At 60.8% G+C, this 56,121-nt stretch carries 57 protein-coding genes, 2 tRNA genes and 1 riboswitch (1 of these 60 only partly in view); of the genes, 42 read left to right on the forward strand and 17 right to left on the reverse strand.

Annotation, left to right across the window (positions count from 1 at the left end):
- Window positions 1–275 precede the first annotated feature (275 nt).
- On the reverse strand, window positions 276–908 hold the full coding sequence (locus A5483_RS10075) for a SanA/YdcF family protein (RefSeq protein WP_042842798.1): 633 nt from the start codon (window positions 906–908) through the stop codon (window positions 276–278).
- A 249-nt stretch (window positions 909–1,157) separates the two neighbouring features.
- Window positions 1,158–2,840, reverse strand: a complete 1,683-nt coding sequence (pgi, locus tag A5483_RS10080; RefSeq protein WP_002549060.1) for a glucose-6-phosphate isomerase — start codon at window positions 2,838–2,840, stop codon at window positions 1,158–1,160.
- 247 nt (window positions 2,841–3,087) lie between these two features.
- Between pgi and A5483_RS10085 the strand changes: the two genes are divergently transcribed.
- A complete protein-coding gene (locus tag A5483_RS10085) occupies window positions 3,088–4,026 on the forward strand; it encodes a hypothetical protein (RefSeq protein WP_042842799.1) in 939 nt (312 codons plus the stop codon).
- Window positions 4,027–4,077: 51 nt separating this feature from the next.
- Here the strand turns inward: A5483_RS10085 and A5483_RS10090 are convergent, their stop codons facing one another.
- On the reverse strand, window positions 4,078–4,743 hold the full coding sequence (locus A5483_RS10090) for a bifunctional 4-hydroxy-2-oxoglutarate aldolase/2-dehydro-3-deoxy-phosphogluconate aldolase (RefSeq protein ID WP_002549197.1): 666 nt from the start codon (window positions 4,741–4,743) through the stop codon (window positions 4,078–4,080).
- 167 nt (window positions 4,744–4,910) lie between these two features.
- On the opposite strand from A5483_RS10090, the gene A5483_RS10095 reads away from it, so the two are divergent.
- Complete coding sequence (locus A5483_RS10095; protein WP_002549143.1) at window positions 4,911–5,441, forward strand: Dps family protein; 531 nt, start codon at window positions 4,911–4,913, stop codon at window positions 5,439–5,441.
- Window positions 5,442–5,593: 152 nt separating this feature from the next.
- Window positions 5,594–8,185: a DEAD/DEAH box helicase gene (locus A5483_RS10100; protein ID WP_002549064.1), complete on the forward strand. Its 2,592-nt coding sequence runs from the start codon at window positions 5,594–5,596 to the stop codon at window positions 8,183–8,185.
- Between the two features lie 10 nt (window positions 8,186–8,195).
- On the opposite strand, the gene A5483_RS10105 is transcribed toward A5483_RS10100, so the two are convergent.
- Together A5483_RS10105 and A5483_RS10110 are read right to left on the reverse strand one after the other, a co-directional pair.
- Window positions 8,196–8,711 carry a 4Fe-4S single cluster domain-containing protein gene (locus tag A5483_RS10105; RefSeq protein ID WP_063811756.1) on the reverse strand — a complete coding sequence of 172 codons (516 nt, stop codon included), beginning with the start codon at window positions 8,709–8,711 and terminating at the stop codon, window positions 8,196–8,198.
- Entirely contained in the window at window positions 8,708–11,050 is a 2,343-nt protein-coding gene (locus A5483_RS10110) for an anaerobic ribonucleoside triphosphate reductase (RefSeq protein ID WP_063811757.1), read from the reverse strand. The genes A5483_RS10105 and A5483_RS10110 overlap by 4 nt, the downstream gene beginning before the upstream one ends.
- A 77-nt stretch (window positions 11,051–11,127) precedes the next feature.
- Window positions 11,128–11,340, reverse strand: a riboswitch (cobalamin riboswitch).
- Window positions 11,341–11,503: 163 nt separating this feature from the next.
- On the opposite strand from A5483_RS10110, the gene A5483_RS10115 reads away from it, so the two are divergent.
- On the forward strand, window positions 11,504–11,965 hold the full coding sequence (locus tag A5483_RS10115) for a YbhB/YbcL family Raf kinase inhibitor-like protein (RefSeq protein ID WP_002549201.1): 462 nt from the start codon (window positions 11,504–11,506) through the stop codon (window positions 11,963–11,965).
- 231 nt (window positions 11,966–12,196) lie between these two features.
- On the forward strand, window positions 12,197–13,255 hold the full coding sequence (locus A5483_RS10120; RefSeq protein WP_042842800.1) for a cutinase family protein: 1,059 nt from the start codon (window positions 12,197–12,199) through the stop codon (window positions 13,253–13,255).
- 4 nt (window positions 13,256–13,259) lie between these two features.
- On the opposite strand, the gene A5483_RS10125 is transcribed toward A5483_RS10120, so the two are convergent.
- Complete coding sequence (locus A5483_RS10125; protein WP_002549048.1) at window positions 13,260–13,958, reverse strand: hypothetical protein; 699 nt, start codon at window positions 13,956–13,958, stop codon at window positions 13,260–13,262.
- A gap of 139 nt (window positions 13,959–14,097) precedes the next feature.
- On the opposite strand from A5483_RS10125, the gene A5483_RS10130 reads away from it, so the two are divergent.
- From A5483_RS10130 to A5483_RS10155, 6 genes are all read left to right on the forward strand, one after another.
- Window positions 14,098–14,180 (forward strand) — tRNA-Leu (locus tag A5483_RS10130).
- 304 nt (window positions 14,181–14,484) lie between these two features.
- Window positions 14,485–15,072 carry a hypothetical protein gene (locus A5483_RS10135; protein ID WP_002549104.1) on the forward strand — a complete coding sequence of 196 codons (588 nt, stop codon included), beginning with the start codon at window positions 14,485–14,487 and terminating at the stop codon, window positions 15,070–15,072.
- Between the two features lie 275 nt (window positions 15,073–15,347).
- The gene (locus tag A5483_RS10140; RefSeq protein ID WP_002549135.1) at window positions 15,348–16,469 is read left to right on the forward strand and encodes an alpha/beta hydrolase; all 1,122 of its coding nucleotides are present in this window, start codon (window positions 15,348–15,350) and stop codon (window positions 16,467–16,469) included.
- 189 nt (window positions 16,470–16,658) lie between these two features.
- On the forward strand, window positions 16,659–18,152 hold the full coding sequence (locus A5483_RS10145; protein WP_063811758.1) for a polysaccharide deacetylase family protein: 1,494 nt from the start codon (window positions 16,659–16,661) through the stop codon (window positions 18,150–18,152).
- Window positions 18,149–19,009 (forward strand): TIGR03943 family putative permease subunit, encoded by an 861-nt coding sequence (locus tag A5483_RS10150; protein WP_063811759.1) that lies wholly within the window; start codon window positions 18,149–18,151, stop codon window positions 19,007–19,009. The genes A5483_RS10145 and A5483_RS10150 overlap by 4 nt, the downstream gene beginning before the upstream one ends.
- On the forward strand, window positions 19,006–19,929 hold the full coding sequence (locus tag A5483_RS10155; protein ID WP_063811760.1) for a permease: 924 nt from the start codon (window positions 19,006–19,008) through the stop codon (window positions 19,927–19,929). Before A5483_RS10150 ends, A5483_RS10155 begins: the two co-directional genes overlap by 4 nt.
- A 233-nt stretch (window positions 19,930–20,162) precedes the next feature.
- On the opposite strand, the gene A5483_RS10160 is transcribed toward A5483_RS10155, so the two are convergent.
- Window positions 20,163–20,342: a hypothetical protein gene (locus tag A5483_RS10160; protein WP_063811761.1), complete on the reverse strand. Its 180-nt coding sequence runs from the start codon at window positions 20,340–20,342 to the stop codon at window positions 20,163–20,165.
- On the opposite strand from A5483_RS10160, the gene A5483_RS10165 reads away from it, so the two are divergent.
- Window positions 20,257–21,642: a polysaccharide deacetylase family protein gene (locus A5483_RS10165; protein WP_338152046.1), complete on the forward strand. Its 1,386-nt coding sequence runs from the start codon at window positions 20,257–20,259 to the stop codon at window positions 21,640–21,642. The genes A5483_RS10160 and A5483_RS10165 overlap by 86 nt on opposite strands.
- Window positions 21,643–21,692: 50 nt before the next feature.
- Here A5483_RS10165 and murJ read toward each other — a convergent pair whose 3' ends face one another.
- Both murJ and A5483_RS10175 read right to left on the reverse strand, forming a co-directional pair.
- A complete protein-coding gene (murJ, locus tag A5483_RS10170; protein ID WP_063811762.1) occupies window positions 21,693–23,573 on the reverse strand; it encodes a murein biosynthesis integral membrane protein MurJ in 1,881 nt (626 codons plus the stop codon).
- A complete protein-coding gene (locus A5483_RS10175) occupies window positions 23,530–24,804 on the reverse strand; it encodes an aspartate kinase (RefSeq protein WP_002549166.1) in 1,275 nt (424 codons plus the stop codon). The genes murJ and A5483_RS10175 overlap by 44 nt, the downstream gene beginning before the upstream one ends.
- Before the next feature lie 195 nt (window positions 24,805–24,999).
- Between A5483_RS10175 and A5483_RS10180 the strand changes: the two genes are divergently transcribed.
- The 9 genes from A5483_RS10180 (at window position 25,000) to A5483_RS10220 (ending at window position 35,455) form a co-directional block, all read left to right on the forward strand.
- Window positions 25,000–27,516 (forward strand): transglycosylase domain-containing protein, encoded by a 2,517-nt coding sequence (locus tag A5483_RS10180; protein ID WP_063811763.1) that lies wholly within the window; start codon window positions 25,000–25,002, stop codon window positions 27,514–27,516.
- 1 nt (window position 27,517) lies between these two features.
- Entirely contained in the window at window positions 27,518–28,432 is a 915-nt protein-coding gene (locus A5483_RS10185) for a metallophosphoesterase (protein ID WP_002549115.1), read from the forward strand.
- Window positions 28,433–28,511: 79 nt separating this feature from the next.
- A tRNA-Pro gene (locus tag A5483_RS10190) sits at window positions 28,512–28,588 on the forward strand.
- Window positions 28,589–28,883: 295 nt separating this feature from the next.
- Window positions 28,884–29,423: a type 1 glutamine amidotransferase domain-containing protein gene (locus A5483_RS10195; protein WP_002549051.1), complete on the forward strand. Its 540-nt coding sequence runs from the start codon at window positions 28,884–28,886 to the stop codon at window positions 29,421–29,423.
- A gap of 309 nt (window positions 29,424–29,732) precedes the next feature.
- Window positions 29,733–31,400 (forward strand): peptide ABC transporter substrate-binding protein, encoded by a 1,668-nt coding sequence (locus A5483_RS10200; protein ID WP_063811764.1) that lies wholly within the window; start codon window positions 29,733–29,735, stop codon window positions 31,398–31,400.
- A gap of 72 nt (window positions 31,401–31,472) precedes the next feature.
- Window positions 31,473–32,396 carry an ABC transporter permease gene (locus A5483_RS10205; RefSeq protein WP_063811765.1) on the forward strand — a complete coding sequence of 308 codons (924 nt, stop codon included), beginning with the start codon at window positions 31,473–31,475 and terminating at the stop codon, window positions 32,394–32,396.
- A gap of 46 nt (window positions 32,397–32,442) precedes the next feature.
- Window positions 32,443–33,360, forward strand: a complete 918-nt coding sequence (locus A5483_RS10210) for an ABC transporter permease (protein ID WP_176607869.1) — start codon at window positions 32,443–32,445, stop codon at window positions 33,358–33,360.
- Between the two features lie 45 nt (window positions 33,361–33,405).
- Window positions 33,406–34,407 carry an ABC transporter ATP-binding protein gene (locus tag A5483_RS10215; protein WP_042842805.1) on the forward strand — a complete coding sequence of 334 codons (1,002 nt, stop codon included), beginning with the start codon at window positions 33,406–33,408 and terminating at the stop codon, window positions 34,405–34,407.
- Window positions 34,397–35,455, forward strand: a complete 1,059-nt coding sequence (locus tag A5483_RS10220) for an ABC transporter ATP-binding protein (protein WP_002549114.1) — start codon at window positions 34,397–34,399, stop codon at window positions 35,453–35,455. The genes A5483_RS10215 and A5483_RS10220 overlap by 11 nt, the downstream gene beginning before the upstream one ends.
- A gap of 24 nt (window positions 35,456–35,479) precedes the next feature.
- On the opposite strand, the gene A5483_RS12735 is transcribed toward A5483_RS10220, so the two are convergent.
- Window positions 35,480–35,800 carry an RNHCP domain-containing protein gene (locus tag A5483_RS12735; protein WP_082864049.1) on the reverse strand — a complete coding sequence of 107 codons (321 nt, stop codon included), beginning with the start codon at window positions 35,798–35,800 and terminating at the stop codon, window positions 35,480–35,482.
- 149 nt (window positions 35,801–35,949) lie between these two features.
- Here A5483_RS12735 and A5483_RS10225 point away from each other — a divergent pair, with 149 nt between their 5' ends.
- Entirely contained in the window at window positions 35,950–36,714 is a 765-nt protein-coding gene (locus A5483_RS10225; RefSeq protein ID WP_002549140.1) for a YaaA family protein, read from the forward strand.
- A gap of 245 nt (window positions 36,715–36,959) precedes the next feature.
- Here the strand turns inward: A5483_RS10225 and A5483_RS10230 are convergent, their stop codons facing one another.
- Complete coding sequence (locus tag A5483_RS10230) at window positions 36,960–37,205, reverse strand: type B 50S ribosomal protein L31 (RefSeq protein WP_063811767.1); 246 nt, start codon at window positions 37,203–37,205, stop codon at window positions 36,960–36,962.
- Window positions 37,206–37,302: 97 nt separating this feature from the next.
- On the opposite strand from A5483_RS10230, the gene rpmB reads away from it, so the two are divergent.
- From rpmB to A5483_RS10325, 18 genes are all read left to right on the forward strand, one after another.
- Window positions 37,303–37,539, forward strand: a complete 237-nt coding sequence (gene rpmB / locus A5483_RS10235) for a 50S ribosomal protein L28 (RefSeq protein ID WP_002549159.1) — start codon at window positions 37,303–37,305, stop codon at window positions 37,537–37,539.
- Window positions 37,539–37,709: a 50S ribosomal protein L33 gene (gene rpmG / locus A5483_RS10240; protein ID WP_002549045.1), complete on the forward strand. Its 171-nt coding sequence runs from the start codon at window positions 37,539–37,541 to the stop codon at window positions 37,707–37,709. The genes rpmB and rpmG overlap by 1 nt, the downstream gene beginning before the upstream one ends.
- A complete protein-coding gene (gene rpsN, locus A5483_RS10245; protein WP_002549079.1) occupies window positions 37,709–38,014 on the forward strand; it encodes a 30S ribosomal protein S14 in 306 nt (101 codons plus the stop codon). The genes rpmG and rpsN overlap by 1 nt, the downstream gene beginning before the upstream one ends.
- Before the next feature lie 4 nt (window positions 38,015–38,018).
- A complete protein-coding gene (rpmF, locus tag A5483_RS10250; RefSeq protein ID WP_042842774.1) occupies window positions 38,019–38,189 on the forward strand; it encodes a 50S ribosomal protein L32 in 171 nt (56 codons plus the stop codon).
- 78 nt (window positions 38,190–38,267) lie between these two features.
- Window positions 38,268–38,633 (forward strand): FKBP-type peptidyl-prolyl cis-trans isomerase, encoded by a 366-nt coding sequence (locus tag A5483_RS10255; protein ID WP_002549184.1) that lies wholly within the window; start codon window positions 38,268–38,270, stop codon window positions 38,631–38,633.
- 327 nt (window positions 38,634–38,960) lie between these two features.
- Window positions 38,961–40,967, forward strand: a complete 2,007-nt coding sequence (locus A5483_RS10260; RefSeq protein WP_063811768.1) for a urocanate hydratase — start codon at window positions 38,961–38,963, stop codon at window positions 40,965–40,967.
- A complete protein-coding gene (locus A5483_RS10265) occupies window positions 40,967–42,163 on the forward strand; it encodes an allantoate amidohydrolase (RefSeq protein ID WP_042842775.1) in 1,197 nt (398 codons plus the stop codon). The genes A5483_RS10260 and A5483_RS10265 overlap by 1 nt, the downstream gene beginning before the upstream one ends.
- Complete coding sequence (locus A5483_RS10270; RefSeq protein ID WP_063811769.1) at window positions 42,160–43,500, forward strand: formimidoylglutamate deiminase; 1,341 nt, start codon at window positions 42,160–42,162, stop codon at window positions 43,498–43,500. The genes A5483_RS10265 and A5483_RS10270 overlap by 4 nt, the downstream gene beginning before the upstream one ends.
- Window positions 43,497–44,687, forward strand: coding sequence for an imidazolonepropionase (hutI, locus tag A5483_RS10275; protein ID WP_063811770.1), 1,191 nt, complete (start codon window positions 43,497–43,499; stop codon window positions 44,685–44,687). The genes A5483_RS10270 and hutI overlap by 4 nt, the downstream gene beginning before the upstream one ends.
- 142 nt (window positions 44,688–44,829) lie before the next feature.
- A complete protein-coding gene (gene hutH, locus A5483_RS10280; protein WP_063811771.1) occupies window positions 44,830–46,365 on the forward strand; it encodes a histidine ammonia-lyase in 1,536 nt (511 codons plus the stop codon).
- 40 nt (window positions 46,366–46,405) lie between these two features.
- Entirely contained in the window at window positions 46,406–48,100 is a 1,695-nt protein-coding gene (locus tag A5483_RS10285) for a CRISPR-associated endonuclease Cas3'' (RefSeq protein WP_241497709.1), read from the forward strand.
- Between the two features lie 409 nt (window positions 48,101–48,509).
- Window positions 48,510–48,698, forward strand: a complete 189-nt coding sequence (locus A5483_RS10295; RefSeq protein ID WP_002549203.1) for a hypothetical protein — start codon at window positions 48,510–48,512, stop codon at window positions 48,696–48,698.
- A gap of 117 nt (window positions 48,699–48,815) precedes the next feature.
- The gene (locus A5483_RS10300; RefSeq protein WP_042842777.1) at window positions 48,816–49,070 is read left to right on the forward strand and encodes a type II toxin-antitoxin system RelB/DinJ family antitoxin; all 255 of its coding nucleotides are present in this window, start codon (window positions 48,816–48,818) and stop codon (window positions 49,068–49,070) included.
- Window positions 49,063–49,341, forward strand: a complete 279-nt coding sequence (locus A5483_RS10305; RefSeq protein WP_002549144.1) for a type II toxin-antitoxin system RelE/ParE family toxin — start codon at window positions 49,063–49,065, stop codon at window positions 49,339–49,341. The genes A5483_RS10300 and A5483_RS10305 overlap by 8 nt, the downstream gene beginning before the upstream one ends.
- A 651-nt stretch (window positions 49,342–49,992) precedes the next feature.
- Window positions 49,993–50,214, forward strand: coding sequence for a type II toxin-antitoxin system RelB family antitoxin (gene relB / locus A5483_RS10310; RefSeq protein WP_002549137.1), 222 nt, complete (start codon window positions 49,993–49,995; stop codon window positions 50,212–50,214).
- Window positions 50,211–50,477 (forward strand): type II toxin-antitoxin system RelE family toxin, encoded by a 267-nt coding sequence (locus A5483_RS10315; protein WP_002549047.1) that lies wholly within the window; start codon window positions 50,211–50,213, stop codon window positions 50,475–50,477. The genes relB and A5483_RS10315 overlap by 4 nt, the downstream gene beginning before the upstream one ends.
- Before the next feature lie 654 nt (window positions 50,478–51,131).
- Complete coding sequence (locus A5483_RS10320; protein WP_161485345.1) at window positions 51,132–51,758, forward strand: hypothetical protein; 627 nt, start codon at window positions 51,132–51,134, stop codon at window positions 51,756–51,758.
- A complete protein-coding gene (locus tag A5483_RS10325; RefSeq protein WP_241497711.1) occupies window positions 51,755–51,988 on the forward strand; it encodes a hypothetical protein in 234 nt (77 codons plus the stop codon). The genes A5483_RS10320 and A5483_RS10325 overlap by 4 nt, the downstream gene beginning before the upstream one ends.
- A gap of 91 nt (window positions 51,989–52,079) precedes the next feature.
- Here the strand turns inward: A5483_RS10325 and A5483_RS10330 are convergent, their stop codons facing one another.
- The 4 genes from A5483_RS10330 to A5483_RS11680 form a co-directional block, all read right to left on the reverse strand.
- Window positions 52,080–52,337: a hypothetical protein gene (locus tag A5483_RS10330; RefSeq protein WP_063811773.1), complete on the reverse strand. Its 258-nt coding sequence runs from the start codon at window positions 52,335–52,337 to the stop codon at window positions 52,080–52,082.
- Window positions 52,334–52,939, reverse strand: coding sequence for a ParA family protein (locus tag A5483_RS10335; RefSeq protein WP_063811774.1), 606 nt, complete (start codon window positions 52,937–52,939; stop codon window positions 52,334–52,336). The genes A5483_RS10330 and A5483_RS10335 overlap by 4 nt, the downstream gene beginning before the upstream one ends.
- Window positions 52,940–53,287: 348 nt before the next feature.
- Entirely contained in the window at window positions 53,288–54,109 is an 822-nt protein-coding gene (locus A5483_RS10340; protein WP_063811775.1) for a DUF929 family protein, read from the reverse strand.
- A 160-nt stretch (window positions 54,110–54,269) separates the two neighbouring features.
- Window positions 54,270–54,482 carry a hypothetical protein gene (locus A5483_RS11680; protein WP_002516836.1) on the reverse strand — a complete coding sequence of 71 codons (213 nt, stop codon included), beginning with the start codon at window positions 54,480–54,482 and terminating at the stop codon, window positions 54,270–54,272.
- A gap of 184 nt (window positions 54,483–54,666) precedes the next feature.
- On the opposite strand from A5483_RS11680, the gene A5483_RS12050 reads away from it, so the two are divergent.
- Both A5483_RS12050 and A5483_RS10350 read left to right on the forward strand, forming a co-directional pair.
- A complete protein-coding gene (locus A5483_RS12050; RefSeq protein ID WP_002520285.1) occupies window positions 54,667–54,897 on the forward strand; it encodes a hypothetical protein in 231 nt (76 codons plus the stop codon).
- Window positions 54,884–55,153 (forward strand): hypothetical protein, encoded by a 270-nt coding sequence (locus tag A5483_RS10350; protein WP_241497712.1) that lies wholly within the window; start codon window positions 54,884–54,886, stop codon window positions 55,151–55,153. The genes A5483_RS12050 and A5483_RS10350 overlap by 14 nt, the downstream gene beginning before the upstream one ends.
- Before the next feature lie 187 nt (window positions 55,154–55,340).
- Here A5483_RS10350 and A5483_RS12565 read toward each other — a convergent pair whose 3' ends face one another.
- Together A5483_RS12565 and A5483_RS12055 are read right to left on the reverse strand one after the other, a co-directional pair.
- Entirely contained in the window at window positions 55,341–55,841 is a 501-nt protein-coding gene (locus A5483_RS12565; RefSeq protein WP_108773301.1) for a recombinase family protein, read from the reverse strand.
- A gap of 7 nt (window positions 55,842–55,848) precedes the next feature.
- On the reverse strand, window positions 55,849–56,121 hold the 3' portion of the coding sequence (locus A5483_RS12055; RefSeq protein WP_063811777.1) for a hypothetical protein. 141 nt of this gene lie beyond the right edge of the window; 273 of the gene's 414 nt are visible here — the last part of the coding sequence; its start codon lies beyond the right edge, outside the window; its stop codon occupies window positions 55,849–55,851.

The following is a 56,121-nucleotide window of genomic DNA, read 5'->3' on the forward strand; positions in this document are numbered from 1 at the left end:
CCTACTACACACTAGGGCCACGTTGACACTTCACACCAGATACAGACCAGCACCAACGCTCCTGCGCGAACCATCAACCACACTGTCAACACCACCACAGTACCCCACTACCCCACCACCACGACACCCCCCAATCAGGGTGCCATCCGACGTCGCCTCAGTGCCTCGCCGTAGCCGAAGAGCTATCGGGAACGGGCCTGACCGCGATGGCAGTTTCCCTCCACCTCGGTCCAGCACATTTTTCTTGTCGCAACGGCCGACAAACTATCCCTGACTCATCGTGAGTTGAGGGCTTCGCGGACCCCGTCGTCGGTTCCTCCCAGAGTCGGTTCGCGGCGACTGACGACATCCCAGATCATTTTGAGCCGAGACCCGAATTCTCTCCCCAAGCCATACCACCACACGTCGTCGCGAGGTTGCCCGCGATCGGGGACGCCGACAGCGTCAAGCCCGGTCATCCGGCACGTTGCCAGCGCCCGCAGCTCGTGATACTCCTGCGTGACGAGGATGGCCGAGTGAACGCCAAAAATACGACGGGCCCGCACACACGTGTCGTAGGTGTCAAATCCGGCTCGATCTGGCACGATCTTAGATGCCGGAATACCTTTAACACGTACCAGGTATTTCTTCATAGCCCCGGGCTCGTCATAGTAGCGTGTCCGGTTATCTCCTGAGACAAGGATGACTTTAGTCCGGCCAGAAGAATACAGCGCGGCCGCAACGTCAAGGCGCGCCCTCAAATACGCCGACGGTTGACCCGACGGCAGTACCTGCGCCCCGAAGACGATGGTGACATCGTGAGGGGGGACGGAATCAACGTCGTAGACCCGGCCATGGGACAACACTCCAGTCAGCGCCCACGGCCCCAGCAGCGCGACGAGAGCGACAAAGCACGACGATGCAATCACGGCACGAGCTGGGTGTCGAATCTTCACACTCAACACCTTATATTCCCCGACCTAAGCATGACGATCAATATCGAGATAATCCATGACTTACTAGATACCAATCGTTACTTCTTCATTGCAGGGAGATAGAACATTGCATCATGACCATAGCCCGGAAGAAATCTTCACGACCTATGAAAGTACAGTTTTTCAATCCCTGGGCGTGGTGCTTGCCGGCATCGCTGCCGTCAAACACCACCCCAACTACGATCACCGACGATGCTCGCGATACCACGTCACCAGGGACGCCGTTGACGAATCCTGAGATTCCAGGGCCTTGTCGTCTCCACTCACCGCGGGAGCGATCTGTAGCGCGAGCTTTTTACCCAACTCGACACCCCACTGGTCGAAGGAGTCGATACCCCAGACGGCACCCTGCACAAAAGTGATGTGCTCATAGAGGGCAATAAGCTCACCAAGCACCTTCGGGGATAGCTCGGGAGCCATGATCGACGTCGTCGGGCGGTCGCCGGCAAAGACCCGAGCCGGCACAATGGCCTCGTCCGTGCCCTCGGCGCGCACCTCGTCGGCGGTCTTACCGAAAGCCAGGGCGGCCGTCTGGGCGAAAAAGTTACTCAGGAACAACTCGTGGACGTCAGTCTCGCCATCCTTGGTCGGATGGGCCGGGTTGGCCACCGCGATGAAATCTGCCGGAATGACGCGAGTCCCCTGGTGGATGAGCTGATAGAATGCGTGCTGACCGTTAGTGCCCGGCTCACCCCAGAAAATCTCACCGGTGCCGGTGGTCACTGCCGAGCCGTCCCAGCGCACCGACTTACCATTCGACTCCATAGTCAGCTGCTGCAAATAAGCCGGGAATCGGTGCAAGTACTGTGAATACGGAAGCACCGCATGGGAATGGGCATCCCAGAAATTGGTGTACCAGACGTTGAGCAGGCCCATAAGCAACGGCACATTGCGCTCTGGCTCGACGGTGGCGAAGTGCTCGTCGACGGCGTGAAATCCGGCCAGGAAGTCCTCGAAACCCTTCGGCCCGATCGCGACGGCAAGCGAAGTACCGACGGCGGAATCTACCGAGTACCGTCCGCCCACCCAGCTCCAGAACCCGAAAGCGTTCACTGGGTCGATGCCGAACTCCTCAACCTTGTCCAGGGCCGTCGAGACGGCGACGAAGTGCTTGGCGACGGCGTCACGTCGAGCCTGCTCGGTGTCGGCAATCGCACCGGCGCCGACCAGACCGTCAAGCAGCCACGCACGCACGCACCGGGCGTTCGTCAGGGTCTCCAGAGTGGTGAAGGTCTTGGAAGCAATAATGACCAGGGTCGTCTCGGGATCAAGATCAGCAGTCTTGACGGCGGCGTCGGTCGGGTCAATGTTGGAGATGAAGCGGCACTCCAGACCGTCCTGGACGTAAGGCTTGAGGGCCTCGTAGGCCATCACGGGGCCCAGATCGGAGCCACCAATACCCACATTGACGACAGTGCGAATCGGCTTGCCGGTGGCTCCCTTCCACTCACCCGAACGCACCTTGTCTGCAAAGGCGTAAATCTTGTCGAGCACCTCGTGAACCTCAGCAACGGCGTCCTGCCCGTCAACATGCAGCTCGTCAGTGCGGGGGCGACGCAGCGCGGTATGGAGGACGGCGCGGTCCTCGGTGACGTTGATGTGCTCACCGGCGTACATCGCGTCACGGCGCTCGGTGACGCGAGTTTGCGCAGCCAGTTCGAGTAGAGCGTCACGAATCTCGTCGGTAAGGAGGTTCTTCGACAAATCGACGTGCAAGTCCGCGACGTCAAGGGTGTAGCGCTCAGCGCGGTGAGGGTCGGCGTCGAACAAACGGCGCAGCTTATGCGGCCCGTCAACGAAGCGGGACTTCAGGCCGGAGAGTGTGCCCCATGCGGGGGTGGACGTAGCGTCGATGGGAGTCTGCATGACCCCAAGCCTAGGAGATAGGGCGACACTCGTGTCGTCAGCCATCGAGCCGCTTCGCCTATCATGTTCGCGATCGACCAAAGGAGGACGCGTGAGCGTGAAGTATCGCCGGGCTCTGGCCCTGACGTCGGTTCTCGTCATCTCGACGTCGATCCTGACCCCGCCGGTGTGCCCTACGCCCACGCCTCGGTCGGTTTCGGTGGCCCATGCTGCGCCCCCAGGAGCCCCGCCTCCTGGCGACCTGACGATGAGCGCGTCCCTCAGCCCGTCGGGCACCGTGCAGGTCAAAGGGGCATTGCGAACCCAAACCAAGCAACCGGTTTCAAGGGCCCTCATCAACCTGACGGTAGACGGAAAGCCCCTTGCCGTCGGCGTGACACACGACAACGGGGCGTGGTCTGGCACTTTCCGGTTATTTCCCGCTATGCACGCTGGTGCCCACGAGTTGTCCGCCACCTTCGACGGCGCCGAGGGGGTCGGGGCAGCCTCAACAAACGGCACCTTCTCAATCGCCGCCCAGCCGACTGTCCTCACCGCAGCCGTGAACCCGACGACCGCCACCCCGGGAGCATTACTCAACGTCAGCGGAACAGTAACCCTTCCCATTCACCGGCGGGTCGCCGACAGGCAAGTGGCGATTCTGCTCGGCACGGACGGCCAGGCGGCACTAACAACCCCCACCGACTCCCAGGGCAATTATCAAGCCGCGTTCCAGGTGCCGCTGGACGCCCCAAACGGCCCCCTCACGGTAACGGTCAAGCTGGTCGATTCTCGGTATGGAGTCTCGCAACGGACGGTAACGGTGCAGGTAAAACCGGCCAGCCCAAGTCCCAGCCCGGCTCCTACTCCAACACCTACCCCCTCCCCGACACCAACCAGCGTGACTCCCACCCCGACTCCGTCACCCAGCACCAACACCCCGGCCGCCACTAATGCCAGTGGGGAATCCCCAGACGGCCGGATCCCTCAGACATCGTCCAGTCCCGTTCCAATAGCGCAGCGCAGCGTCCTGGAAGCCTTCGGCGGGCGCAAGCCGGTTCTCACCCTCGCGGGAGTCATTGGGGTTCTGCTACTTGGTGCCCTCCTCGGCTCTTTGACCCGTCGGCGCGGCGGCAGCGACCGCTCCGGTAACGAGGGGGACGGCAACTCCCTCTTCGACGACTGGGATAGCCCGAACCGGCGCTAAAGATGCCAACGGGCGACGCACAATCCTAGAAACGATCAAATTCAGGCGCGATCAGGCGTCTGCATCGGCAACAACCTGCAAAACCGAACGGCAACGCTCACGCAGGGCTGAGACGATACCGTCGTCACAAGCATCCCCGACGAGGACGTCGTCAAGACAGACGGCAAGGGCACCTGCGGCCAGCCAGCGTCGCAGCGCATAGGAGCCGACGCCACCGCGCGGAATGAGGGCAGCCCCGGGAGCCATCCGGGTGAGAATATCGCCGTAGCTAGCCGAACCCATGTCGGCCGGGGCAACTTGGACGGCGTCAGCACCAGCACCCCAGGCAGCCCGTACCTCACTAGGGGTCAACGCATCGGGGGCGGCGGGGATACCAGCCTGACGCAGCGCATCGAGAACCTCACGGCTTGCGGCCACCGGGAGGGCGAAAGCGATCTTGTCGTCAGCGAGCCCCTGGACGTCTTCGACAGTCATCACGCCGTGGACACCAATGACGGCGCGACGGCGGTAAATCTTGAGCACGGCACGACGACGCTCAGCATCGGCAACTGGGAGGGTGAAAACGCGCACCTTCTCCTGAATCATCGCCTCAACAGGGGCCATGAGATTAGCGGCGGGAACGTCAGGAAGTACCGCGATAATCTTCGACGCCACCACTTCGTCGGGGAAAGACAGTCGATCGTCAATGCGGCCAGAATCGTCAACCTCTGCGCTCATAGGTCACATCATGCCCGATGCGGGCACCTAGCCGACACAAAGAGCGCCCAACACTCGACCACCCACATTTTTCGTACCTGGGATGGAATAACACAAGCCCGGCCCGTGTTGCCCTGTATGTACGCCGGTGGCCGGCGCTTGGCCACCACGAACGAAGGAGATGTCCCATGGCTAACACCGTGAATGTTCCGAATCCTGCTGGACAGACCACTACCAAGCTTGAGAATGCCGAGTCCGGTTTCAAAGCCTCCGAAACCCTCGCCGCGAACCTTCAAAAGGTTCTCGTTGACTTCATCGCGTTGGAGCTAGTCGGCAAGCATGCCCACTGGAATATCGTCGGCCCCAACTTCCGTGACCTCCACCTCAACCTCGACGAGGTCGTCGGGATTGCCCGTGAGGGTGCCGATGAGGTCGCTGAGCGTATGCGCGCCCTACACGCCTCCCCGGACGGTCGCCCCGCAGTGGTGGCCGCCAACAACACTCTGCCCGAATCCCCACACGGTGAAGTGCTGACCCACGACGCCATCAAGGTCATCACTGCCTCGATCGAGGCTGTGACCGGCACTATGCGTGAGGTCCATGATCAGATTGACGATGAGGACCCCACCTCCGCTGACATCCTGCACGGGTTCATCCAGCAGCTGGAGCAGCAGGCGTGGTTCATCAGCGCTGAAACTCGTACCCCCACTGCTCGCTGATTCAGCGGCCTAGACGCAATCCATCGTTCAACGCACTGCGGGTCCCGATCGCCTTGGGGCCCGCAGTGCGCATTTGCACCGCCAAACTCGTCGGAGGTCCCCACTACATTAGGCGCAGTCCCTCTTGAACCGTCCAACCCCAAGGAGACACCGTGCGACTGGCTGAGGCCCTTGACGACATAGTCGACGGTCGCGCCCCCGTCACCACCGACCGTGGGGAGCGTCAACCGGGCTGGGACTCCCCCGGGGCTCGTCCCCTCGACGCCGACATGGCACTAGACCACATCGAACGCGCCGTCGCCGCCGACTCCATCTCGATGTATGAACACCAGGAAGAGGCGATACTGGAAATCCTGTCGGGAAACCACGTCATCGTCACTACCCCGACCGGATCTGGGAAGTCCCTCATCGCCACCGCCGCCCACTTCGCGTGCGTTGCAGCCGGCGGACGCTCCTACTACACCGCGCCTATCAAAGCGCTCGTCAGCGAGAAGTTCTTTAGCTTGTGCGAGGTCTTCGGAGCCGCCAACGTCGGTATGGTCACCGGGGATGCCTCGGTCAACGCCGACGCCCCCATCATCTGCTGCACCGCCGAAATCCTCGCCAACATCGCTCTGCGCGAGGGCCATCACGCCATGGTCGACCAGATCGTCATGGATGAGTTCCATTTCATCGGCGACCCCGACCGCGGCTGGGCCTGGCAAGTGCCACTGTCTGAGCTTCCTCAGGCTCAACAAATCATTATGAGTGCCACCCTCGGTGACGTCTCCGACCTCTCCGCCAGCCTGACGACCGCCACCGGGCGCCCCACCAGCGTCATTACCGGGGTGGTCCGGCCCGTTCCGCTGGAATACTCGTGGTCCATGAAGCCCGACCACGAGGCCATCGAGGAACTCGTAGCCGAGCAGAAGGCGCCGGTTTACATCGTCCACCCTTCCCAAAAGCAGGCCGTGGAACGCGCCCAGTCCATGACGTCGATGAAACTGGTAAGCACCGAGGAACGTCACGCCATCGCCGCCGAAATCGCCGATTTCCATTTCGCCAAAGGGTTCGGATCGACGGTGCGCAAGTTCATCACCGCCGGGATCGGCGTCCACCATGCTGGGATGCTGCCAAAATACCGCCGCCTCGTCGAGACTCTCGCCCAGCAGGGCAAACTCAAAGTCATCTGCGGCACCGACACCCTCGGCGTCGGGATCAATGTGCCGATCCGAACCGTCATGTTCACATCCCTGACAAAGTTTGACGGCCGACGCACCCGCGTCCTCAAGTCCCGCGAGTTCCACCAAATCGCTGGGCGAGCTGGACGCGCCGGATTCGACACCGTCGGCTACGTCGTCGCGCAGGCACCCGAGCACGTCATCGCCAATCAGAAGGCCCTTGCCAAAGCCGGTGACGACCCCAAGAAGCGCCGCAAGGTACAGCGCCACAAGCCACCAGAGGGATTCGTCAACTACTCCGAGGAAACCTTCACTAAGCTCATCGAATCAACCCCGGAGACCCTCCATGCCCGCATGAAAATCACCGAGGCGATGCTGCTCAACCTGCTGCAACGTGACGAAGACACCGCGCGGGCCGTCCAGCACCTCATCGATGCTTGCACCCCGGTCGTCGCCGAGCGGCGCCGTCTCTACCGCCGAGCCGTGCAGATCGGGCTGTCCCTGCTGCGCTCCGAGGTCGTCCATCGCCTCGACGAACCCACCCCCGGGGGACGCCGATTTGCCATGAACGAGGCGCTGCAGGACGACTTCGCCCTCAACCAGCCGCTTTCGGCCTTCGCCAGCGAAGCCGTCGCGACCCTCGACCCGGATTCCCCTAGCCACGCTCTTGATGTCGTCAGTGTCATCGAAGCTACCCTCGACAACCCGATGACCGTCCTCATCGCTCAACAGCACGCCGCTCGCGGCGAGGCCATCGCGCGGATGAAGGAAGACGGCTACGACTACGAAGATCGCATGGCCGCCGTCGAGGAGATTGAGTGGCCCCGCCCCCTCGAGGACACCCTGAACGCCCTGTTCGACATCTTCGCCCCGAGCCACCCATGGGTCTGCGCCGACGCTCTGCAACCCAAGTCCGTGGTGCGTGACATGTACGAACGCGCCATGACTTTTGGCGAGTTCTGCGCACACTACAAGGTGCAACGCAGCGAGGGGCTCGTGCTGCGCTATCTCACTGACGCCTACCGGGCGCTGCGCCAGACAGTGCCCGAATCCGAGCGCACCGACGAACTCAGTGACGTCATCTCGTGGCTCGGCGAGGTTGTCCGCTCCACCGATTCCTCCCTCATTGACGAGTGGGAGGAACTTACCCATCCCCTCGACGAGGAAGCCGAGGAGGTCCGCCCGGTGCGCACCTTCACCTCCAATCAGCGAGCCTTCACCGTCATGGTGCGCAATGCGATGTTCCGCAAGGTCATCCTGGCTGCCGACGACGACTTCGAAGCCTTGGGAGCTCTCGAGCCCGAGGGCTCAGCCATGACGACCACCGCTTGGGAGGACACTCTCGGCGACTACTGGGACGAGCACGACGAGATCAACGACGGGTCTGACGCCCGCGCCCCGGGGCTCTTCATGATCGAAAACGAGTCGGGACGACGCGACCGCCGGATCTGGCTAGTTCGTCAGATTATCGACGACCCAGCCGGCAACCACGACTGGTCAATCACCGCGACCGTTGACCTTGACGAGTGTGACGACGCCGATGACCTGGTGCTGCGTACCAGAGCTTTCACTCGACAAGACTGACGTTCCCAGGTCACCGCACGCTGCCCGTTCTATCCACCCATTCCACCGCGTGTCCGGCCCGCAGGGTGGCAGGCATGTCGATCAACCGCTGGTTACTGCTACCCCGCCACGGCACGGTGAGGGTGCGGTGGGCCAGCTGGAAAGGGCCGTCAACCAAGACGTCAATTTGGCCCAGCATGTCGGCCAATTCGGCATCACAACGCGCTTGCCTTAGCAACGCTTCGACGGTGTATCCGGACCACGCCCAGACATCCCATTTAAGGTCGCGGGCAGCCCTGGCTAATCGTGCGCAGTCAGCAGGTTGGCGGCTCGCTTCGCCCCCGGACAGTGTCAGCCCCGAAGCCAGCACCGACGATCTCATGGCGTCGATGATCTCCTCGACGTCGACGTGGCGCCCCCCGCAGGGGTCCCAGGTGCCGGGGTTCTGGCACCCAGGACACTGCAGCGGGCATCCTTGGGCAAAGACCGTGAAGCGGATTCCGGGGCCGTCAACGATCGACTCCGATTCGATTCCGGCGATCCTCATCCGTGCTTGACGCGATCACGCACCTCGGCGCGTTTCGCGTCGTTAAAGCGGTCCAGTCCGCCAACAAGGTACCCGGTGATACGACGGATCCGGTCGAAGGGCCCGGACTCCTCACCACGGCCACACTTCGGGCACTCGTCGTCGATGATTCCTGTGTAGCCACACTGTGGATCGCGGTCGACAGGATGGTTGATCGACCCGTACCCAATTCCACTGGCAGCCATGTGACGCACGATCGCCTCGAAGGCGTCGACGTTGCGTGCCGGGTCCCCCGACAACTCGACGTAGGAGATGTGGCCGCCATTGGTGAAGGCGTGGTAGGGCGCCTCGATGGCGATCTTCTCGGCGGCGCCAATGTGGTACCAGACCGGCACATGGAAGCTGTTCGTGTAGTAGTCGCGATCAGTGACGCCGGGGATGGACCCGTAGCGCTGCCGATCCATTCGGACGAACCGCCCCGACAGCCCCTCGGCCGGGGTGGCCAGGGCAGAGAAGTTCAAGCCAGTGCGCTCGGCCGCCTCGTCCATGCGTTCCCGCAGGTGGCCGACGATCCGCAAGCCAAGCTGTTGCGCTTCTTCTGATTCACCGTGGTGGGCACCGATCAACGCCGTAAGCGTCTCGGCCAGCCCGATGAACCCCACCGACAGAGTCCCGTGTTTAAGCACCTCGGCGACGGAATCATCGGCACGCAGTTTCTCGGAATCGATCCATACCCCTTGGCCCATGAGGAAGGGGAAATTGCGCACCAACTTGTGAGATTGGATCTTGAGGCGCTCAAGGAGCTGGTCAATAACCAGATCAATCATCCGGTCGTAAGAAGCGAAGAAAGCATCGACGTCGTGATGGGCTTCGATGGCCAATCTGGGCAGGTTGATTGACGTGAACGACAGGTTCCCGCGCCCCCAGGTCTGGGCCCGGGACGGATCGTGCACGTTCGACATCACGCGAGTACGGCATCCCATGTAGGCGATTTCCGTCTCGGGGTGGCCGGGCTGATAGTACTCGGCGTTAAAGGGGGCATCCTGGAAGGAGAAGTTCGGGAAAAGCCGCTTGGCGCTCACCCGGCACGCCAACCGGAACAGGTCGTGATTGGGATCGCCCGGGTTGAGGTTGACCCCCTTCTGTACCCGGAAGATCTGGATCGGGAAGATCGCGGTTTCTCCCCCACCCAAGCCGGCTTCAGTGGCCTCTAACAGGCAGCGCATCGCCATCCGTGCTTCCGGGCTGGTATCAGTGCCGTAATTGATCGACGAAAACGGGGTCTGTGCTCCGGCCCGCGAGTTCATAGTGTTGAGGTTAGCGATGAGGGCCTCCATCGCCTGGTAAGTCTGGCGTCGGGTCTCCTCGACAGCCTGACGACGAATCCGCTGGGCAAGACGGTCGGTGTCGTCGACGAGTCCAGCAAAGAGTCGCCCGACCTGCTCACGCTCGACGGCCAGACCATCCTCGCCAGGTTCCAACGTCCATTCAGACGCTGCTTGCCGCACCTCGTCGACCTTGTCCTCGTCACCGCCAAGAACTTCGAAGAGCCTTGCCAGACCTGTCTGGGCGGCGCGCCTGAAGGTTTTGGCGACGCCCGGGGCCATATCCCGATCGAAGTTCGGCACCGCCTGACCACCGTGCTGGTCATTCTGATTGGACTGGATGGCGATGCAGGCCAGGGCCGCATAAGACCCAATGGACTGCGGGGCGCGCAGCACGCCGTGGCCGGTGGAGAACCCGTGCTCAAACAGGTTGGTGAGGTTGATCTGGCAGCAGGTGGTTGTCAGGGTAAGGAAGTCGAGATCGTGGATATGGATGTCACCGTCTCGGTGGGCTGCGGCGTGGGCAGGGTCAAGTACCTCCAGCAGATTGAACTGCTTGGCCGACTCGGTGCCATAGCGCAGCATTGACCCCATAGCAGAGTTGCCATCAACGTTGGCATTCTCCCGCTTGGCGTCGGCTTCCTCTGCGGAGGCGAAAGTGATCTCGCGCAAGGTGCGCATCAATGCCGACTGCTGATCACGGGCGACGGTACGACGCTGCCGGTACAAGATGTACGCCTTGGCGACATCGTCATACCCCTGATTCATGAGGGCCTTCTCGACGAGGTCCTGGATAGCCTCAACGTCGGGGATCTCCTCGCCCATCTCGCTCAGTCGCGACATCACCTCGAGGGCAACTTCAGACGCACGCAGTTCAGCGTCGTCAATCCCGCATGCCACGAATGCCCTACGAACAGCCTCGACGATCTTCGTCGAGTCGAAGCGGATTACTCTGCCGTCACGTTTGTGAATGGTCAGCGGTACTGCACGTTGCTGGCTAGTGGTCTGGTCGTTTGGCTGAACGATCGTCGACATGCTCACTCCTCGAAGCAGCGCACGAGTGGAGCATGGATAGCCCCGGGTCATCCCGCGCGCCCGTTGTCGTACCGGGTTCACCGACCCGGGTACTGGCAGGTATTCGGACTTCAGGGCCCTCCGTCATCAAACGGGTTCCTACCGAGCGACGCTTCCCAGCCGGATGGCCAGTGCGTGGTGTCGCCGTCGTTCCCTGTCACCGCTGCGGGGCAGTTCCGGCTTTCCACCGGATTCCCTCTTACCTCCCATCACTGACACCCGAAGGGTTAGCCCCTACATCTGGTAGCCGGCGATGAGAACCAGCACAAGATGAAGGATATACGCCCTGAGGGGCCAATCCTGCACGCAACCCCCCAAGTTGCCACAAAACAGCGCAGAACCAGGCTTTGCGAACCGGTTGTCCATCCTTATGACGACGGCTGGCATCATGGACACACGGAAAGGACACGACCTATGGAGATCACCAGCACATCCATCACCGAGGGGCAGCCCATCGAGCTGACGTACGCCCATGCCGATGCGGGCGGCAAGAACGTCAGCCCGCAGCTCAGTTGGACGCCCGGCCCGGCGGGTACCAAGTCGTACGCAATCACCATCTACGACCCTGACGCCCCCACTGGATCAGGTTTCTGGCACTGGATTCTCGCCGATATCCCGACCAACGTCACCTCCCTTGAGGAAGGCGGCCCGCTGCCCGCCGGGGTGCGCGAGTGGACCAACGATTACCAGGAGGACGGCTACTCCGGCGCCTGTCCTCCTCCCGGCCCCGCCCACCGTTACATCCACACTGTCCATGCCATACCCAGTGAGCACCTCGACATCCCCGACGACGCCGCAAACGTCCAGGTGCGCTTTGCCATCCACACCACCGAGCTGGACTGCGCATCGATCACCGGAACGTTCCAGCAGTCCTGAGTCATCCCGCATCGACAAGCAGGCGCCGCGGATGTCTGCGGCACCTGCTTGACTGATGCTGTGAAGCTTCGGCAGGCACTTCTCATTGTCCTTGTCCTGTTCGGTCTGGTCTCGTTGCCCCTTTCCGCCAGCGCTGCACCGCCAAGCCCCACTCCGACAACCACCAGCACCGCGTACGCCAGCGAGACCCCGACCCCACAGCCATCGGCTGAGGTGACCCCCGCAGCGGGTATGGGCTGGGATTCCGCCCCGGTATCCTCTGACATGGCCTCGAGAATGGACTGCGCCTCGGTCATGTTTGTAGGCGTGCGGGGGTCAGGAGAGACCCCTCCTTACGGCAACACGATTACGTCAATCCGTGATGCCCTAGCCCAAAAGTGGCGGGGCAAAGGAACCGTTCGTCAGGTGTATCTGGACTATCCAGCCGCAGACCCCCACACCCTGCAGGATGCATCCATGAGCGATCTACTTTTCGATGCGCAGATGCCATCCACTAAGTACTTCGACTCAGCAGCCCTGGGAGCCAAAAAACTCACCGCTTTGCTTAACGCCGAGAAGAAGCAGTGCCCTGCAGAATGGGTAGTTCTCGCTGGTTTTTCCCAAGGATCGCAAGCCATCACGCAGGCCCTCGCCCAGACCGACACCCCACAGCGTCTGGCAGGCGCCATCCTGGCCGGAAACCCCGACCATTACCCCGGCCAGAATGTCCAGGAGGTCAGCGGAGACGCCGAGCAGTCAGCAATTGGTATGTCCGCCATTCTTTACTACTTGCGTGAGCGTGCACATGCCACTCCGGGTGCCAATCGTGATGCCCAGATGCGGGCCATCATCCAGGCCACACTCAGTCTGAGCCAAAACTCCATCAACCAGAACGCCCTCGATGCCGACATGTCGAAGGCAGGAGCTGCAATTCCAGCAGAGGCGTACCCAGAAACGTATTCGGTGTGTCTGAAGGGTGACCCGGTCTGCGATACCGCACCGGCACTCACCGGCATCCTCACCTTGCAGTCGACCTGGCAGGACGAACTCAATCGGGGCCGTCCGATTCACCTGGGCTACACCCGCACAGTCATGGAAGGGTCGTTGGACCGCATTGCTCAACGAATTAACGCCATCGGTGCCGCTGAGGCAAAGGGAACTCCCCTGCCTCATGGATCGACGGTCACGGTGACGACTCGCGACTGGGGACCGCTTCAGATCGGGGTGGCTATTGCTGCCGGTGTTCTTGGACTCGTAGTGGGTTGGCTGCTAGGTGCCCGTCGGCGTCGTCAGCGCCGCCGTTGGCGCTGAAAGGTTAGATCTCAAAGAACCAGTACCCTGTGGTCACGACGCCGATGACATCGGCCAGCAGAAGAGCACCAAAGCCGGCAAGGAGAGCTGAAATACCGCGATGGACCGCCACTGCGTGGTCTTGTCGAACGCTCATCACCATGCTGGCGACGCGATCTGGTCCGCCAATGAGATACGCGATTACCAGCACGATCAGCAGACTATGACTACAGGCGACCCAGATTAGCGATTCGACGACCGCCCAGCTGCGATGCGGAAGATGGGCAGCATGCACAAGCATCGCCCAGAACGCCGGATCGATGAGGGACGATAGTCCTACGAGAAGACCGCTGACGGCCAGGGCCCCTGGTGCCGTCGAACGCGGCGCGGCAGAAGTATCATCCTGGAAATCGTTCGTTTCCGCCCCCGGACGTACTCGCCACACCGCCCAAGCAATAAACGCTGCACCAAGGATGGCCACCAAGCACACCCACACCATGTGGGGGACGTGAAAACCATGGATACCCAACCGGGCGAGCAAGGCCCCCAGGCCAAGCACCCCGGCAATTCCAAACACGGCCGAGACCCCTACCGAGGTGACGAGAACAGTGACGACTCCGCGCCGCTTGACCCCAAGCGCAAGCGCCGCCAACAGCACCACGGATCCCAGCGGATCAAAGCCGGCGATACCGAGGGCGAAGGCCGCAGCGAGGAAAGACAGCACAGACAAAGACTACTCGGTAGCCACTTGACGGATGGCCGTACCGACCGCAGCGTCGCGCAGTGAACGGAAACCCTCGATTTCACTTCGATGTCATCTCCGTGCTACCGTATCCGGGCTGGGTTTGTTAGACGAGCCCGATGCGCGAGTGGCGGAATGGCAGACGCGCTGGCTTCAGGTGCCAGTGTCCCTTGGGACGTGGAGGTTCAACTCCTCTCTCGCGCACAACAAAGCGAAGAGCCTCGAATCGAGTTTCAGGTTCGAGGCTTTTTGCTACTCTCGTATATCGTCAGACGTGAGCGCACCCAAAACTGTACTCATCGGATTTTAAGCGCGTCACAACGACCTCCCGACCAGACTCTCCGTACACCACGATGACCATTAGGTCGCCGTCAGCAGACAAAAGTTCAATAACCCTGCTGCGAAGTGGACCCGCGAGAACTCTGATTCCTACCTTGTTGGTGTCAGCCGGACAAACCCGGCGCGAGCACCCCACCAGGTGCCGACCCCATTACAAGGAGGACACCTCATGATCAAGAACCGCCTCGTCGCTGCCGGAGCAGCGGCCGCTCTCGCAACTGGCACCGCCCTCATGGCCGTCCCGGCCCACGCTGCCACTCCTGCCCCGATTTCCCCCGCCCCTGCTCCTATCTCTCCCGCTCCTACTCCCACCAAGCCGGGCGTCGACACCTCGAAGCTGCCGATCCACATCGACTTCGACTGCCTCAAGAACAACGCCCAGGAGCGTCACCAGATCGAGCTCAAGATCGCCAAGATCCTCGTCCAGGACGGCACCGCCAAGTCCAAGGCCGTGGCCGTCAACTCCGCCAAGGAGATCGTCAGCACCGTCCTCAAGGATCCGTCCCTGCTGACCAACCCGGGCGCCCTCGTGACCAAGATCGTCAAGATCATTGCCGACAATGCCCTCAAGGCCTTCGGTGACACCTCCGGCATCGGTGATCTCAAGCCGCTCGCTCAGGACATCGTCAAGAACCTCAAGGCCGCCAAGGTGTGCTTCACCATCAACGTGCCCGGCCTTCCCCCGAAGACCCAGCATGTCAGCCACCTCGGTGAGCTCCAGACTGCCGCCTGGGTTCCCTCCAGCCAGGTTCGCTGAGCTTCGCTCATACCCATCACGAGGCCATAACCGAGCAACCATGTGACTCATGTTGCCCGGCATGGTACGGGGCTGCGGGTTTCCCGCAGCCCCTCATCACACCCCGCTCCACCGCTATGGCCACAGCACGCATGTGCACAACGCGTCGGTGAATTCGCACATCCAACCAGATTGGTATGCGAAATCACCGTCCGGACACCAGGTGACCCTTCTCTCATTTAATCTCGAGTCCACGGTCATTAAGGCACGAACATCACATGCAAAGGAGCGTGGACATGACCTTCACTAAAAAGCTGAGCGCAGTGGCCATTGCGGGCACCTTGGTCGTTACTGGGGCTTCCATGGCCACGGTTCCGGCGATGGCGGCTGATAAGGCTCCAGCCCCGGTTACCGCCACCACCCAGTCGAAGCTCATCACCGGATACACCACCAGCACTGATCAGTGGGGCACCAAGCTCTTCTTCCGTAAGAACATCGTCCCCAACGCTAAAGGGGCCGTCGTCATCGTTCACGGCGCAGCCGAGCATTCCGGCCGCTATGACTACCTTGCCAAGCGACTCAATGAGGCCGGCTACTCCACTTACCGCTTCGACCACCGTGGACATGGCCGTAGCGCCAGCCCATACGTCGATAACGCCATCCCGCGTGGCAACATCGACGACTGGAGCAACCTTGTCAACGACGTGCACCAGTTTGTGCAGATCGCCCACTCGGAGAACGCCGGCAAAAAGGTCTTCCTGTTCGGGCACTCCATGGGTAGCTTCGCCGTCCAGTCCTACGGCGCCAAGTACCCGGGAACCGTTGCCGGCATCGTGAGCAACGGTGGTGGCATCGCCGTCAACCCCTGGGGCCCCGACACCGAAGGACCGAAAAAGGTCACCGCGCACGACCTCACGGACGCCGAGAAGAACGCTTCGCCTACGATCAGCCAGCTCCTGCCGATGGATAAGCTCACCAGCTTCAACGGCGTCCTGCTGACCCAGGCGGTGCGCCATCCCAAGGCCATCCACCTGCCTTCGACTGCTGCCGAGGCCTTCATCCAGTTCAAGAACCCGCTGGCCAACGGTGTCTGCACGGATCAGGCCGTCATCGACGACTACAAGAAGGACCCCCTCAATAACAAGTACATGAGCCTCGGCATGGTCAAGCAGATGGGCGTCGCACAGGTGTACAACACCTTTAACGCCCCATCCTTCACCGAGCCGACCCTCATCATGCACGGCGCGAACGACGGCATCGTCCCCTCGTACTTCGACGTCAACTGGTACAATGCCATTGGCTCCAAGGACAAGAAGATCATCGAGTGGCAGGGTCTGATGCACGAGACCATCAACGAACCCGTCAAGGACCAGGTCGACGACGCGATCATCAACTGGGTCAACGCACACAATAAGTGAGCACCACCTCGTGGTGTCTTAGCAGTGGTTGGGTCGGCACACTTGCCGGCCCAACCACTGTTGTTATACCGCCGCTATATGGGTGACAAATCACTATCACAGCGGCATCGCCGCATAGCTTGAGCATCGTCGCCACGATTCGCTCACTATCTTTTCGGTGAGCCGAACATACGAGGTAAGGTCTCCTTCATGTTGTCGAAGCCCGACCTTCCTTCCCGGGTCGCAGCCGTCGCACTCACGGCCTGCCTAGCGTTAACCTCTTGCTCTTCCCATGACAGCGCGAAAAGTCCCGGCCCGTCTGGTGGCTCCTCGAGCTCTGGCGCACCGAACGCCACCTTGGCGAACATTCCAGCCACTCAGGCCGGGGCAACAGACATCACCTTTAACGCCGGCCCCGAGAAGGTGAAGGCCACCTTCCCGCGCTTCGCGAAAGCGCGGGACCTCAGCACCGCCGTGGAGGTCGTCAAGGGCCGCATGCTACGCGACTCCTGGCAGCGCAACGCGAGCAATGTCAACGTCACTTCCCAGATCATTGCCTCCAACGACGCGGCCTTGGGCGTACTAATCACCAACCAGACCACCATCAATGGCAAGGTACAAACGATTCCGGCCACCGTCTGGTACTCGACCGCAGCACAGCAGTCGTACTCCTCCCCCGCCCTCGTCAAACCCGATGAATGGGCCAACTTAACGACGGCACTGCAGGATGCTGGCAAAGATCAATCCCTCGACGGTGAAAAAATTGCCGCGGCCGCCAAGGCGAAATCGGCCCCATATGGTAACGGCCCCGCCCTGGGCTTTGATCGCAACGGTAACCTCTTAGCCAGCTTTGCCTCGGGGGTCGTCGCCGACAAGCCCGTCACCCTCGTCGTCCCCAGCGACAAAGCGACCGGAATGCTCAGCGACTTCGGCATTCAGGCCCAAAAGGCCTCAACGAACCCCGGCAAGTTCACAGGAACCACCTCCCAGCCCGCAGATGCATCCCTCAAAGCCAAGGAATCGGCTGGCCGCCCGTCAACGGCCGTCGGCCCGGACTGTCGGGTGCTGCACTGCGTCGCCGTCACCTATGACGATGGCCCCAGCGCCATGACCCCACAACTTCTCAACACCATCAAGAAGTTCAAGTTGTCGATCACCTTCTTCGAGATGGGCAACAGCATCATGGCCTTCCCGAATACGGCGCGGAAGGTGGCGGCCGCCGGCATGGAGATCGGTAACCACACGGTCACCCACCCCAATCTTCCTGCCAAGACGCCGGACCGCATCCGTCATGAGTTGGAGCACAACTCACAGCTCATTAAGAATTTCACCGGGGCCACTCCGCTGTTGTTCCGTCCGCCCTACGGCGCTCATAACAGCACCGTTGACGAGGTCGCCAAAGACAATGGCATGGCAATCATTCAGTGGCAGATTGACAGCGAAGACTGGAAGAACCGCAATCCTGAGATGACGTACAAGAACGTCATGACGGCTCTGCCCTATACCGCTCCCTTTATCCTGGAACACGACATCCAGAAGGCATCAATCGACGCCGCCCCACGGATCTACCAGGACCTCGAAGCCAAAGGTAAGACCATCGTCAGTGTCAGTGAGATGTCCCTCAACAGCGGGGGCTACCAGGCCGGTCACGCTTACTGCAATGGAACGGTCAAGGCCCAAAGCGGCTACAACTGCAAAGGATGAGGGTCCGACCGGGGGCGCGCACGGCTGTGGAAGGCCTCGCTCTGCTGGCCTGTGCTGCACTTGGGTTCCACCTACTACTCAGCGGCCGCGTGCACCTGTTCGTCGGCACCGTCATCACGACCCTGCTGTGGATTGCGTGTCCGATCCTGACGGCCATGGGCCTATGGACCTTGGCCCGTGCGGTTCGTCACCCGAATGCCGTGGGGCATCATCGCACCCGGATCGGACTACTTATCGTCGCCCCCGTCGCCCTGGGATTGTTCGTCCCGCTCGAGCCACTAACCCTGCGCGGAGCGGCGAGTTACCGTCCCGCGGTGCGGGGAGCGTCGCCATCTCCGGCTCATTCAAACTCGTGGAATGACGGTTTACCGGAGGCCCCTAAGTCGGTGCCCCCGGTAGCTATCGACCCCAAGACCGGAAAAACCGTCGGCGGATATGACAACGGCGGCGACAACATCGGATCTGACCGCAACGGGCCGATGGGCCCACCACCAGCCCAGTGGCCTGCCCTCAAAGGCGATCCAGCCGAACTCACCATCTACGACTACGTGCAACGGGCCGACGATCCACACGGCATCGCCACTCTGAGAGGCAGAAAGCTGACGATGACCGGCTTCGTCAGTGCCGCTCCAGAGGACCCGAATCATGCCTGGGTGCTGGCCCGGCTCAAGATGTGGTGCTGCGTGGCCGATGCGCTGCCTTTCATGACAACAATGGTGGGGGCTCCGTCTCGTCCCACCAATGGTTCGTGGATCCGCATCACGGGCACCTACCTGCCCAGTTCCCCCAACGGCGACACTCGCTTCAAGGTGGAACGCATCGACAAGATCCCGGTACCGGAGAACCCGTACATATGAGCGAGCTACCACCCCAGATCAATGCCTGGCTCGTGATCTTCATCGGTATCTGGCTACAGGCCGTACCTTTTCTGCTGCTGGGAACGATCATCTCATCGGCCCTGACGGCCTTCCTCAAACCGCAGACTCTGGCCCGCTTCCTGCCGCGTCACACCGCTCTCGCCGTAACGGTTGCGGGGCTTGCCGGCATTGCTCTTCCCGCCTGCGAGTGCGCCTCGGTGCCCACCACCAGGTCTTTAGTCCGGGCTGGCGTACCGACAGCCGCGGCTCTCACCTTCATGGTGGCTTCCCCGGCCATCAATCCGGTCGTTATCACAGCCACCGCAATTGCTTACACCGTCAATCCTCGAATAGCTGTAGCGCGGTTCATAACTGGATTATTGGCTGCCATCGGTATTGGCTTGGGATGGATCTGGCTAGGGAGTCCTCTCCGTGGGGTTGATGATGGATCCCCGGGATCTGCCTGCGAGGAGACCTGCGGATTGCATGACCATCAGCCGCGCACCATGTCCGCGATGGCCGAGACGTTCCGCAGCGAACTGACTCACGATTTCATCCAGTCCTGCGGCTTCCTCGTCATTGGCGCGGCGATCGCTGCCACCGTCAAGGTTTGTGTCCCGACCGCCTGGATGCAGGCTTTGACGACCAACGTGTTACTAGAGGCAGCAGTACTGAGCCTGCTGGCCGTCATCGTGGCCCTGTGTTCGGAAGCCGACGCCTTCATGGCCGTTTCCTTGACGAGTTTCTCCCCCACCGCCCAGCTGGCCTTCCTGGCGATCGGGCCGGTCATCGACGTGAAGCTTATGGCTATGGAAGGTGGGGCGTTCGGTGCTGGGTTCCTTAAGCGGTTCGTCCCGTTGGCGGCGTGCTGCTGCTTCGTCTCAGCAATCTTCATCGGTACTCTCATCTTTCCCTCCTAACCGATCTGCGCTGATGGCCACCGCCGCCTCCCACTAGTGGCAGAATGTGCGCCGGTACCGCCAATCATCTGAGAATCCGAAGAACTCTCTCAGAATGTCGCAGGCCCCCGGCGTTGTGATCCTTCCTTGTTTGAGCAGAGCCTTAGTCTATGAATTGTGAGTGCCTCCCCGCGTCGCGCGATTCGAGCCCTGGCCATCGCTTTGGTTGCCCTGCTCCCACTTGGAGCCTGCTCTCACGACAACGGGAACCCCGATGCCTCGCCTTCAGACATCCGGTCGGCCACGAAATCCACTTCCGTGGCCGCCGATAACGTCTCAGGGGCGTCGATGACGTCCACATCCTTCCAGAAGCCGTCAGACATCTCGATCAAGGTGCCGACCGTCACCACCGCCCGCAACCTCAGCCAAGCCATCGAAGTCGTCGGTGAGCGCGCCTTGCGCGGCGCCGCATGGGATTCGGCTACGAAGGTCACAATGACCGGCCATTTCACCTCGTCGACAACTGACCTGCTTGGGGTCGAGTTACAGACCGACGTGGCGAAGGGCAAAAAATCCTCTACGTCCACAACGACGCTGTGGTATGACGCCACGATGAAGCAGACCCTGTCGGCGAGTGCCCTCATCTCATGGCCCGGTTGGCCAAAGTTCAGCCAGGAAGTTGTGAAATCTGCCCATACCGATGGCCTCAACGGCAAGAAAGCCGAGGCGGCCCTCCAACAACCGCAGGCCCCCTACGGCACCGGACCCGCGCTGTCATTTGATTCCCAGGGCGACCTGCTTGTGAGGTTCCCGGCGGGAGCTATCGATAGCGTTCAGCGCACTGTCCTCATCGATTCCAAGGTCGTCTCTCCGATGCTCAGTGGGCTTGGCCAGAAGGCCCTCGGCGCGTCGCTACACCCGACGCCTTTCACCGGCACCCCGACAGCGAATACAACATGGTTTACCAAACTCAAGACGAGTCCGAAGCCAGCAGACTCTCCGAACACCAAGCCCCTCCCGGGCGACCCGGCCACCAAGACGAGCGGCACACCTGTCCACCCCTCAACGGCAGTTGGCATCGACTGCATCGTCGAACACTGTGTAGCCCTGACCTATGACGACGGACCCGCTGATACGACTGCGAAGGTTATTGACGGGTTCACTGACGCGAAGGCCGCCGCGACCTTCTTTCAGCTCGGTACCAACGTTAATAACCACCCCGACACCTCCACATTGCTGGCCGGCTCCGGTTTCGAGGTCGGCAGCCACTCGGCCAGCAACCAAACCCTCACAAAGCTCGGGTCCCGGGGCCGCGCGACCGAGATCACCGATGCCGTCAACGCCTTAAGTAAACTCACTGGACGCCCGACGATGCTTTTCCGTCCGCCGTATGGGGCGCACAACGAGCGGATCGACGCCATGATGGCCAAGCAGAATCTCGCCATGATCAACTGGGCCGCTGATTCCAACGACTGGCAGAACCGTGATGCCGGCAAGATCACCAAAGCGGTGACCCAGTACGCCGCCACTTACACCCAGCCGATCATCGTGCTGCACGACACCTACCAGGCGACGGCTGATGCGACCAGCGGGCTAATCGAAGCGCTCCGCCACAAAGGCATGACCCTCGTCACTGTCTCCGAGCTGACCGTCAATACCGGTGGGCTCGAAGCCGGCAAGGTCTACTGCCGTGGCACTGCCGTCAACCAGAGTGGTTTCGGCTGCCACAGCTAGCACGACCCACGTAGCCCGGCTGCACGGTTTAGCTCAGGATCGGTCGCATCTCAGCTTCGGCGCGCCACTTTACGCAGCACAGGCCTCAACAGGTCCAACACCTCGTCAATACGTAGCACCTTCGCCAGGACGAGGAACACGGCGACGAACAACACCCCGCCAGCGAAGGTCCCGCCAGCGTGACCAACCCACGCACCGTGTCCCGCAGCGTCGATTCCGTGCGCGACGACGTAGGTCGGAATCGCAGCAATGATCGAGGCCACAGCGAGTTTGCTCCATAGCCGGTTAACCTCACCCATGCCAATACCACCGAGCTGGCGGGAAGCCACCACGAGCCACGCCGTCGCTCCGACAAGGCAAGCAATGGTCTGGGCAGCCGCCACGACGACAAGAGCATGCTGAGGCGGGAAGAGGAACATCGTCACCAAGATGATGAGCTGGGCACCCGTGGTAACCGCCTGCATGATGAGGTTGAGCTTGCCATCCTCGCGGGCGAAGCAGTAGCGCTGCTGCAAGGTGGTGATGCCGAAAGGCAGCAGGCCCACCCCCATGATCGCCACTGCTCGCGCCAAGGAGCCGACCTGACCGGGTTCCAGCGAGAACACTGTCTGTACACCTGGGCGGGCCAGCACAACCATCGCCAGCGAGCACGGGATGACCGCTAGGGCTGGCATCTCCAAGCCCTGACGCAGCAGCTTCTTCATGGCGGGATTGTTGCCGTCGGCATTGGCGCGGCTCATCCGTGGGAACAGTGCCGTAAGAATCGACGTAGTGATGAAGCTCTGCGGCAACATGAAGATAAGGAAGGCGTTGTCGTAGGCACTAATCGACGACGAGACCTCCGGGTGCACCAGGCGCACGTGGGACAGCATCTTCTTCATGATGATGCCGGCCAACTGAGCGATAACCAGTGCGCTGAAGGTCCACACTGTGATGCGCGCGGCCGCTCCTAGACCGTAGCCGCGGATTCCCCAGCGGGGATGCCACCGGAACCCGCCGTGATGTAACGGGATGATGAGGAACAGCCCTTGAATGACGATGCCCAAGGTCGTCGTCCCGGCCACTACCCACACCATCTGAGGGGTCCAGGTAGCAGGGTCGGGGTGGGCGCCGAATTGCGCCAGGAACCACACCAGACCGGCAATCTGAATGACATTCGCCAGCACGGGGCTCCACATGAAGGAGGCAAATTGGTTGCGGGCGTTGAGTACCTGGCCGAGGATCGCGTAGAGGCCGTAGAAGAAGATCTGCGGCATGCAGATGAACCCGAAGAAAACGGTGAGGTGACGAGTCGCCCCACCCGACGAGAAATAGAGGTCCAAAAGCCATGGCGAAGCCAGCGTCGCTACCACGGTGACGACGAGGACTGACGCGAACGACACCGTCAGCAATCGATCGACGAACTCCTGACCACCGTCGGGCTGCTTCATGGCTTTGGTGATCTGCGGGATGAGGATCGCGTTCAGTACTCCGGCGCTGAGGAGAATGAACACCACGTTCGGCAGGGTGTTGGCGGCCTGGAAAGCGTCGAGAGATAGTGAGGTGCCAGCCGCGATGACGGTCAGCAGGTAGGTACGGACGAATCCCAGAATCCTCGACACCATCGTGCCGGCAGCCATGACGATACTGGCGCGACGCAACGACCCCTCAGCAGAGTCACCGAAGTCAGCCGGCGTCGATGGAGCGGCAGTGTCGATCCTGGGGATGACCCGGGTGCGATCGAAGTCCTCGTCACGGCCAAGTCGCGTCAGCCTATGACGAGAAATATTGACGCCGAAGGTGACGGCGTCAATGTCGAGGCTGTCGTAGACGTCAACTGGTGGCGCCGTCTCCGGGAGGCGGAGGAGGTCGTAGACATCGTCATCGTAGGAATCAAGCATGGTCTCCTCAACGGCCGGTCCCGGCGTAGACGACCGCCTCACCCTCGGCATCAAGACCGAAAGCGGTGTGAGCAACACGAACGGCCTCGTCAACCTGATCGGCGTCCACAACCACCGAAATGCGAATCTCGGAAGTCGAGATCATCTGCAGGTTGATGCCGGAGTCGGCCAGAGCACGGAAAAACGTCGACGTAACCCCAGGATGAGTCCTCATGCCCACGCCGATCACCGACACCTTGCCAATCTGGTCGTTGTACAGGATCTGCTCGTAGCCCAGCTCATCCTTGACGGCAGTCAGGGCGCGGACTGCCGTGGGCCCGTCACTCATCGGCAGGGTAAATGAGAGATCAGTACGACCGTTCATGACCCGCGAAGCGTTCTGCACAATCATGTCGATATTGATGTCAGCATTGGCGATGATCTCGAAGATCTGGGCGGCTCGACCCACCGCGTCGGGAAGTCCGGCGACGGTGATCTTGGCTTCGGAGCGGTCATGGGCAACCCCGGAGATGATGGCCTCTTCCATGTCAGATTCCTTCGTGATGTCGGCAGGGTCCATAACCCAGGTGCCAGGTTTGTCAGAGAATGAAGACCGTACGTGCACTGGCACGTCCTCACGGCGGGCGTACTCGACACACCGCAGATGGAGGATCTTCGCACCGCAAGCGGCCATTTCGAGCATCTCCTCGTAGGAGATCTCCGGAATACGTTGAGCGCCCTTGACGATACGTGGATCAGCGGTGAACACACCGTCGACGTCAGAGTAGATCTCGCAACAATCAGCACCCAACGAACTAGCCAGGGCGACCGCAGTGGTGTCAGACGCTCCCCGGCCCAGGGTGGTGACGTCCTTCGTCGTTTGAGAGACTCCCTGGAATCCCGCGACAATGACGAGGTCTCCGGCCTCCAAAGACTTCTCGATCCGCCCGGGAGTAATGTCGATAATGCGAGCATTGCCATGGGCTGCGGTCGTAATAACCCCAGCCTGGGAACCCGTGTAAGAGCGTGCCGGAATACCCACGTCAGACAGGGCCATCGCGAGCAGGGCGGCGGACTGTCGCTCGCCCGTCGTCAAGAGCATGTCAAGTTCTCGCGGAGCGGGCTGTGGGGAGACCTCCTGGGCGAGGTCCATCAGGTCGTCAGTGGTGTCACCCATAGCCGAGATGACGACGACAATGTCGTTTCCCGCCTGCTTCGTAGCGGCGATACGGCGCGCCACACGCTTAATTGAGGCGGCGTCGGCCACTGAGGACCCACCGAATTTCTGGACGACTCGCGTCATCAACCCTCCTACCAGGTTCGGACACCAAAGTCTAACCGGCGTCAGTAATGGCGTCCCCGCCGTGGCTTGGCGGGAGCGCCGCAGTCTCTTGCGTGACGCCGTAACGCGACTATGGCCGTCAGGCGCGATTGCCACGATAGTAGAAACAACAGGTAAACCCATGAAGGACTTGCCGCTGACCGAAGTAACTCGAGTATGTCTGGACCCTCACGTATTCTTGGGGTCATGCGCTCAGACAGGCACGGCAAGCTCTACCCCTTAGCCATGTTCGGAATCGTCAGCATCTTGACCGGACTGCTAGCGGCCGGATTCGTCGTGCCCCTTGCGGCTTTGACCGGTGGAACAGCCAAGATGGTTGCCAGCAGCATGGAGGACCTGCCGCCCGAATTGATGAGCACACCGCAGGCTCAAAAATCCCACATCCTCATGGCAGATGGATCGGTGCTAGCCACCTTCTACGACGAGAACCGCGAATACGTCCCGCTGTCAAAAATCTCCAAGCAGATGCAAACTGCCCAGGTCGCTATCGAGGACAACCGGTTCTTTTCCCATGGCGCAGTTGACCTCAAGGGCACCGCGCGCGCCCTGGTGACAAACGTCGCCGGATCAGCCCGGCAGGGCGGATCAACCCTCACTCAGCAGTACATCAAACAGATCCGCATCGAGGCTGCCGTGGCTGCGGGCAATGAGGAGGGTGTGCAGGCCGCTCAGGAGCCGACGGTCACCCGAAAGATGCAAGAGCTGCGCTATGCGGTGGGTCTGGAGAAGAAGCTCTCTAAAAAGCAGATCCTGGAGCGTTACCTCAATATCGCCTATTTCGGTGACGGGGCTTACGGCGTCGAGTCCGCGGCCCGTCACTATTTTGGGACGACGGCCGCCAACCTTGACCTCGCCCAGGCAGCGATGCTGGCCGGTCTGGTACAAAACCCAGTCGCTTACGACCCGGTGAATCACCCCGAAGCAGCCATGAACCGCCGCAATATCGTGCTGGCGCGTATGGCCCAGCTCAACCTCATCAGCGCTGATCAGGCCCGTAAGGCCGAAAAGGTCGTCTTCGATAAATCGAAGGTCTTTTATCCGAAGAACGGTTGCATCTCGTCAAAGTATCCGTTCATTTGCGACTATGCATATCGCAGCTTGTTACAGATGCCGAGTCTTGGCAAAAACCCCGAGGAGCGGGCCAAGATGGTCAAGCGCGGCGGATTGACAATCCAAACGAGTATCGATCCCAAGGTTCAGGATGCCGCCCAGAAAGCCGTCTCAAACGTCGTTGGACCCAAGGACCCAGTTCTTGCCGGAACGGCCATCGTCCAGCCGGGCACTGGTCTGCTCATGGCGATGGCGCAGTCTCGCCCCGTCATGGGCGAAAAACCTGGGCAGACCTATTACAACTACTTGGCACCAGCCTCGATGGGCGGGGCCACCGGCTTCCAGGCTGGATCGACCTTCAAGGCCTTCACGACGGCTGCAGCCATCGCCAAGGACATACCCATCAGCAAGCACTACACCGCGTCCTCTCCCATGGATTTCACCGGTGAAAAGTTCACCAACTGTAAAGGCACCTTTAAGTCGGGGCCATTCCGAGTGCGCAACTCAACCGGACACTCGTGGAATATCGGCTTGCGCGAGGCGGCCGCGTGGTCGGTTAACACCTACTTTGTCCAGCTAGAGCAGGACGTCGGCATGTGTGAGGTCACCAAAATGGCCCAGAACAGCGGCGTGAAGCTCTCTAGCGATAAGGACATCGTCAAGACCTTCCAGAGGGTGCCATCGTTCACACTCGGTACCGCTTACGTATCTCCACTGTCCATGGCTTCGGCCTACGCGACCTTCGCCTCACGCGGCATCCAATGCGACCCCATCATCGTCAAGTCGGTCAAGAATCGCGATGGTTCACCTATGAAGGTCCCGACCGGCAATTGCAAGAGAGCCATACCGCAGAAGGTTGCTGACGGTGTTAATTCGGTGCTTTCGGGCGTCATGGATGCCACGGGTAAGCCCGCGAGGATTCCGGGTGGCTATCCGCAAGCCGGCAAGACCGGTACCACCGACGCCCATGAGGCTGCTTGGTTCGACGGATACACCCCGCAAGCTGCCGGGGTAGCGATGATCGCCGCTGATGGCAGCAGCTCCTACTTCCGTGGCAATCAGTCCCGTTCAATCAAGGGCATCCGGACTTCTACCGGCGTTTACCTCAACGGTTCTGGTGGTAGCGACGCCGGTAAAATCTACCGTGCGGCAATGGCGGGTACCCTCCAAGACAAACCCAAGACAGACTTCGTGGCTCCTACCGACGAGGTGCGCTACGGCAAGCTCATCAAGATTCCAGACACTGACGGGATGACTTATCCCCAGGCCAAGGCTGCCATTCGTAAAGCGGGATTCCACATCAACGTGTGGCATGTGTGGGACGATTCAGAGCCCGATACCTATCTCGGCACGGATCCCCAGGGATCAGCCCACGCCGGAGCTACCGTCACCCTCAAAGTGTCGAAGGGGCCGAAACCAGCTCCTAAACCGACCTATGCCCCCGCGCTACCGCCACAAAACCAGCCAAAAAATCCCGGCGATGAGCAACCCGGCGACCAGCAAAACCCACCTGGAGACCAGCAGAATCCGCCCGGCGGTCAACAAAACCCGCCCGGTGGTAATGCCGGGGGCAATAACGGAGATGGCCAGCAGAACCCGCCTGGAGGGACGAGGCCTCGCTGACATGAACGCCGCTATAAAGACGAGGTTGGCAGCGACGACTGGCGCTATTGGTGTCGGCGTCGCAGGCCTGACCTACGGGGTGATCGAAGCGCATCGGTTCATAGTGCGTCACGTCGAGGTACCGGTGCTGGCACCTGGCAGCTCACCACTGCGCATACTTCATATGTCTGACTTGCACCTGCTAGCCCGTCAAAAGGCCAAGCGGAAATTCATCCGCCAACTCGCCACTCTCAACCCCGATCTCGTCATCAACACCGGCGATAACTTTTGCTCAGCCGACTCGCTCCAGCCACTTCTCGACGACATGTCGGAGCTACTACAGCGGCCTGGGGCATTCGTTTTTGGGTCCAATGACTACCTAGTTCCGGAGTTCAAGAACCCGTTATCGTACCTTCTTTCGGGACGCTCTCATCAGGCCGACAAACCGGTACCAGAGCTTCCCCACGAGGAACTTCGTCAAGCTTTCACCTCTGCGGGATGGCTCGATCTTAACGACAAGTCCGCAACATTGGAGGTCACCGGCCGCCGGTTGGCCTTCCGTGGTACTGACGACGCCCACCACAACCGCGACCATTACGAAGAGGTGGCTGGCCCACCTAACGGCGAGGCCGACCTTAATATCGGCGTCACCCACGCCCCCTACCTCAAGATTCTCGACGCCATGGTTAGCGATGGCATGGACATCGTATTCGCGGGTCACACACATGGCGGACAGGTATGTCTGCCCTTCACCGGAGCCATTATCACCAACTGTGACTTAGACACTGATCGCGTCAAGGGACTGTCACAGCACAGTTGCGGCGGACATACTGGGTGGCTGCACATCTCGGCCGGATTGGGGTGCTCCCCCTTCGCCCCGTACCGGACTTTCTGCCGACCGGAAGCGACCCTGCTTACCCTCGTTCCCCAGCCCTAACGGGGTCGGCTTGGCGCTTTCGACCAAGCTAGGTTAAAGTATGCGTCGGCCTTCCCAATCGGAAGGGTGACCATGGTCGCGGGGTGTGGCGCAGTTTGGTAGCGCGCTTCGTTCGGGACGAAGAGGTCGCAGGTTCAAATCCTGTCACCCCGACCATCCGGTTCTTGACGTTGACCGGCCTCCATCAGTTTTGGGAACTCCCTCGATCTGGTATCCCCTCTCTCAAGGGATTCATCTTCGCCTAGGCGCAATCTCATCTGGCAACCCCAGCCGCATTGACAGGCGGTGGGCCACGGTGCCGAAACTAAAGCGTTCGTGATTGCCTGCGAACGGCACGATATGCGTACTGAAACCCCACCTGACGATCCACGCAGCAGAACTCGGGCTGTTCGGAATACCTCAGCCGTTGTCCTTGTTCCACTCACTGAACGCAACTGAAGGAGGAACCACCATGGTTGCACGCGCACTCATCGCCGTCACCGATTTCGGAGTCGAGGAAACCGAGCTCGTCGAGCCCCTCAACGCCCTCACCAAGACCGGCATCGAGGTGACCGTCGCTTCCAACAGCGGCGAGCCCATCCAGACCGTCACCGGCGATAAGGATTGGGCGTCCAAGGTGAACGCTGATTCCAAGCTCGCCGACGTCAAGGCTGCCGATTACAACTTGCTCGTCATCCCTGGTGGTACCGTCAATGCAGACACCCTGCGTATTGATGAGGACGGACGCCGCCTGGTCAAGGAGTTCGCAGCGGCTGGCAAGCCGATTGGAGCTATCTGCCACGGACCCTGGGTGCTGATCGACGCCGGTGTTGCCAAGGGCAAGACGATGACCTCCTACATCTCCATTCGGCCGGACCTCGAAAACGCCGGGGCTGACTGGGTGGACAAGGAACTCTTCCGTTGCCCGGGCAACGGCTGGGTGTTGCTCACTTCGCGTAACCCCAACGATCTACCCGCCTTCACCAAGGCTCTGGTCGACGAGATCTGCTGATTCATAGAACCTTCAGAAAAAGGGACTCGCACCTACCGGGTGCGGGTCCCTTCTGCATATCCGAGGACACGACGATCTGCGCTCAGTAACCGCTCAGTACCTGCGCTGACGCGGTTTGCCACCCCGCGTATCTCCATATCGTGAGACCGATGTCCACCTAATCGAATAACTATACCAATGTTTCAATATTGTCACGATCTTGTATCAGCCCTACAAAACGGCTGACGAATGGTGCTTCATGATGGCATGGTGTCCCGAACAACGTGGGACCGTCGGTTCAACGCCGACGTGACGTGAGAAGGAGACACCATGCGTCAAGTGAGGCCACTCATTGCGCTGTCCCTCGCAGGCTTGATGGCGCTGTCAGCCTGCGGCGAGGATGTCGCGGCCAAGGATGACTCGGCTGCTGGGTCGTCGGCCACCGGCGGCAGCGATAACAGCGCACCAGCCAAGAACGGCGGATCGATCACCGCTAGCGGTTGCACCCCGCAGAACCCGCTCATTCCGTCCAACACCAACGAGACCTGCGGCGGAAAAATCCTCGACGCCGTCACCGCCCGCCTTATTCACTACAACCCTGACACCGCCAAGCCGGAGATGGACATAGCCCAGTCCATCGAGACCAAGGACAACCAGAACTTCACCGTCAAGATCAGGCCGGGATACAAATTCTCCGATGGCAGCGCCGTCAAGGCTAAGAACTTCGTCGACGGTTGGAACTGGGCCGTCTACGGCCCCAACGCCCAGCAGTCCGGCTACTTCTTCGAGCCGATCGAGGGCTACGCTGACGAGCAGTGCGCTGATGAGGCTTGTAAGACCAAGCCCAAGGCCAAAGCTATGAGCGGCCTCAAAGTCGTTGACGACCACACCTTCACCATCAAGACCACCAAAAAGGTCTCTAACCTCAAGGTACGTTTGGGCTACACCGCCTTCGCCCCGCTGCCGGATGCCTTTCTCAAGGATCCGACCAACAAGAAGTGGGAGAAGATGCCGATCGGTGCCGGGCCATACAAGGTCACCGACAACACCGCCACCGCCATCACCGTCGCAAAAAATGACAATTACGCCGGGGCGTACCAGGGCCACGTAGACAAGGTCACCTTCAAGATCTACAACGACGCCAGCCCGGCCTACAACGACACCGTCGCCAACAATCTCGACATCAACGACCTCATCCCAACCGACCAACTCACCAACGACCAGTGGAAGAACGACCTGTCCGGCCGGTGGGCCATCCGCCAGTCGGGCATCAACCAGACCCTGGCCTACTCCAGCAAAGACAAACAGCTGGCCGACAACAAAGATCTGGTCAAGGCCCTCGGCATGGACATCGACCGCGAGACGATCACCAAGCAGATCTTCGCTGGCTCCCGAGCCCCCGCTGATGGCTGGGTTTCCCCCGTCGTCGACGGGTACAAGAAAGACCAGTGCGGCCAGATGTGCCAGTACGACAAAGGCAAAGCCGTCGAGCTGTACAAAAAATCCGGTGGATACAAAGACACCCTGACCATTGCGGTCAACGGTGATGGCGACCACAAGGCATGGTCTCAGGCGATCTGCAACGGCTGGAAAAACGATCTTGGCCTCAAGTGCCAGCTCAAGGTCACCCCAGACTTCAAAACCCTGCGCGACATGGTCACCAAACGCCAGCTCCAGGGCTTCTTCCGCGCCGGATGGCAGATGGACTACCCCTCCATCGAAAACTTCCTGACCCCGCTATACGCCACCGGCGCCTCAAGTAACGACAACGACTACTCGAACAAGGCCTTCGATGCCAAACTCAAGGACGCCGCTGCCGCCACCAATACCTCGGAAGCCAACAAGCTGTACCAGGAGACCGAGAAGTTGCTGGTACAGAACCCACCCAACATCCCACTGTGGACGTCCTCGACCCCATTTGCATGGTCGAACAAGGTCGCCAATGTCAAGCTCACTCCATTCGGCACGATTGATCTCCAGTCGGTCAGCGTGAAGTGATTCATCCTTGATGATGCACCCGTCGGTCCGCCGACATAGCCTCGGCGGGGCGCGGGTGCCGTGAGGAACACCATGTTCAAATACATCGTCAGACGCATCCTTCAGATGATCCCGGTGCTTATCGGGACGACGTTCATCATTTTCTGTTTAGTCTTCGCCCTGCCCGGGGACCCCACGGCCGGACGATGCGGTGAACGTCCTTGTCCTCCTGCCTACGTGGCGGCGTTCCGAGCTGAGTACAACCTCGACAAGCCACTACTGGTTCAGTACGGCCTGTATTTGGAAAAACTGTTGCACGGCAACCTCGGCGTTGACTATTACGGCAACACCGTCGTCTCAGAGCTCGGTGCCCGCTATCCAGTGACGATCAAGCTGGCCGTCATCGCCCTGCTTGTTGAGATCGTCATCGGCATCCTCGCCGGTGTATGGGCGGGCGTGCGACGCGGCGCGTTCATCGACTATTTCGTCCTGGTGTCCTCCCTCATCGTCATCTCAATCCCGATCTTCGTCATCGGTTCGCTGGCGCAGCTCATCTTTGGTCTGCGACTGGGCTGGCTCCCAGTGACGGCCGGCGACGGCTCATCCGGCGCACTCATCCTGCCAGGGCTCGTACTGGGAGCGTTGTCGGTGGCCTACGTCGCCCGGCTAACCAGGTCAAACCTGCTGGAGAACCAGCGGGCCGACTACGTGCGCACCGCCAAAGCTAAGGGCATGTCGCCGTCCCGAATCGTGACAATGCACACCCTGCGCAACTCCCTCATCCCCGTCATCACCTTCATCGGGTACGACTTCGGTGCTCTCATGGGCGGGGCCATCGTCACCGAGCGCATCTTCAACATCAACGGGATCGGCAATTACGTCTACCGGTCGATCAACCAACGCGATGGTGTCTCGGTGGTTGGTGCGGTGACCTGCCTGGTGTTGGTGTACCTGCTCGCGAACCTCCTCGTCGACCTGATGTACGGGGTGCTCGATCCGAGGATCAGCCATGACTGAACCACACACAAGCCTTCACCCGCTCGGTGCCGGTGGCCCCGAGGCCATCGCCGACCCCACGCCCGGTGAGAACAATGCGCTGGACAATTCCAAACCACGCTCGGTGTGGAATGACGCCTGGGTCTGCCTCCAACACAACCCGCTGTTCTGGATATCGGTGACTCTGATCGTCGTCTTCCTGACGATGGCAGGCGTCCCGGCTATCTTCACCTCGAAAGATCCCACCGACTGTAACCTGTCGGCGGCCCGACACATACCCTCGGCGGTGCACTGGTTCGGTACCGACATCCAGGGATGCGACGTGTACTCCCGGACGGTGTATGGGGCTAGATCGTCGATCCTCGTCGGCGTCCTCGCCACCTTGGGAACGACTATTCTCGGGGCTTTCATTGGCCTGGTTGCAGGCTTCCGCGGCGGCTGGCTTGACACCCTGCTGAGCCGAATCGGCGACGTTTTCTATGCCATCCCGTTGCTACTCGGCGGCATCATCATCTTGTACACCTTTCCCAACGAGCCGGGCACGCCGTACCTCGTCATGGTGCTCAAGGTAGTGGGTGCGATCGTCATCCTCGGCTGGCCGTCCATCGCACGACTGATGAGGTCGTCAGTGTTGCAGGTATTACCGCACGACTATGTCCAGGCGGCTCGCGCGCTCGGGGCGTCGTCGTGGCGGATCATCCGCTCGCACATCCTGCCCAATGCCGTCGCCCCGGTCATCGTGGTGTCCACTATCAATCTGGGTGCTTATATCGCCATCGAGGCGACGCTGAGCTACCTGGGCATCGGCCTGCAGGAACCAGCCATCTCGTGGGGTGTGTCGATTTCCGATGCCTCCGGGCTGGGATACGTCCGGTCGGCACCATTCATGCTGCTGTTCCCATCGCTATTCCTGTCTCTGGCGGTGCTGGCATTCATCTTCCTTGGCGAGGCGGCACAGGACGCCTTCGACCCCAAACAGCACTGAGGTTTCGACATGGCACGAAAGACACTCACAAGCGCTCAGCTTCACCTGGAACCGGTTGACGGGCTCCTCCTTAAGGTCGACGACCTGCATGTAGAGTTCCGCACCCGTGACGGGGTGGCCAAGGCCATCAACGGGACGAGCTTCACCCTTTCAGAACGCGAGACCCTCGCCATTCTCGGCGAATCAGGGTCGGGCAAGTCGGTGACTGCGCAGGCAATTATGGGTATTCTCGATTCCCCTCCGGCCCAGATCACTGGCGGGCGGATCGAATACTGCGGAGTCGACCTACTGACGATGCCAGAAAAGAAGCGTCGTCAGATTCGGGGCGAGCACATCTCGATGATCTTCCAGGACGCGTTGTCGTCGCTGAACCCAGTCTTCCCGGTCGGATGGCAGATCGCCGAGATGTTCCGTGTTCACCGTGGTATGAACCGCTCTGATTCGATGTCCGAGGCGATCCGCCTCATGGAAAGGGTGCACATTCCCGCTGCCAAGGAGCGTGCCAACAACTACCCGCACCAGTTCTCGGGTGGCATGCGTCAGCGCATCATGATTGCGATGGCGATCGCGCTCAACCCCTGGGTGCTCATCGCCGACGAGCCGACGACAGCTCTCGACGTCACCGTGCAGGCTCAGATCATGACCCTGCTCAAGGAGGTCCAGGAGGAGTTCGGCATGGGGTTGATCCTCATCACCCACGACCTCGGGGTGGTGGCCGACGTGGCCGACGACATCGCAGTCATGTACTGCGGACGGTTCGTCGAACACGCTGACGTCCACCGTCTCTACCGCGACCCTGCCCACCCGTACACCGTCGGCCTGCTAGATTCCATTCCGCGCCTGGACCAAAAAGGAAACGAGCTATATGCCATCGGGGGTCTGCCGCCGTCCCTGACGAATCTGCCGTCGGGGTGCTCCTTCCACCCACGCTGCCGCTGGGCCACCGAGGAATGCCGCGTCGGCGGTGCTCCCAAGTTCGTCGAGGTGGAGCCCGGACGCTGGGCCGCCTGCCACCACACCGAGGAGGTCCTTCATCGTGACTGCTAAGACCACAGCCGAGAAAGCCGAACCCATTCTGTCGGTGCGTGACCTCACCAAGCACTACGCGCTCAAATCCGGCGTGGTGCGCCACGCCGTCGGCCATGTCAAGGCCGTCGACGGGGTCAGCTTTGATCTCTATCCCGGCGAGACGCTCGGTGTCGTCGGAGAGTCCGGCTGTGGCAAGTCCACGCTAGGACGTTTGCTGGTGAACCTCGAGCCGCCAACGTCGGGCACGATCACCTTCGAGGGGCGCGACGTCACGAATCTCACGGGATCGGCGATGCGCAAACTACGCCGTGATATTCAAATCGTCTTCCAGGATCCGTATACCTCATTAGACCCGCGTATGACGGTCGGTGACATCGTCGGTGAGCCCTTCCGCATCCACCCCGACGCTGTACCGCGCGGCAAGCGGACCGAGCGAGTCAAGGAGCTGCTCGACCTGGTCGGACTCAACCCGGAGCATATCAACCGCTACCCGCACGAGTTCTCCGGTGGCCAGCGCCAGCGCATCGGAATCGCCCGCGGCATTGCCCTGAATCCCAAGGTGCTGGTATGCGACGAGCCGGTTTCGGCGCTGGACGTTTCGGTGCAGGCCCAGGTTGTCAATCTGCTACAGAAATTGCAGCGGGAGTTGGGTATGGCGTACATCTTCATCGCCCACGACCTGTCGGTAGTGCGCCACATCTCCGATCGCGTGGCCGTCATGTACCTCGGGAGGATCATGGAAATCGGTGACGAGGAGCAGATCTACGAACGCTCCATCCACCCGTATACCCAAGCCTTACTCTCGGCGGTGCCAGTACCCGATCCCTCAGCGCGAGGTACACATCACCAGATCTTGCTGCAAGGCGATGTGCCCTCCCCGGCGCATCCGCCCGTCGGGTGCCGCTTCCACACCAGATGCTGGCGGGCACAACCGTTGTGCTCGCAACAGGAGACCATCCTGACGATGCATGCCGACGGCCAGGGCGAGCACGCTTGCCGATGCCACTTCGCCGAGATCTTCGAGAAAGCCTCGGACGAGATCAGCCCCGGCAACCTCGTCGACTGACGGTGACGAGCAGCCGCACGCCACTTAGCAGTTGAAGAAGGTTGTCGTTGCTTTCTTAGCAATATCCAGCATCACCTCAAAGCTGTCATTGTGAGCGGCGTGTACTTTCCTCCGCGCACCGCAATTGCAGCATTCGTAATACACCTTGCTCGGCTGACCGAACTCCACTTGCACTGGCTCGAGCGGGCCTCGGCACGGATTTGCTCGATCCCCAGGGGAGTTGTGAACATGCACCGACCACAGGCAGTGCGGGCAATGGTCGGTGTATCCGTTGCCCCGAACCTGCCGTCCACAGTGATCACATACGAAATCTTCTTGGCGCCGTTGAAATTTGGGGGTCTCCATGCGATAGGGCACCTTTCCTTTTTCGTTCACATGGTGTCACGGTCAGATTTTCCGGCCGTCCGAGCCTCTCATGGTAAGGCCAGAATAAAGCCACGCTGTGTGACTGCGCGATCGACTTCCCAGAGAAGCCGGCCGGATAGGCTGACCTTGTGCTGATCCTCATCTCCCCCGCCAAGTCGCTGGACCTCGAGGGCCCCACGCCCACGCACGACACCACCGAGCCCCGCCTGCTTGACCAGACCGCCGAACTCGCCAAGATCATGTCCGGCAAGTCGGTAGCAGATCTACGCAAGCTCATGAATGTTTCCGAGGACATCGCCACCCTCAACGTCGAACGGTATCGCGACTTCCAGCCCGGCACCCCTGATGGGGCCCGGCCAGCCGGCGTGACCTTCGACGGGGCCGTCTATCGGGGCATGAATCCGTATTCCTTCACCACCCGCGACTGGACCGAGGCCCAGAAGACCTTGCGCATCTTGTCCGGCCTATACGGTGTTCTGCGACCCCTCGACCGCATTCAGCCTTACCGTTTGGAGATGGGCACTTCTTTGCACACCGACCGTGGCACCACGGTGGCTAACTGGTGGAGTGACCGCATCCTCAACCTTGTTGCAGCCGACCTCCAGGAGTCTCCAGGACCGAAGACCATCGTGAATCTTGCCTCGGCAGAGTACTTCCAAGCCGTTGACGGCATCGACGCTAGGGTCATCTCACCGCGATTCGAATCACGGGATCGTCAGGGCCGCTGGAAGGTCATCTCCTTCACTGCCAAAACCGCCCGAGGTCTGATGGCCGGATGGATGATCCGCAACCGGGTGCGCACCGCCACCGCGCTCACCGAGTTCGACGACGGCTGGGCGTACTGCAAGGAGGCCTCATCTGACCAGACCCTCGTTTTTCGCAAGAGAGACTGACATCGAGGACATTGGGGGCTCACCGACGCCTTACTGAAAACACACGCGGTACCCGCTACCCGATCGGGTAGCGGGTACCGCGTTCAGGGACCGGACGATGCCAGGGATCAGTCGGCATGCCGATCAACAACGGCACACTCTTCATTGTCGATCGGGTCCAGGTCTTCCTGCGTCATCACCGCGTCAATGAATCACCCCCATCCGGTCGTGTCCAACGAGGGAAGTCGATATGCCATCCCCATGTCTCATTTCTTGCCGTAGCGTCGGTTGAACTTCTCGACTCGTCCGGCGGTATCAACAATCTTGGTCTTGCCTGTGTAGAAGGGGTGGCTGGCCGAGGTGATGTCGACGTCGATGACTGGGTAAGTGTTGCCGTCTTCCCACCCGATCTCGGTGGAACTGGTAACCGTTGACCTCGTCAGAAAGGCCATGTCCGCCGAGATGTCCCTGAAGACCACCGGGTGGTAGTCGGGGTGAATGCCTTGCTTCATCGGTTTCCTTCCAGCCTGTACGTACGACGAGTTCGGATCTCGTCGTCATCAGTATATGATAATGATTCTCATACGCAACCTATCGCAGGAGATACCCATGCCACGACGCTGTCAGGTCCGCGGCACCAAGCCCGGATTCGGCAACAATGTCTCGCACTCCCAACGCCACACCAAGCGTCGCTGGAACCCGAACATCCAAAAGAAGCGCTACTGGGTGCCCTCGTTGGGTAAAAAAGTCACCTTGACCCTGACCCCCAAAGCGATCAAGGAGATCGATCGCCGCGGCGTCGACACTGTCGTCGCCGAGATACTCGCTCGAGGAGAAAAAATCTGATGGCCAAAAAATCCTCACAACTGCGCCCCATCATCAAGCTGCGGTCGACGGCTGGAACCGGGTACACCTACGTCACCCGCAAAAACCGACGCAACACCCCCGACCGCCTCGTCCTCAAAAAGTTTGATCCAGTCGTGCGTCGTCACGTTGAGTTCAAGGAGACCCGCTGATGGCCAAAAAGTCCAAGATCGCCGCCCAAAAGAAACGCGAGAAGCTGGTAGCCCAGTACGCCGAAAAGCGCGCCGAACTCAAAGCCATCGTGAAGTCCCCGACTGCCTCGTTAGACGAACGCATGGCAGCATCGCGTAAACTATCTGCTCTGCCGCGCGATTCATCCCCCGTGCGGTTGCGCAACCGTGACCAAGTCGACGGACGCCCCCGCGGCTATGTTGGCAAGGCCGGCGTATCCCGTATCCGCTTCCGTGAGATGGCCCACCGCGGCGAACTCCCCGGAATCACGAAGTCAAGCTGGTGAAACCATGGCAGTACCGAAGCGAAAGAAGTCCCGTTCGACCACGCGTCATAGGCGGGCACAGTGGAAGACCACGCCAACACAGTTGGTTGAGATCCGCGTTGAGGGCAAGATCCTGCGGGTCCCGCGAAACCTGGTCAAGGCCTACCACTCTGGGCTGATCGACGTCGAAGGATGAGCCCCCTAGAGCCTGAGCAGTCCAGCGTGGCTGCTCAGGCTCATCGTCGAGACGCGTCGATCCCGTAGGGTTGCCGGTATGAGCAAGCCCGAAGTGACCCTGCCCGATTGCGCCCCCGACAACCTCGTTATTGAGGACATCACCATCGGCGACGGCCCCGAAGCTTCTGCCGGCAACCTCGTCGAGGTGCACTACGTCGGAGTAGCTTTAAGCAATGGCCGTGAATTTGATTCCTCGTGGAATCGCGGCGAACCGCTAACCTTCCAACTAGGGGCTGGCCAGGTCATCCCTGGGTGGGACGAAGGCGTCCAAGGTATGAAGGTCGGTGGACGACGCAAGCTTGTCATCCCCCACCACCTCGCCTACGGTCCACAAGGAATTCCCGGCGTCATCGCTGGCGGTGAGACGCTGGTTTTCGTCTGTGACCTTGTCAACGTCATCTGACGTCCCGATCAACCAGTCGCCCGGGCCCGATAGGACCCGGGCGCCGTCGACGACTTCCTCGCCGCCCGCAGTGCGGACGTCGTCTCACGGTCCTTCTCCTCATGCCGTGTTCTCATCTGGAGTTGTGCCAACGGCTGAGTCTGACCAGACTAAGCAGTCGGTCCGCATGACATCTCCACCCGTAGTGATACGGTCGATGATGTCTCCCCGACGAGACAACCTCCGGCGATCACACCGACGCGATTCGCCCATGGCAATTGTGCGTGCGACCTCGTCAGGATCGTCACGCCACAACGACACCAAGAATGCATTTGGGGGAAGCAAACGATGTACGACAACAGCAGCACCACCGCAGCTATGACGATCAAACTCGACGCCGAATTCCCTCCTGACCCGGTTTTCGAATCCGGTATCCGACGAGCTCCATCACGTGGATTCCACCTCACCCCCGAACAGACCAAGACCGCGCTGCGCAATGCTCTGCGTTACCTGCCTCCCGAGTTGCACGAGAAAGCTGCGCCGGAATTCCTCGACGAATTGCGCACGTATGGCCGCATTTACGCTTACCGGTGGCGTCCAGCCGGGCATATCAAGGGACGCCCAATCGACGAATACGAGGGTCGCTGCACCGAAGGCAAGGCCTTTCAGGTGCAGATTGACAATAATCTCGACTTCGACGTCGCCCTCTACCCCTACGAACTCGTCACCTATGGCGAAACCGGTAGCGTCTGCCAGAATTGGCTGCAGTATCGGCTCATCAAAAAATATCTCTCCCAGCTCACCGAGGACACCACCTTGGTTGTCATGAGTGGTCACCCGCTGGGGCTTTTCCCGTCACGCCCAGAATCCCCGCGTGTCATCATCACGAACTCCCTCATGGTCGGCCATTTCGACAACCAGAAGGATTGGGAGATCTGTGAGGAGTTGGGGGTGGCCAATTATGGCCAGATGACCGCTGGCGGCTGGATGTACATCGGCCCGCAGGGCATCGTCCACGGCACTTTCAACACCATTCTCAACGCCGGACGAATCCGGCTAGGGGTCCCCGCTGACGGGGATCTCTCCGGAGTGCTGTTCGTCTCGTCGGGTCTCGGTGGCATGTCCGGGGCCCAGCCCAAGGCCGCGGAGATCGCCCACGCCGTCGGGATCATCGCCGAAGTCGACATGTCACGCATCCAGACCCGGCTAGACCAGGGGTGGGTGGGTCACGTCTCTGATGACCTTGACGAGATCTTCGCGCTGGCCAAAAGACACATTGACGAGCGCACCCCGATCTCCATCGCCTACCACGGCAACATCGTCGATCTGCTGCAGTACGCCGTAGACAACAACATCGACATCCCGCTGCTATCGGACCAGACCTCCTGCCATGCCGCGTATGACGGCGGTTACTGCCCGCAGGGGCTGACCTTCGAGCAGCGCACCGAGCTGTTGGCCCGCGACCGCGGCGAATACGCCCGCCGCGTCAACGAGTCCTTGCGCAAACACTATGAGCTCATCCGCACCCTCACCGACCGCGGCACCTATTTCTTCGACTATGGCAACGCCTTCATGGCCACCGTCTTTGAGTCCGGGGTAACCGAGATCGCCAAGGACGGAGACTCCCGCAACGGGTTCATCTGGCCGTCCTACGTTGAGGACATCATGGGTCCAGAACTGTTCGACTACGGCTACGGGCCGTTCCGCTGGGTATGTCTGTCCGGTAAGCACGAGGACCTCATTGCCACCGACCATGCCGCAATGGACTGCATCGACCCGAATCGCCGCGGCCAGGATCGCGACAACTACATCTGGATCCGTGACGCTGAGGCCAACAACCTCGTCGTAGGCACCCAGGCACGCATCCTCTACCAGGATGCCCAAGGCAGGATGGACATCGCTTTGCGATTCAACGAGATGGTCCGCAACGGCGAGATCGGGCCAGTCATGCTGGGACGCGATCACCACGATGTCTCCGGGACTGACTCTCCGTTCCGCGAGACCGCCAACATCAAAGATGGCTCTAACGTCATGGCTGATATGGCCACCCAGTGCTTCGCCGGCAATGCCGCCCGCGGCATGAGCCTGGTGACCCTACATAACGGCGGCGGAACCGGCATTGGTAACGCCATCAACGGCGGGTTCGGGCTCGTCCTGGACGGCTCTGAGCGGGTCGATCGCGTCATCCGTAGTTCCCTGCTGTGGGATGTCATGTGCGGGGTAGCTCGACGCGGCTGGGCCCGCAACGCCCACTCCATCGAGACGGCCACCGAGTTCAACCGCGGACATGATGGCGCCCAAATCACCCTGCCCTACCTAGTAGACGACGCCCTCATTGATGGATTGGTGAAGTGATGACGACCTGGACTGCTGCCGGTCTGCTGGCTGAAATCGCCGCAATCGGACGCAACGAGGACGGCTCCTACTCGCGGTTCTGCCTGCGTCCCGAGGAGGTGACGCTGCGAGAATGGTTCGTCGCAAAAGCCACCGAGTTGGGACTGACAATCGTCACGGACATGAACGCCAACATCTGGGCGTGGTGGGGAAGTCCGGGTCCCGACGCCGTCCTGACGGGCTCCCACCTGGATTCCGTGCCCGGCGGTGGAGCCTACGACGGGCCACTCGGCGTCGTCTCGTCATTGGTGGCCGTGGCGAAGATGCACAAGGCCGGGTTCGTGCCAACGAAACCTGTTGCTGTCGTCGCCATGGCCGACGAGGAAGGCGCCCGCTTCGGGATGCCCTGTCTAGGGTCGCGGCTGGCGTCGGGCAAGCTCAGCAAGGCTGAGGCCCACACGCTCGTCGCTCGGGATGGACAGTCCTTGCCGGACGCGTGGCGAGAGGCCGGTTTGGATCCCGATCTCATGGGGCCCGACGACGTTGTGCTTCAGGCATCCTGCTTCATTGAATTACACGTTGAGCAAGGGCGCGGCCTGGCAGATCTGGGGCACCCGGTAGCAGTTGCGACCGCGGTACGACCGCATGGACGTTGGCGTGCCGAGTTCACCGGTCAAGGAAACCACGCCGGAACCACTCTCATCCCCGACCGTCACGACCCCGTCGTCCCGGCGTCACAGACCGTGCTGGCAGCCCGAGAGGCGGCAGAGCGCGCGGGTTGCGTGGCGACGGTCGGGCGGATCAACGTCGAGCCCGGTGGCACCAATGTCATTGCCTCGGCCGCGACGATATGGCTGGACTGCCGAGCCGAGGAACCACAGACCGTCACCACAGTCGTCGAGGAAATCCAGCAGGCCTCAAAAACTGCCGCTGACAAGCAGGGATGCCAGGTTGTTTGGACCCGCGAGTCGTGGACCGATCGCACCGCGTTCGACCTACGAGCGCGGATGCTACAGATCCTCGGCGAAGACGTCCCACAGCTATCCACCGGGGCTGGCCATGACGCCGCAACGTTGGCGACAACGATACCTACCGGGATGCTCTTCGTCCGCAATCCCACCGGAGCTTCTCACTGCGTCGCCGAATCGGCGAGTGACGCTGACTGCGAGGCTGGGGTCGAGGCCCTCCAGACCGTGCTAGAGGAGCTGGTCAAATGAGCACATGGTTCTTCCCGAACGCCCTGGTAGCAGGGCGGATTGCACACAACGTGCTTGTCCAAAGCCGAGACGGCGTCATCACCGCGGTGAACGTAGGGGCCGAACCCCATAGACACACCTTCGGCGGGGTAGCCGTTCCCGGATTTGCCAATACTCACTCCCACGTTTTCCACCGCGGGCTGCGCGGGGCCGGGGCGGGTGAAGATTTCTGGTCCTGGCGTACCGAAATGTATCGACTAGCCAACCGTCTCGATCCGGACTCCTACTATCAACTGGCGCGAGCTACCTTTGCCGAGATGGTGGCGGCCGGATACACCAGCGTAGGTGAATTCCACTACGTTCATCACCAGCCTGACGGGACGCCCTATCGCGATCATGCGATGGAATTAGCCCTTGTCAACGCCGCTATAGCGGCCGGAATTCGCATCACCGTCCTCGACACCTGCTACCTGCACGCCGGGCCCGGAGCACCCCTAGGCGCAGACCAGACCAGGTTCGGTGACGGTAGCGTCGAGGAGTGGCTGGAGCGTTGGCACGCGCTGCGCGATGCCCTGCCTGACTCCCCCTTGGTGACGATGGGAGCGGCCCTACATTCAGTGAGAGCCGTCAGCCCCGACGAAATGGCCACGGCTATGAGCGGGTTACCGGAACGTGTGCCCATTCACATCCACGTCTCCGAGCAGCTCCGCGAGAACATCGAATGTCTGGACGCACATGGCCTGACGCCGACCGCAGCGTTGGAACGCGCTGGGGTGCTCTCCGAGCGCACCACCGTCGTCCATGCCACCCATCTGACCGACGACGACATCGCCACGATCGCCGATTCCAACACCATCGTTTCACTGTGCCCGACGACCGAGGCCGATCTGGGTGACGGGATCGCACGGATCAAGGACCTGCAAGAGGCCGGGGTGCGCATGGCTATTGGGACTGACGAAGACGTCGTCACCGACCCCTTTGCCGAGTTGCGGATGCTGGAATCGACTGCTCGCCTGACGACCGGGACGCGCGGTGTCGTCGGTTGTGAGGCGCTGTGGAAAATTGGTACCCGAAACGGGGTTGAGAGCCTTCGCCCGGCAGCCGAGCCGCAGCCACGCCAAATTTCCACACCCGGGCCTGAATCCGCCGGATTGGCCGTCGGAGACCCCGCCGATATCGCCGTCATCGAGCCGTCGTCAGCACGCCTGGCCGGGGTGGACCCGATACGCTGGCCCCTGGTCGCAACAGCCAATGACGTTTCGGCCACTATCGTCGCTGGGGAATGGAACCGGCTTGACGCCACCGCCGCCGAGGACCTCCGCCACGTGTTGGACGAACTGAGAGGTCATGCCTCGTGAGCATCGTCATCAATAACATCGGCTTGCTCGTCACCAACGATCCATCCATCGGTACTGACGAGCTCGGACAAATCCGCAATGCAGCCATCGTGATCTGTGGGGACCAGATTGCTTGGGTAGGTCCCTCAGCAGAGGCGCCGCCGGCCGATCACCAGTCCGATATGGCCGGAGCCTGCGTTATCCCAGGCTTCGTCGACTCTCACAGCCACCCAGTCTTTGCCGGTGACCGCAGCGACGAGTTCGATGCGCGAATGAACGGGCAGAAATACCAGGCTGGCGGGATCTTACGTACTGTTCGGCGCACTCGGGAAGCCCCTATGGGATTCCTCGCCGCCGTTATGACCGGGATCCTCGACGAAATGGCACGCAGCGGAACGACGACCGTTGAAGCCAAAACGGGGTACGGACTCGACGTCGAGACGGAGGTCAAGCTGGCACGTGTGGCCAGCTCACACACCGACGAGGTCACCTTCCTGGGAGCCCACGTCGTCGCACCTGAGTGCCAGCCTGACGAATATGTCCGTCTGGTGTGTGGCGAGATGCTGCACGCCGTGCGCCCCTATGTGCGCTGGATTGATGTGTTCTGCGAGACCGGAGCCTTCGACCCCGACCAGACCCTGGAAATCCTGCGCGCCGGCAAGGAAGCCGGGCTGGGCCTTCGCCTCCATGCAGCGCAACTGGGCCGTTCTGAGGTCATCCCGCAGGCCTGCGAATTGGGCCTAGCCTCCATCGACCACTGCACCTTCTTGTCCGACGAAGACATTGACGCTCTCAAGGCCACTAATACCGTGGCTACTCTGCTTCCAGCCGCCGAATTCAGCACCAAACAGCCCTACCCTGACGCCCGTCGCCTCCTCGACGCTGGCGTGACGGTCGCGTTAGCTACCGACTGTAATCCCGGCACCGCGTTCACCTCATCGATGCCATTCTGCCTCGCCATCGCGGTACGCGAGATGGGTATGACGCCAGAACAAGCCCTGTGGTCAGCGACGGCAGGCGGTGCGACGGCCCTTCACCGCGATGACGTGGGCGTGGTGAAACCTGGCGCCCGCGCCGATCTGGTGAGCCTGGCCGCCCCGTCGTGGCTGCACCTCATGTATCGCCCAGGTGTGCCCCTCATCGACCGAGTCTGCAAGGCGGGACGGTTCCTTCAACTGAGCCAACCGAGACTACGACTCAACGGTTGACACCAAAATCGCCGCTCGCCCTCGGCCCTGCGCCGTTCGGCAGCGGATCGGCCACGTTGGTGATTGCATCGGAGACGACGTGCCCTGAACATCACAGACACAAACACCACGGCAACTTAGTCTCACCCAAGAAAGGACGACCATGAACATAACCACTGTCGACGTCGGTGCCCCACTCACTCCCCGCGATGTCGTCGCAGTCGCCCGGCTGGGAGCTCAGGTGAGCGTCGGAGAGGAGGCGATGGAGCGGGTCAGGCGAGCCGCCGACCTCGTCGAGAGCCTGGCCGACGACCCCATCCCTCATTACGGCATCTCCACTGGCTTCGGCGCCCTAGCCTCCACCCGAGTGCCCCGTGACCACTGTGTGGCACTGCAGCACTCCCTCATCCGTTCCCACGCCGCCTCTACCGGGCCGCGAGTCGAGACCGAGGTCATCCGCGCCATGATGACCCTACGCCTCAAGACGATGGCATCTGGTCATACCGGAGTACGTCCGGAAATTGTCACCGCCTATGCCGATCTGCTCAACTCCGGGCTGGTCCCAATCGTCGGGGAATACGGGTCTCTCGGGTGTTCGGGCGACCTCGCCCCGCTAGCCCACTGTGCCCTCGTCCTGACCGGCGAAGGGACCGTCCTCACTCCTGACGGCAACGAGGTCGATGCGGCTACTGGCCTGGCCCAGGCCGGACTAAAGCCTGTCTCTCTGCGTGAAAAAGAGGGATTGGCTCTCATCAACGGCACCGACGGCATGCTCGGCCAACTCATCATGGCGCTGGCTGACCTCGACGTTCTCGTCCCGACCGCCGATCTGGCGACCGCAATGACCGTCCAGGCGCTGTGCGGCATTGATCGGGTCTTCGCCCCTGACCTTCAGGCCCTACGGCCCCACCCGGGTCAGAGCACCTCAGCGGCCAACATTCTCGCCCTGCTGGAAGGTTCTGACCTCATCCAGGCCGGTCGCGAAGGTGCCACCAAGCGGGTCCAGGACGCCTACTCGCTGCGCTGCGCCCCGCAGGTCCACGGTGCCGTCCGCGACACGATGGCCCATGCCCTGCGGGTAGCGAAGGTCGAGTTGGCCTCAGCTGTCGACAACCCGGTCATCACCGACGACATGAGGGTGGAGTCCAATGGCAACTTCCACGGCGCTCCCGTGGCGTATGTGCTCGATTTTCTGGCCATCGCGGCAGCCGACCTCGCGTCCATGAGTGAGCGCCGCACCGACCGTATGCTCGACCCGGCTCGCAACCGCGACCTACACCCCTTCCTGGCCGACGACCCCGGCGTCGACTCCGGGCACATGATCGCCCAGTACACCCAGGCCGGCATCGTCTCGGAAATGAAGCGACTGGCCGTACCGGCCTCAGTGGACTCCATCCCAACCTCAGCCATGCAAGAAGACCACGTCTCGATGGGGTGGTCGGCTGCCCGCAAGCTGCGCCGCGCCATTGACGGTATGGGGGCAGTCATTGGTATCGAGATCCTGACCGCCGCCAAAGCCATCCAAATGCGCGGCCTGGAGCCCTCGAAGCCGGTAGCTGACGTTATCGAGCGCATGCGCCAGACGATTCCTGGCCCCGGACCAGACCGCTTCCTCGCCCCCGAAATCGACGAAGCCCGCCGCCTCGTAGCCTCCGGTGAACTCCTCGAGGTCGTGCGGCAGACGGTTGAGGTGCGCTGACCGCACACCATCTGTCAACGTCCACTGCGAGGAAGCGACAATGCTCAACACCTGGTCCGCGCCGGCGCAATCCTGTTGGGGCAAGACCAACGAGTCAGGAGATTGGCTCCCGGTCGTCCAGCACCTCGAAGATGCTGCCGGAGTCATGGCCGAAGTTTGGAGACTCCAACCGCAATCCATCCGATCGCTCTTGGCCGACGGTCTTGGCGGGGAGCAGGCCGCCCAAGCATTCCTATGCTTCATGGCCGGAATCCATGACGTCGGCAAGATCAGCGCCGACTTCGCCTTCAAGGCACGATTGCCCCGCACTAACGGAACGTCGACTGGTTACCTGTGCGACCAGATGGAACGCCAGGGCTTCGTCATTGGGAAGCCCGACAGACCGATTCCCCACGGTGTGCTAGGCCAGACTCACCTCACCAGCTGGCTACTGAGCCGTTACCCCGGCGCCCCCAGGGCACGCCGCTGTGCCCGCAACATCGCATCCATCGTCGGTGGTCACCACGGCACAAACCCAACGTTCGCCGACGTAGAGAAGGTCGAGCTGTCGCTGGCTCGCGAGGACCATCTCTGGAAGGCCACCCGCGATGAGGTCCTCGACACCGTGGCGTCGCACACCGGCGCCGACGAGTCCCTTCCGGCCTGGATGAGCTCCCCGATTCCGATTCAGGCCCAAGTACTGTCAGAGGCACTCGTGATCATGGCCGACTGGATCGCCAGCTCCGAACGCCTCTTCCCATACGACTCGACGGAATCGACACCCGATCGCGTCCGCCGCGCCGTCACCCAGCTCCGACTCCCCCACTCATGGCAACCGCTACCCGGACCGGACGACACCACCGACGTCTTCCAACGAAGTTTCCCCTCGATCCGCCGCGGCGAACCCAATGCCATGCAGATCGCAGCCATCAAGGCAGCTAACGCCATGACTGAGCCGGGTCTGCTCATCATCGAGGCTCCTATGGGGCTAGGAAAAACAGAGGCGGCCCTCATGTGTGCCGAGGTGCTCGCCCGCAGGTCCGGACTCGGGGGCGTCTTCTTCGGCCTTCCCACAATGGCCACATCCAACCCCATGTTCAGTCGAGTTCGGGAATGGCTGAACGCGGTGCCAGCCAAGAACCGGTCCAGCATCACCCTTGCCCATTCGAAGGTTGCGCTCAACGAGGAGTACCAGCAGCTCATGCCGTGGAATGCGGCTATGGCCGTCTACGACGACGCTGCCACCACTCAGCACGAGGCGTCCGCAGTGGTCCACGAGTGGTTCCTCGGCCGCAAGCGCGCCATTCTTGCCAACCACGTCGTCGGCACGATCGACCAGGCACTGTTCACTGGTCTCAAAGCCAAGCATGTGGTGTTGCGCCACCTTGGCCTGGCGAGCAAGGTCGTCATCATCGACGAGGTGCATGCGGCCGACGTCTACATGCGCGAGTACCTCAAGGTCGTCCTCGAATGGCTCGGCGCCTACCGCACACCTGTCATCCTCATGTCCGCAACACTGCCCCCGGCCCAACGCCATCAGCTTGCATTGGCCTACGCCAAAGGACGTCACGGAAGAGGCGCGCAAGGTGGGGCGGGCCCTGCCGGGCGCAGCGCAGCGAGCACCGGCGGGGCCGGGGCCCCGCCGGTGCTCGCCGAAGGCGCGCCCTTGGGCATGTCAATCATGTTGCTTGCCCATATCTGCCCGGCAGGCCAGGCCACCCACCCGGTTGCTATCGCAGTGACCACCCACGGCTGACCCCACAAGGCCGCACCACCGATCAGACCCCATCCCAACCAGACGAGCCCGGCCATGATGGCGCAAATCCCCGTGATCGCGCCGAGCCATGTCACTGCCACAACCAGTGGAACCGAGGTCACCCACCACGACCCCACGAACCCCGGGGCTACGACAAGTGATTCCAATAGCTCGTGCCAGCCGATGCCGGCCATGATCCCGGCGGCGGCCACGACGACAGACTCAACTATGCCGGGGCGCGGGTGGCGCAGTCGTGGGGTGGCCTCGAGGAAGGGGACACACCAAGGCCACTCGGCGAGGGGGTCGACGTCCACTGTGTCGTCAAGGGCCTCCTGGTCAGAGGCGTCCTCCCCCGCTAGGGCGGCATCGTAGGCGGCGCGCTGTTCGGGATCAGACAGCACTAGAAAAGGTGGACGAAGCAGCCGGAATCCGTTGGCTCGACGCCCAACCCGATCTACACCGCATCCAACTTTCCGAATTCCTCAATACCCCCCAATGGACCAACTCCCTTACTATCGGCTGGCTAGTCAACCGAAACGACGACTCCGACAACGGCATCTACTACGACAGCACCACCAACTCATGGGAAATCTTCTAACACCCACACCCTAAACCCCAGGCGAACCCCAGAGGGTAAACCGTGAGAAGCCTTGCCCCAAGCACCCCAAATTGAGACAATAGAGGTACAAACGACTCACAGGCGAAGGAGACGATGATGGAACTGAATACACGGGTCCAGGTACGCACCAACAGCCAGCTCAAGGAACGTGCCACAAAAACCCTTGACCGGATGGGTATAGACATGCCCACTGCAATCAACATGTTCCTCACCCAGATCGTCAGCGACCAGAGACTACCTTTCCAGCCCAGCATCACCCCTTACGCCGACGCGATCCGTGAAGCGGAATCCGAGCCCCCCATCCCAGTCCGAGACATCGACGAGCTCATGGACCTCATCGACCATGTGTGAGCGCACGATTGCCTACCGGCCAGCCTTCCTACGCGACGTGAAGCGGTTCAAAAACAAGCATTACGACATGGACAAGCTCAAAACCGCAATCCGGGCCGTCGCTGAGCGTCGCACCGACTGGCTCAAACAGCACCGCGACCACCAACTCACAGGCAGCCTCGCGGACTACCGTGAACTGCATATCGTATCCGACTGGCTCCTCCTTTACACCATCGACAACGACAACACCCTCACCCTGGTCCGCACCGGCACTCATGATCAACTCCTATGACGCCGCCGTCACCCGTAACGACAGCACCAGCACAGTCAGTCGACACCAACCGGGGCGGAACAGATACCGGAGGTCACCACGGACTCTCCCAGCAGCGAGGTGAGGCAGCAGAGAGCACTTTATTTTTTCCACCTAAGACGACCATCTTTGGCCATTTTGCAGGTCAGAGTCGTGCCCTTCGAAGTCACTCCATGAGCCCCACTATCGGAGCAAAACGACCCACCACGGACATGGGATAGGCCGCCACTGCCACTGTGGGGTGGACAGCTCAGGCAGATGCCCACGTCATCGAGACCACCGCTGAGCACGTCGCTAACACCGCCCACGCTATCGCCGAGGCGTTAAGCCTGGTTACCGAGTGAGCCTATCGGGGGCGACCGGCTAACCCCGGCCGCCCCCGGACGCAGGAAGTGTCTCGTCCCCCCTACCCTCGGCTACACCCTTACGCTTACCGTGATCGTCGTCGAGGTAACTCCCTGGCATAGGACTTCATCCGCGGCACCCATTGATCGCCCACCCAACAGTGACACGACCACCAGCAAAGCCGCCGCATAACTAGCCCCATCTAGCCAACGCCGGGTCGACGACACAAGACCTGTGTAGTACGATGTCTTACGCAGTGTTTAAGAATGGCCGCCAAGAGGTGACATCATGGCTTTTTCTATCCGTTTAACCGATGAAGAGCGCCGCCTTGCTGATTCCTATGCCCGTCTTCACTCGCAATCCCTAAGCGAGGCCTTTAAGAAGGCCCTTTTTGACCGCATCGAAGACGAGTTTGATCTCCAGATAGCACGTGAAGCACTCATCGACTACGCCAAAGATGGCCACCGCTCCCGCCCTATCAGCGAACTATGGGACGAGTGTAACCTATGAACTGGCAGATAGAAACTACCAGAAAATTTGATAAGGAATTTAAAAAGCTTGACCGCTACACTCAGAAACTCATTCACGGTTGGATTACGAAAAATATCAGCGCCACCACTGACCCTCGCCAGTTTGGCAAACCTCTCACCGGTGATCTTTCTGGGCTGTGGCGATATCGTATCGGTGACTATCGTCTCATCTGCAAGCTCAGGGATGAAGATTTCATTATCCTAGCTATTTCGGTCGGTCACCGTCGCGGTGTCTACCGATAAGCACGAATCCTCACTACTGCCCTCGATAGAAAACCGGATCGATACACAGATACACATACATCTAGCAACACATACATCTAGCTGTATCTACTCACAGAGTCCACGGCAAGTAGCGCTCCCAGCTAGTGGAATGACCACGAACCAACTCCTAGGGCACCGGTGCCCTTACCAGGAGAGCACGACTCCGCCCGATGGAACTCCCTATGCGGGCTCATCCACCTCACCGGCGTCTCCACCTACCCCCACCTCCTGGACCCTTGCCGCGCTCAGCTCATCCCCGACAGATTCATATCTATAGTCTGTATGTTCTTTTCTCTTTTTCTCGCATTATCGTCATTCAACAGGTCCGGGGGTCGGACCCGACACGCACTGTTGGATAAGCAGGCTGGACTACCGGACCATAGGAGGACAGGGAGACGAGATGCCCCCGGATAGGAGGTTCTCGTGTGCAGATCAGGGATGGAGTCTGCGGGTACGACCCGACGGCGGTGCCGGTGCAGTGAGTCCCAACGGATTAAGCACAACGCTTCGGTGATGATGAGCCGATCCGCCCGAACAGCTACTGAGGCAGCCCGAACCGGGAACAGTCCTGGTCTGGAACGCTCCCGGGCTACATTCTGTCGACATATGGAGGTATGGAAGCAGGCGGCCGGGATGGCAATAGAGGTGTTTCCCGAGGTTCCGCCGGTTATCTCACGAATCAGCGAGTATGCCCCTACCGCTCTCGACACCATGCCTTACGAGCAGCTCGAACACCGCTCCGCTGAGGCCCTGGAAGCCGATGATGTTCCTGCCGCCATGGTTTTGTGTGCCGAACTAGACCGGCGCGACGCCATGGATCCCGACCACATCGAGTACGAAGAACACAGGCGCTGGAAAAACTTAACGACCGCCCAGCGCCGTGAAATCCGCCGCTATATAGACCCTCACGACCCTCGCACTCACCCGATGGCCCGCCAAGGCCTTATGACCGTCAGGGAACGTGAAAAAGCCCTTGATGCCGACTATCAGACCTGGCTGCAAGGCGAGATCCTACAAACCGAGGAACACACCTGCGGCAACCTCGTCAACCCTCACGGTCGCACCAAGCAACTCCACGGACTGACCAACGAATCCTTGTGGTCTAACCACATCATGGCCCAGGCCTACGCCTCCGACGAGCTGCGCGAATACTGGGACTCAATCAGCCCCCGCCTCAGCCGTGAGGCCTTCCGTCAGCTCCGAGACGACGAGTACGGCCAGTCTCGGGCCAACGCACACAACGAAACGTGGTGGACATGACCCAACAATTACCCGCAACCCTCGACGACATCGCCCAAGCCCAAGCAGCCGGAACACAGGCTGCCCTCGAAGGGGCCGACCCACGCACCAACCCGTGGCCCATCGACTCCACTGACGAGCGCCTCGCCTTCCTCAACTGGTGCTGGCGGCAAGGCTACTCCGCGGTCATCGTGGAGACGATGGACGCCGCAGGAGCCTATGACCACCTCAACGACAACCAGGCCCAGTAACTAACACAGCTCAAGGCCGCTCCCAGATCACCAATGAGGCCGGCGACGCACCTAGCACGTCGCCGGCCTCGTATCCTAGTGTCTCGTCCCCTTACTGGTAAGGGTCGTAGGGGAAGCCGTAGGTGTGTTCCAGAGCCTTGCGGAGGAGGTCACTCATAGTTGTGTGTTCGGCGACGGCCCTCATCTTCAACGCCGTGTGGGTGGCGGTGGGTAGCTTGACATTGAACGCGGTGATCGGGGTCTTGGCTGACTGAAAGGTTTCAGAGACACTGGCTCCCTGGCTTGCCGCCATTTGGTCGGCGTAACGACTGGCTTTGTCGGCGGCGGTGGGTTTGCGGTTCTTACTCACTTCAGCATCTCCTGGATCTGGGCGGCAACCTGGGCGAACTCTCCTAGATCTGTTGGCCGGGTTCCAATGGCTTGCCGATAGGCGACCCGTCGATGAACTTCCGCGTCGAGAACGCCTAGACCCTCGACAGCGGCGGCCCCCTCATAGGCGTCACGGTATTGCCTGGTCCAATCGGCCTTGTTGAAGAGCAAGGCCCGGCGCGTGCCGTGGGCCACCTGATAGGTCATCAAGGCCCGATCCATGTCCAGGTCCCCCGACTCGGTCGGGATGATGACCACATCGGCGACGTCGAGGGCTGCAGTAATCGTCTGAGAGTCACCGGGGGGAGTGTCGATGATGACGAGGTCGGCGTCGATGTCACCGCAGCGCCTGACAATGGGGGCATTAGCCGGGCGGACCTCGAAGTCCAACTGGTCACCGGCTTCGAAAGCGTCGGTAGCCCATGACGTCGCCGATCCTTGCGGGTCGGCGTCAAGCAAGATGACTCGGTACTGAGCGGCTAAGGCCGTTGCTAGGTAGACCGCCGTGGTCGTTTTCCCGACCCCGCCCTTGGTGTTGACAATAGAAATACTACGCATAAATACATCATTACACATGTGCATCGATGTATCTGTATATACGTGTATCGGCGTGTTGTGAGGGGAAAACCCGGGCCACATACAACGATCCCCCAGCCACCACAGCCGGGGGATCTCTCAGTAAGGCAACTCCCACAGGAGCTACACCCCTCACAGGAGCCCACCAGATCCGTGTCAAGACCCCACACCCCCTACCAGCGCGCCCTTCGTGACCAGCTCGAGACTCGACCCGATCAAGACACCGCGTAAGCGATGAGGTCACGGCCTGAACCACGCCCTCAGCCTCAAGCCTGCACTCACAGAAACCCCTCCTGAACTGGACTTGCTCAGGAGGGGTTTTGTCTTGCCATGCGCCTAGACCAAGGCTGCGGGTCACCTCAGTTTTTTAGCTGCTGCCTTCACGCCAGGCGACGTGCAGACGTTCGCAGGTTTGTTACCAGTCCTGGAGCAAATTTCGGCAGTGAAGAGATTCGCCCCTCCTACGATCGCCTGCGCTTCTTTTGAATTTGGATTAGAAAGAGCTTTTACCACGTTTTTCGGATCTTCCCTCGCCATCCAAGGCATGTAGCTGGGACCCGATGTGGTGATGTCGCCCCAGTAGGAGAAAGGGATGCCTCGTTCTGGGTTGTACTTGCTAAATATATCTTGCTTAGATTCCGGCAAGTTTGCTATTTGTCGACCTTCCCTATCGGCTAACTCATAGGCGTCCAAGTCAACATACTTGCTGCTGTACTTGTAGTTCCTAAAAGTAATCGTAGGAATGTTGGAAAGTTCCTTTTCTGCCGGGCTTGACAGGATGTCTTTTAGCCCGCTGAAAGTTCCGAATCGAGACAAAGCTGCCGCGAGAGGAAGCCGTTCCATCGCGCAAAAGGGGCAGAACTCAGACCCCACATAAAAGAGCTTTACCTTGCCGTCCCTGTCAGGTTTATTCCCAATGTTGGTGACCTGGAGCTCCGAAGAACCGGGGCCAACCTTATCATAAACGCCTTTAGGAATGGAGACAATCGCCTTAGAGATCGTATCCTGGGAAGTCTCTACAGCAGGACCCTGGCGGGACTTATTAATAGCAAGTACCGTACCAACGATGATAAGAGAGAGGGCCAGTACACCCACGGCAAGATAGGTGACCTTACGGCGCTTCATCTTAAATGATTCGCGCTCTCGTTCCCTGCGGAGAATTTCTCGTTTGCTCATATAATTTATCAGTAGAGAGAAATTGAGCTAATGTTCAACGGAGGATTAATAAACGCGCAGACGAATGAAATGAGATTCATTGTTTTTCTTTCTGTCGATTTAATCGAAAGGCAGTAAGATATTACCACATGAAGGGGCAACGGGTCGCCGGCTCAGGGTGCTATGTCCAGAAATCGTGTCGCAACTGTGCCCGGTAAGCCCGGTTCTGGTCGATAAGTCGGGCACGTCCGAGGTCGGACTTGGCGAGTTTTCCCTCTGCGGTCTGAGCACGAGCCAGTGCGCATCTCGATACTTTCGCACCTCGGCCAGCAGGCCTCACATCTGGTCTGCCGTTTTCGAGCACCTGGCCCACGTCAGCCTCGACGGAAACCACGGCCCCACAACGACTCCACGCGCCCCTGGCTCTTGGACCTCAGCTGGCTTTGAGGGTCTGGGTGACCTCACGGGTGACGCTTGACAAGTCCACGCAGACACGGTCATGCCCTGCCGGGACACATCCCGTTCGATCAGCCTCCACACGCTGGCACTCACTCGGATCGTGCAAGGTTCCAGGGGCTATGTACAGCCGTTCAGACCTGAAGTGGTTCTCCTCGGATGATGAGGCGGATGCGGTTGCCGCCGGGGACCTCATGAAAGCTGTCGAGAAATTGATGTTCGCCGTCTATGTTGGGTGGTCTTATCATCCACAGCCCGTTGTGTCGTCTGCCGAGGCAGCCGCCATCGACATGACGGATCAGGCTCTGCGCTACATCAACGCCTATCTGGAGGCTACAGATGAGCGCCCATGAAATCTCTCCTGGCGCGCATGACAGTGCCGCCGAGACAGCTGGCCTGTCACGTTCGGAGTGGATCAGGCGATGCTGCGCCGAAGCCACCACCGCCCTCATCGACGCCGCCGGCCATGATCTGGACGACGCCCGGCACCAGTGGTCTGCGGTCAACCAGCCCGGCCAGCGTCGTAGCCCTGAAGCCTCCTGCTGGGTGTCTCGATACACCACTCATAGATACATTGAATCGGTGACATTACTAATAATGGTGTCTTGATTTTCCTGTACCCGACTTGGAGGGGATGTACGGGGCGATACATCGTTGTGAGTCGTGTGGGAGTGCCGGGGTTACGCCCATGGTGACCACGAGTCTCGAGGGCAAGCGGCCCGTCAGGGTCGCGCGGCAGTTTTGACGCCACACCGGGGCCGCTGATGGCGTCGTGGTAAGCCTTCTGCGGGCTCGACTATCGACCGTGACCGGCTTCGCTGACGAGGGTATGGGTGGGTGCAGGTAGTCCGATGATTTCTTTGCGCAGGATTCGGCCGATAGTGGTGCGGGGAATACGCAAGGCGTCACCGATTTGGGCTTGAGTCATGCCCTGAGTCCGGTAGTGGGTGATCATTTCGACCTGGTGGGCGGTGATCGTGCAGGGTCGCCCGAGTCGGGCTCCGTGAGTCCGTGCGGCGGCAAGTCCGGCCGCGGTGCGTTCACGGATAAGATCACGTTCAAATTGGGCCATCGCCGCCATGACCGATGTGAGTAACCGACCTTGGGCGGTGGTGGTGTCGATGGCCGGTTCGGTTAGTGACCGGAATTGCACGCCGCGCTGGCCCAGCTCGTCGAGGAGTCGGACGAGGTGGGCGGTGGAGCGGCCGAGTCGGTCTAGTTTCCATACGACAAGTTCGTCACCGTGGTCGAGCTGAGACCACAGACGGTGGTTTTCGAGCAGCTGGTAAGTATTCAGAGGGGTATCAGCGGGTGAGTTGGTAAACCCTTTGGCGGGTCACCCCAAGCACGCGGGCGGTGTCGCTGGCGCTGTATTTCTTCTCGACCCTCAGCAGAGTAACGGCCTCACGCTTGCGTGCGGCCGCGTGATCAAGCACCTTCCGGGCTTGGCGCTCTTCCTCCTCACCTTCTTCCCACATGCGGCGGGCGTCGGCCTCACCATCCAAGCGAACGTGAACCTTAAACGCTTTCTCATTGGGTCCATCCTCATCCCAGGCGGTAATGATTCCGCGGGCCTC

This window comes from Cutibacterium namnetense, from assembly GCF_001642025.1.
Taxonomy (GTDB): Bacteria; Actinomycetota; Actinomycetes; order Propionibacteriales; family Propionibacteriaceae; genus Cutibacterium; species Cutibacterium namnetense.

What these genes read in the sequence shown, in the direction of transcription:
- pgi (WP_002549060.1), bottom strand. Translation starts at nt 2,840, where the DNA reads ATGCAGACTCCCATCGACGCTACGTCCACCCCCGCATGGGGCACACTC.
- A5483_RS10085 (WP_042842799.1), top strand. Translation starts at nt 3,088, where the DNA reads ATGAGCGCGTCCCTCAGCCCGTCGGGCACCGTGCAGGTCAAAGGGGCA.
- A5483_RS10090 (WP_002549197.1), bottom strand. Translation starts at nt 4,743, where the DNA reads ATGAGCGCAGAGGTTGACGATTCTGGCCGCATTGACGATCGACTGTCT.
- A5483_RS10095 (WP_002549143.1), top strand. Translation starts at nt 4,911, where the DNA reads ATGGCTAACACCGTGAATGTTCCGAATCCTGCTGGACAGACCACTACC.
- A5483_RS10105 (WP_063811756.1), bottom strand. Translation starts at nt 8,711, where the DNA reads ATGAGGATCGCCGGAATCGAATCGGAGTCGATCGTTGACGGCCCCGGA.
- A5483_RS10110 (WP_063811757.1), bottom strand. Translation starts at nt 11,050, where the DNA reads ATGTCGACGATCGTTCAGCCAAACGACCAGACCACTAGCCAGCAACGT.
- A5483_RS10115 (WP_002549201.1), top strand. Translation starts at nt 11,504, where the DNA reads ATGGAGATCACCAGCACATCCATCACCGAGGGGCAGCCCATCGAGCTG.
- A5483_RS10120 (WP_042842800.1), top strand. Translation starts at nt 12,197, where the DNA reads ATGGGCTGGGATTCCGCCCCGGTATCCTCTGACATGGCCTCGAGAATG.
- A5483_RS10135 (WP_002549104.1), top strand. Translation starts at nt 14,485, where the DNA reads ATGATCAAGAACCGCCTCGTCGCTGCCGGAGCAGCGGCCGCTCTCGCA.
- A5483_RS10140 (WP_002549135.1), top strand. Translation starts at nt 15,348, where the DNA reads ATGACCTTCACTAAAAAGCTGAGCGCAGTGGCCATTGCGGGCACCTTG.
- A5483_RS10145 (WP_063811758.1), top strand. Translation starts at nt 16,659, where the DNA reads ATGTTGTCGAAGCCCGACCTTCCTTCCCGGGTCGCAGCCGTCGCACTC.
- A5483_RS10150 (WP_063811759.1), top strand. Translation starts at nt 18,149, where the DNA reads ATGAGGGTCCGACCGGGGGCGCGCACGGCTGTGGAAGGCCTCGCTCTG.
- A5483_RS10155 (WP_063811760.1), top strand. Translation starts at nt 19,006, where the DNA reads ATGAGCGAGCTACCACCCCAGATCAATGCCTGGCTCGTGATCTTCATC.
- A5483_RS10165 (WP_338152046.1), top strand. Translation starts at nt 20,257, where the DNA reads ATGACGTCCACATCCTTCCAGAAGCCGTCAGACATCTCGATCAAGGTG.
- A5483_RS10160 (WP_063811761.1), bottom strand. Translation starts at nt 20,342, where the DNA reads ATGGCTTGGCTGAGGTTGCGGGCGGTGGTGACGGTCGGCACCTTGATC.
- murJ (WP_063811762.1), bottom strand. Translation starts at nt 23,573, where the DNA reads ATGCCGAGGGTGAGGCGGTCGTCTACGCCGGGACCGGCCGTTGAGGAG.
- A5483_RS10175 (WP_002549166.1), bottom strand. Translation starts at nt 24,804, where the DNA reads ATGACGCGAGTCGTCCAGAAATTCGGTGGGTCCTCAGTGGCCGACGCC.
- A5483_RS10180 (WP_063811763.1), top strand. Translation starts at nt 25,000, where the DNA reads ATGTCTGGACCCTCACGTATTCTTGGGGTCATGCGCTCAGACAGGCAC.
- A5483_RS10185 (WP_002549115.1), top strand. Translation starts at nt 27,518, where the DNA reads ATGAACGCCGCTATAAAGACGAGGTTGGCAGCGACGACTGGCGCTATT.
- A5483_RS10195 (WP_002549051.1), top strand. Translation starts at nt 28,884, where the DNA reads ATGGTTGCACGCGCACTCATCGCCGTCACCGATTTCGGAGTCGAGGAA.
- A5483_RS10200 (WP_063811764.1), top strand. Translation starts at nt 29,733, where the DNA reads ATGCGTCAAGTGAGGCCACTCATTGCGCTGTCCCTCGCAGGCTTGATG.
- A5483_RS10205 (WP_063811765.1), top strand. Translation starts at nt 31,473, where the DNA reads ATGTTCAAATACATCGTCAGACGCATCCTTCAGATGATCCCGGTGCTT.
- A5483_RS12735 (WP_082864049.1), bottom strand. Translation starts at nt 35,800, where the DNA reads ATGGAGACCCCCAAATTTCAACGGCGCCAAGAAGATTTCGTATGTGAT.
- A5483_RS10230 (WP_063811767.1), bottom strand. Translation starts at nt 37,205, where the DNA reads ATGAAGCAAGGCATTCACCCCGACTACCACCCGGTGGTCTTCAGGGAC.
- rpmB (WP_002549159.1), top strand. Translation starts at nt 37,303, where the DNA reads ATGCCACGACGCTGTCAGGTCCGCGGCACCAAGCCCGGATTCGGCAAC.
- rpmG (WP_002549045.1), top strand. Translation starts at nt 37,539, where the DNA reads ATGGCCAAAAAATCCTCACAACTGCGCCCCATCATCAAGCTGCGGTCG.
- rpsN (WP_002549079.1), top strand. Translation starts at nt 37,709, where the DNA reads ATGGCCAAAAAGTCCAAGATCGCCGCCCAAAAGAAACGCGAGAAGCTG.
- rpmF (WP_042842774.1), top strand. Translation starts at nt 38,019, where the DNA reads ATGGCAGTACCGAAGCGAAAGAAGTCCCGTTCGACCACGCGTCATAGG.
- A5483_RS10255 (WP_002549184.1), top strand. Translation starts at nt 38,268, where the DNA reads ATGAGCAAGCCCGAAGTGACCCTGCCCGATTGCGCCCCCGACAACCTC.
- A5483_RS10260 (WP_063811768.1), top strand. Translation starts at nt 38,961, where the DNA reads ATGTACGACAACAGCAGCACCACCGCAGCTATGACGATCAAACTCGAC.
- A5483_RS10265 (WP_042842775.1), top strand. Translation starts at nt 40,967, where the DNA reads ATGACGACCTGGACTGCTGCCGGTCTGCTGGCTGAAATCGCCGCAATC.
- A5483_RS10270 (WP_063811769.1), top strand. Translation starts at nt 42,160, where the DNA reads ATGAGCACATGGTTCTTCCCGAACGCCCTGGTAGCAGGGCGGATTGCA.
- hutH (WP_063811771.1), top strand. Translation starts at nt 44,830, where the DNA reads ATGAACATAACCACTGTCGACGTCGGTGCCCCACTCACTCCCCGCGAT.
- A5483_RS10285 (WP_241497709.1), top strand. Translation starts at nt 46,406, where the DNA reads ATGCTCAACACCTGGTCCGCGCCGGCGCAATCCTGTTGGGGCAAGACC.
- A5483_RS10300 (WP_042842777.1), top strand. Translation starts at nt 48,816, where the DNA reads ATGGAACTGAATACACGGGTCCAGGTACGCACCAACAGCCAGCTCAAG.
- A5483_RS10305 (WP_002549144.1), top strand. Translation starts at nt 49,063, where the DNA reads ATGTGTGAGCGCACGATTGCCTACCGGCCAGCCTTCCTACGCGACGTG.
- relB (WP_002549137.1), top strand. Translation starts at nt 49,993, where the DNA reads ATGGCTTTTTCTATCCGTTTAACCGATGAAGAGCGCCGCCTTGCTGAT.
- A5483_RS10315 (WP_002549047.1), top strand. Translation starts at nt 50,211, where the DNA reads ATGAACTGGCAGATAGAAACTACCAGAAAATTTGATAAGGAATTTAAA.
- A5483_RS10320 (WP_161485345.1), top strand. Translation starts at nt 51,132, where the DNA reads ATGGCAATAGAGGTGTTTCCCGAGGTTCCGCCGGTTATCTCACGAATC.
- A5483_RS10325 (WP_241497711.1), top strand. Translation starts at nt 51,755, where the DNA reads ATGACCCAACAATTACCCGCAACCCTCGACGACATCGCCCAAGCCCAA.
- A5483_RS10335 (WP_063811774.1), bottom strand. Translation starts at nt 52,939, where the DNA reads ATGCACATGTGTAATGATGTATTTATGCGTAGTATTTCTATTGTCAAC.
- A5483_RS10340 (WP_063811775.1), bottom strand. Translation starts at nt 54,109, where the DNA reads ATGAGCAAACGAGAAATTCTCCGCAGGGAACGAGAGCGCGAATCATTT.
- A5483_RS12050 (WP_002520285.1), top strand. Translation starts at nt 54,667, where the DNA reads ATGTACAGCCGTTCAGACCTGAAGTGGTTCTCCTCGGATGATGAGGCG.
- A5483_RS10350 (WP_241497712.1), top strand. Translation starts at nt 54,884, where the DNA reads ATGAGCGCCCATGAAATCTCTCCTGGCGCGCATGACAGTGCCGCCGAG.